The organism is Aeromonas sp. EERV15, from assembly GCF_900079845.1.
Taxonomy (GTDB): Bacteria; Pseudomonadota; Gammaproteobacteria; order Enterobacterales; family Aeromonadaceae; genus Aeromonas; species Aeromonas sobria.
On record NZ_FKKY02000011.1, the window covers coordinates 1 to 57,671 of the forward strand.

Below are 57,671 nucleotides of genomic sequence, written 5' to 3' on the forward strand. Positions count from 1 at the left end.
AGGGTCCTAAAGGGCCGTTGGAGACCACAACGTTGATAGGTGGGGTGTGTAAGCGCGGCGACGTGTTGAGCTAACCCATACTAATTACCCGTGAGGCTTAACCATACAACACCCAAGAAGTGTTCTGGGCCTTGTAGCAAGTGAACGAACTACTTAACTAATTCAGTGATAATGACCCAGTCGTTATTCACATCAGCTTTCTCAGATTGAATTAATTTGCCTGGCGGCCATAGCGCCGTGGAACCACCTGATCCCATGCCGAACTCAGAAGTGAAACGCGGTAGCGCCGATGGTAGTGTGGCATTCGCCATGCGAGAGTAGGACACTGCCAGGCTTTAATTAAGCAACTACAGCGATGTGGTTGGTCGCGATACGACGTAAGGTTGTATTGGACAGAAGATTTAGATAACGCACACAGTGTGTTCTTTACCGGTTAGTGTGCTGATATGGCTCAGTTGGTAGAGCGCATCCTTGGTAAGGATGAGGTCCCCAGTTCGACTCTGGGTATCAGCACCAGTATTAAGTAATAAAGCTTTTGCCTGACGGCAATAGCGCCGTGGAACCACCTGATCCCATGCCGAACTCAGAAGTGAAACGCGGTAGCGCCGATGGTAGTGTGGCATTCGCCATGCGAGAGTAGGACACTGTCAGGCACCTATTTAGAAGAGGCCTCCCATTCGGGAGGCCTTTTTGCATTTCTGCGTTTCAAAAATCTGCCCTGCTGCCGGCATTTTAGTAAAAATGCTGGGCTATCAAGGGATTGCCCGTTACTCTTTAGCCGTTACCGATTAACAAGTGATGCTGCCAGAGAGGTATTGATGGCTACGTTGAAGGAAATTGCACAGGAGGCGGGGGTGTCGCTCGCCACGGTATCCCGGGTACTGAACGAGGATCCCAGCCTGAGCGTCAAGGAAGAGACCCGGCAGCGGATCTTCGAGATTGCCGAACGTCTGGAGTACAAGACCAGCAGCGCCCGCAAGGGGGTTCACAAGAGCAAACTGCACTTTCTGGTGGTCTACTCCTACCCGCAGAGTACCGAGGTTAACGATCCCTACTATCTCGCCATTCGTTATGGCATCGAGACCCAGAGTGCCCGCCTCAATATCGAACTGACCCACCTCTACAACTGTGGTGAAGGGCGCGAGCTGACCGCCGTGGATGGCATCCTGGTGGTGGGGAGCCTCTCTGCCGAGCGTCTGGCGCAGCTGCGAACCTGCTCCGGCATGCTGGTCTTTGTCGATTCCCGTGCCATGGAGGAGTTTGACTCGGTCGATGTGGATCTCGCCCTGATCAGTCAGCAAGTGGTCGATTACTTTATTGCGCAGGGGCACCAGCGCATCGGCTATATCGGTGGCCAGGATGAGAACCCGGATCTGCGTGAGCTGGCCTTTATGGATTATGGCCAGCGGTTGGGAGTAGTGCAGGAGAGCGATCTCTATCGCGGCGACTTCTCCAGTGCTTCCGGCTACCGCTTGGCAAAAGAGATGCTGGCGGGAGATTGGCCCAAGGCGCTGTTCGTCGCCTCCGACTCCATCGCCATCGGGGTGCTGCGTGCCATCCACGAGAAGGGACTGGCCATTCCCCAGCAAATTGAGCTGATCAGCGTTAACGATATTCCGACCGCCAAATTTACCTTCCCGCCGCTCTCTACGGTGCGGATCCACTCCGAGTTGATGGGCTCCCAGGGGGTCAATCTGCTGGTCGAACGGCTGCGTGACGAGCGTGACATTCCCCTCCGGGTACTGGTGCCGAGTCATCTGACTCTGCGTGGCACAACTCGTTAGTTTTACTAAAACCCTGCATTATCTTGGCTACATCATGGCATTCATGATGTAGCCAATCCCGCCTGCATTCCCCACACCTATAAAATAAACCCCTTTACAATCAGTGCATTACCATCAGAATTTAGTTAAATACATCAATAACCGTGCCATATCTGTTCTTGTCGGTGCGCTTTAAGTCAGTAATCCGAGATAGCTCACAAAGTGGGTCACCGGATGTGATCTGGTTAAAAGTTTACCAATCATTCGCTGATATTTAGTAAATTTTTATCTAGAGTTTACCCAGTTAAAGTTGCCTTGTTCCGGGAGGACATGTGAATAACTGGGAAAACGTTCAATTCGTTGGTGAAAACAGGCTGGCTCCGCGCGCCTACTTCTTCTCTTATGCCGATCGCGTTGCGGCGGCCACCATGCAGCGCGAGCTGAGCCGCCGCTTTCTCTCCTTGAGCGGCCAGTGGCAGTTCAGCTACTTTGCGCACCCCCTGCAGGTGCCGGAGGCTTTCTATCACAGCCCCATGAGCGAGTGGGGCCAGATCACAGTGCCCAACATGTGGCAGATGGAAGGGCACGGCAATCTGCAGTACACCGACGAGGGTTTTCCCTTCCCCATCGACGTCCCCTTCGTGCCGACCAACAACCCCACCGGCGCCTATCAGCGCAGCTTCACGCTGAGCCCGGCCTGGGATGGCGAGCAGGTGATCATCAAGTTTGACGGGGTGGAGACCTACTTCGAGGTCTATGTGAACGGCCACTACGTCGGCTTTAACAAGGGGAGCCGCCTCACCGCCGAGTTCGATATCAGTGCCTACGCCAAGGTTGGCGAGAACCTGCTGTCGGTGCGGGTGATGCAGTGGGCCGACTCCACCTATATCGAAGATCAGGACATGTGGTGGATGGCGGGGATCTTCCGCGACGTCTATCTGGTGGGCAAACCGGCCGCCCATGTGCAGGATTTTTTCATCCGCACCGCGCTGGCCAATGACAACCAGAGCGCTACCCTGAGCTGCGATATCCAGCTGGAGAATCTGGGGGCGCCTGCCCGTGATCACCGTCTGGTCTGGTCGCTGCTGGATCGGGGCAGCGAGATCGCCAGCGGCTCGCTCGACCATCTCGCCATCGACGGCAAGCTCGACAGCCGCTTCACGCTGGATCTGGCCAACCCTCATCTGTGGAGCGCCGAAGACCCCTACCTCTATCAGCTGCAACTCTCCCTCTACAACGGTCAGGGCGAGCTGCTGGAAGTGATCCCGCAGCGGGTCGGGGTGCGTGAAATCAAGGTCAAGGATGGCCTCTTCTACGTCAACGGCCATTACCTCAAGCTGCACGGGGTGAACCGTCACGACAACGATCACCTCAAGAGTCGCGCGGTCGGCATGGACCGTGTTGAACGCGATATCGTGCTGATGAAGCAGCACAACCTCAACTCGGTACGTACCGCCCACTATCCGAACGACCCGCGCTTCTACGAGCTGTGCGACCAGTACGGTCTGTTCGTGATGGCAGAGACCGACGTGGAGACCCACGGTTTTGCCAACGTCGGTGATCTCAGCCGCATCACCGATGATCCCTTCTGGGAGCCGGTGTTCGTGGATCGCATCGAGCGCCACGTACACGCCCAGAAGAACCACCCCTCCATCATCATCTGGTCGCTGGGCAACGAGTCCGGCTACGGCTGCAACATCAGAGCCATGTACCAGCGCTGCAAGGGGATAGACCCGACCCGGCTGGTGCACTATGAAGAGGATCGCGACGCCGAGGTAGTGGACGTGGTCAGCACCATGTATTCCCGCGTCTCCCAGATGAACTGCTTCGGCGAGTTCCCTATGCCTAAGCCGCGCATCCTCTGCGAATACGCCCACGCCATGGGCAATGGCCCGGGTGGCCTCAGCGAATACCAGCAGGTGTTCGATCGCCATCCCCACATCCAGGGCCACTACATCTGGGAGTGGTGCGATCACGGCATTCTGGATCAGGACGAGCAGGGGCGCCCCGTCTACAAATACGGCGGCGACTACGGCGACTACCCCAACAACTACAACTTCTGCATGGATGGCCTCATCTATCCGGATCAGACTCCGGGGCCGGGCCTGCGTGAATACAAGCAGGTGATCTGCCCGGTCAAGGTGCGGGCGCTGGATCTGGCCAGCGGCAAGCTTGAGCTGGAAAACCGCTACTGGTTCTCCAATCTCGACGACATCCGTCTGCTGGTCGAGGTGAAGGCCGAAGGCGAGCTGCTGGCCAGCCAGCAAATTCGGCTGGAGGGGGTTGCCCCCGGTGCCACCACAGAGCTGCAACTCGAACTGCCATCCCTCGATGGGCGGGAAACCTTCGTCCAGCTGCGGGTCATCAAGGCCAGTGCCACCCGCTACAGCGCGGCGGAGCACGAGCTGGGTCAGTACCAGTTCCAGCTGAAGGCATCGACTCGCCAGCTGCAGCCCTTTGCCAATCCCAACGCTACTCCGTTGCAGATTGCCGACGAGCGCCTCGCGCTGACCTTGAGCGGCAGCGGCTTTGCCCTGCGCTTCTCACGCCTCGACGGCAAGCTGGTGAGCTGGCAGCAGGACGGTATCGAGCTGATTGAGCGCTCGCCGCGCCTCACCTTCTTCAAGCCGATGATCGACAACCATAAGCAGGAGTACGAGAGCCTGTGGCACCCGAACCACCTGCAGATCATGCAGGAGCACTTCCGCACTCTGAGCTGGCGTCAACTGGACGAGGCGGTCGAGGTAACGGTTGAGAGTCTGATCGCGCCGCCGGTGTTCGACTTCGGCATGCGCTGCCGCTACGTCTATACCCTGAGCCCGAACGGCCAGCTGCACGTGGCGCTGTCCGGTCAGCCCTATGGCGGCTATGACGACATCATTCCCAAGATCGGCTTCGAGCTGGGTATTCGTCAGGATCTCGACCGGGTGCACTACTACGGCATGGGGCCTGGCGAAAACTATCAGGACAGCCGCCAGAGCAACTGGATCGACAGCTTCCAGAGCACAGTCAGCGAGATGTGGGAGCACTACCCCTTCCCGCAGGACAACGGCAACCGCCAGCAGGTGCGCTGGGCGACCCTGACCAACCGTCACGGTGCCGGTCTTTACGTCCGGCCCGATGCCCCCATCAACCTGAGCGTCTGGCCCTACAGCTGGGAGCATATCCACGCGGCGCAGCACATCAACGAGCTGGAGCCCTGCGGTTATCTCACCCTCAATCTGGATTACAAGGTACTGGGGCTTGGCTCCAACTCCTGGGGCTCCGAGGTGCTGGACTCCTGGCGGGTGCGCTTCGAGCCGTTCAGCTTCGGTCTGACTCTGCTGCCCATCGCCCGTGGCAACCTCAATCCGGCTGCGCTGGCCGGGCTCGATCTCACCATCAACGGCGGGAGGAACCTCGCATGATCACCCTGGACAACCTGACCCTGTTCAAAAACATCTACCGGGAGGGCAAAAAGTGGGGCCGCTGCGTGGAGGCCATCAACAACCTGGCCAACCTCAAGCCCGGTATCTGCCACTCCATCGGTGACTCCCTCACCTACCGCTTGCAGGAGGGGGCCAGCCCGGCCACCTCCCTGTTTGAGGGGCAGCGCCGCTACTTCGACGTTCATTACTACCTGGAAGGGGAAGAGATGGTGGAGTGGGCAGCCAAGAGCGAGCTGGCGGTCGAGCAGGCTTATGACGACACCACCGACCGCGAGTGGCTGGCCGGTGAGGTGCGTGAGCGCCAGCAGGTCGGCAACGGGCAGGTGGTGATCTTCGAGAACGACGAGGCCTACCGTTTCGTCGGCGACGGGCCGGTGCGCAAGGTGATCATCAAGGTCACCGTCGAAGGCGGCTATTTCAAAAACAAATAACAAGCCACCGGTTCTGCACTGACAAAAGCCGGAAGGGCGGGGCTCACCCTACAAATCATGCCCCGCCCTTTCGTGGCAATAACTACAGGTCTGGAGATGCACCATGTCTGATTCCAAACGGAATACGATAGGCAAGTTTGGTCTGCTGTCGCTCACCTTCGCGGCGGTATTCAGCTTCAACAACGTCATCAACAACAACATCGAGATCGGTCTGGCCTCGGCCCCGATGTTCTTTCTGGCCACCATTTTCTACTTCATTCCGTTTTGTCTGATCATTGCGGAATTTGTGTCACTGAACAAAAACTCCGAAGCGGGGGTGTATGCCTGGGTGAAGAGCTCCCTCGGCGGTCGCTGGGCCTTTATCTCCGCCTACACCTACTGGTTCGTGAACCTTTTCTTCTTCACCTCGCTGCTGCCGCGGGTTATCGCCTACGCCTCCTATGCCTTCCTCGGTTACGAGTACATTCTCACCCCGGTGGCGACCACGGCGCTTAGCATGGTGTTGTTTGCCTTTGCCACCTATGTCTCTACCAACGGTGCCAAGATGCTCGGCCCCATCACCTCGGTGACCTCGTCCCTGATGCTGCTGCTGACCCTCTCCTACATCCTGCTGGCGGGGACGGCACTGGTGGGCGGCGTGCAACCGGCTGACCCCATCACGGTAGAGGCGATGATCCCCGATTTCAGCTGGGCCTTCCTCGGCATCACCACCTGGATCTTTATGGCAGCCGGTGGCGCCGAGTCGGTAGCGGTCTACGTCAATGACGTGAAAGGGGGCTCCAAGTCTTTCGTGAAGGTGATCATCATCGCCGGGATCTTTATCGGGGTGCTCTACTCCATCGCGTCGCTGTTGATCAACGTGTTCGTACCGAGCGGCACCCTGAAATATACCGGCGGCTCGGTGCAGGTGTTTGAAGGGCTGGCGGCCTACTTCGGCCTGCCGGAGATCCTGATGAACCGCTTCGTGGGGCTGGTCTCCTTCACCGCCATGTTCGGCTCCCTGCTGATGTGGACGGCGACTCCGGTGAAGATCTTCTTCTCCGAAATCCCGGCCGGCATCTTCGGCAAGAAGACAGTCGAGCTGAACGAGAACGGCGTACCTGCCCGTGCAGCCTGGATCCAGTACCTCATCGTGCTGCCGCTGATGGTGATCCCGACCCTGGGCTCCAACACCGCGCAGGATCTGATGAACACCGTCATCAACATGACCGCTGCTGCCTCCATGCTGCCGCCGCTGTTCATCATGCTGGCCTACCTCAATCTGCGTCTGAAGCTGGATCACCTGCCACGGGATTTCAAGATGGGTTCGCGCACCACCGGCATCGCCGTGGTCTCGGCGCTGATCGCCATCTTCTCGGTGGGCTTTCTCGCCTCCACCTTCCCGACCGGCGCCGACATCATGACCATCGTCTTCTACAACGTCGGCGGGATCGTGATCTTCCTTGGCTTCGCCTGGTGGAAGTACAACCGCTACGAAGCCTCCCTGAGTGCTGACGCGCGAGTAAAAGAGGCCCAGCCGACCAGCCAGATTTCTGTCCGGGCATCCTGACGATAACCCTGACCAAACCGGCCCGCGTGGCCAAGAGAGATCAACCGGGTGGCTGCGGCCACCCGTTACCCGTTGTTCCATTGAGCACAAGAACCGAATAGAAGGAGAAAAGAATGAGCGAGACGATCGAGTTTGCCGAATTCAAACGGGTCGAGATGAAGGTGGGCAAGGTGCTGGAGGTGGTGCGCCACCCCGGGGCTGACAAACTCTACATCGTCCAGATCGACGTGGGGGGCGAGCGACCGCTGCAGACCGTCACCAGTCTGGTGCCCTACTACAGCGAAGAGGAGCTGATGGGCAGCGAGGTGGTGGTGCTGACCAATCTCAAGCCCACCAAGATGCGCGGCGAGCGCTCCGAGTGCATGTTGCTCTGCGCCGAGACCCCGGACGAGAGCCAGAGCGTGCTGTTGCAGCCCCGGGTGCCGATGGCGCCGGGCACTCCGATCGTCTGAATGGTATTGCGAGCCGGTGCGGGAGACTGCACCGGTTCACCAACGAGGCCGTCCACGCGGCCCGATCATAACAAGAGAGTAAAGCGCAGGGCCGACAGACCCTTGCCGAACACATCACAGAGTCACAGCGTTCCCCGCAGGGAGCGCGAGTCCACTGGAGGACACCATGTCTGAATCCGTACGCGGCACCATAGGCAAGTTTGCCCTGTTGTCGATGACCTTTGCCGCCGTGTTCAACGTGCGCAACATCGTCAACAACAACATCGAGCTGGGGCTCAGTTCCGCCCCCATTTTCCTGCTGGCGACCCTGGTCTACTTTGTGCCATTCGTCTTCATCATTGCCGAGTTCGTCTCGGCCAACAAAGATTCCGAGTCGGGGATGTACGACTGGCTTAAAAAACCGCTCGGCACCCGAATGGCCTATCTGGGCTCCTTCCTCTACTGGTTCGTTAACCTGTTCTGGTTTATCTCGTTGCTGCCCAACGTCATCGCCTACGCCTCTTACGCCATGCTGGGCTATGAGTACAGCTTCTCGCCCATGGTGACATCGATCATCTCCATCGTGCTGTTTGCGGCGGCGACCCATATCTCCACCAAGGGGGCGACCTGGCTCGGCAAGATTGCCGAGATGGTGGCCTACGGCGTGTTTGCCCTGTTCGCCATCTATGTGTTGGGTGCCCTGACCGCCCTCGGCGGTGACCATGTGGCGGCCCAACCCATCACCATGGCAGCCATGACCCCCACCATCAACTGGGCGACCCTCGGCATCATGTGCTGGATCTTCCAGGCGGCGGGCGGTGCCGAAACTGCGGCGGCCTATCTCAATGACGTGAAGGGGGGCCAGAAGTCCTTTATCAAGGTGATTATCTCTGCCGGTATTCTCATCGGTGCCATGTATGCGCTGGGTTCCCTGCTGGTGAACGTGTTCGTGCCGCGCGAGAGCCTCACCTATGCCGGCGGCATGGTGGAGATCTTCACCGGCATGGCCCAGTACTTCGAGCTTTCCGAGACGTTGGTAGGTCGCGCGGTCGGTATCGTGCTGTTCATCGCCATGTTCGGCTCCATGATGATGTGGACCTCTGCGCCGGTGAAGATCCACTTCTCCGAGATCCCGCAGGGTGTCTACGGTGACAAGACCACCCGCCTCAATAAGCACGGGGTGCCGGTGCGCGCCGCCTGGTGGCAGTTTGTCTTCGTGTTCGTGATGCTGGTGGTCAACGGCTTTGGCTCCGAGTCGGTGCAGCAGATGATGAACACCGCCATCAACCTGACCGCCGGTACTGCCATGCTGCCGCCGATCTTCATCATGGTGGCCTACTTCGTGTTCCGCTGGAAACATGACGACACCCCCCGCGACTTCCGTATGGGCTCGCGCAAGTTCGGTATGGCAGTGGTGTCGGTGCTGATCGCCATCTTCGTGGTGAGCATGAGCGCCTCCGCCTTCCCGAGCGGGGTAGATCTGGTGCGCGCCTTCTTCATCAACGTCTTTATGACCGCGGTCTTCTCGGCGCTGGCCTACTGGTGGATCTCCCGCTTCGAGAAGCGTCAGGCCCGCAAGCTCGGTGGCAATGACAAGAAAAGCGGCAACGGCCAGCTGGCCAACCAGCGCTGATCGGCGGAGCGAAAAAGCGAGACGGGCGGCCTGGGTCGCCCGTTTTTTTATCCATTTCTCGCTGTTGGGGGGCGGTCAGGCCTCTCTGGTCGTCCATTTTTGTTGTTCGATAGTGCAACGACGTTAAGCATTGATGAACAATTATTCGCCACTCAACGTTGCGCCTCTCCGATATCGGGGTAAGCTGGAGGTTCGTTTCAACGGGAGGTGCCAGACACCTCCTGTTGTGTTTCTTGTCCTCCCCGCTCCTGACCTTCCGCCACGAAGGCCGGATGCCCTCTGATGGAGACCCCCTGTGCGTCTGGATCCCTTTACTGTTGTGCTGATTGCGGTGGTCACCCTGGCCTCCCTCTTTCCCTGCGAGGGGCAGGTGGCCGTCTGGTTCGGTCTGCTGACCAAGCTGGCGGTGGCGCTGCTCTTCTTCATGCATGGTGCCAAGCTGTCGCGCCAGAACCTGCTGGCGGGCCTCGGCCACTGGCGGCTCCATCTGGTGGTGATGCTCAGCACCTTTGTGCTGTTTCCGCTGCTCGGGTTGCTGCTCACCCCGCTGGTGCCCCAGTGGTTGAGCCCGGCCATCTACCTCGGCTTCCTCTATCTCTGCGCCCTGCCTGCCACCGTGCAGTCGGCCATCGCCTTTACCTCGATGGCGGGGGGGAATGTGTCGGCGGCGGTGTGCAGCGCCTCGGCCTCCAGCATTCTCGGCATCTTCCTCTCGCCGGTGCTGGTGGGGATGATGATCCACGTGCAGGGGGAGGGGATCGACACCTGGCACTCCATTCAGGCGATCATGGTGCAGCTGATGCTGCCGTTTGTGGTGGGACATCTGTCGCGTCCGCTCATCGGCGGCTGGGTCGATAGCCATCGACCGCTGATCGGCAAGCTGGATCAGAGCTCCATCCTGCTGGTGGTCTATGTCGCCTTCAGCGAGGCGGTGGTGCAGGGGATTTGGCATCAAGTAGGCTGGTACGATCTGGCCAGTATCGTGCTGCTGAGCTGCGTCTTGCTGGCGCTGGTGCTCTGCTGGAACGTCTGGATCAGCCGTCGCCTCGGCTTCGACAAGGCGGACGAGATCACCATCGTCTTCTGCGGCTCCAAGAAGAGTCTGGCCAACGGGGTGCCGATGGCCAACGTCATGTTCCCGGCTGCCAGCGTCGGCGTCATGGTGCTGCCGCTGATGATCTTCCACCAGATCCAGCTGATGGTCTGCGCCGTGCTGGCGCGCCGCTACCACGAGCAGGGGCATTGATACTCGCGCCGTTTTTACTGCCATAACAAGAGGGAGGCCCGTGGGCCTCCCTCTTCTCATTTGCATGCCGATCGGCGTGCTAGCGTTTGCGCCAGAGGGTCAGCTGCGCCACCGTGTGCTGGTATTTGCGGGCGGTCTCGCGGATGACGAAGGGCACATCCCGGGGCGGGCAGTGCTCCTCAAACTCCGCCGCCAACAGCCGTTGCAGCGCCTGATAGGTGGTGAGCGCTTCGCCGTTTTCACGAATGCCGCCGAGCCAGTTGGCGGGCGGGGTATATTCCGCCAGCCAGGTGTAGGGGCTGGTGAGCACCAGCAGACCACCGCTGCGCAGTCGCGGGGCTATGTCGCGCAAGAAGCGGGCAGGTTCGCGTAGCCGGTCGATCAGGTTGGCGGCGAGCACCAGATCGTAGTGGTCGTACTTGGGCTTGAGGTTGCAGGCATCCCCCTGACTGAAGTGAATGCGTTCAATCTCGCTGGCACTCAGCCCGTGGCTCGACAGGCGCGCCTCGCAATACGCCACCAGTTCGCCCTCCTGCGGGATGGCATAGCGGAAGCTCTCCTGGCTGGCGAGGGCCTGCGCCACATCGATAAAGCGGGCCGAGTAGTCCACCCCGTCCACATGCTGGAAGTGGCGGGCCAGCTCGAAGCTGGCGCGGCCGGTGGCACAGCCGATATCCAGCGCCCGCTGGTGGTTGCTGCACAGCTCGCCAGCAAGATCCGCAAGCGTTTTGGCGTAGTTGGCTACCCCGAAGTGGCTCGGGCCGTACTGGAAGTCGAGGTACTGTGCGACCAGGGTGTCGGTTTCATAAGGATTCACGATAACGGGTTCCTGATAACGGGAGACCAGATAGCGGAAACCCGCATGCTGGAAGAAGTGACGCCGGAAGGCGTAACGGGATGATTTGAGTGCTTCGTTGCCGGTGCTTATCCAGCTGCCGCCCTTGATGAGGGTGTGCTTGCCATCAAAGGTGGGGGTAGAGAAGTCGTCGTAGAGCTGATGGATCCGAAAGCCGTCGAAGCCATCGATGGCGGTGCTGGTCCACTGCCAGACATTGCCCACCAGATCGAAGAACTCCCCCTGTGGAGAGGCATCCACCGCACAGGGGGAGGCGAAACGGGCCAGATTGATATTGCCGGGGGCCTCCGTCCAGTCCGGTTGATCGCTGGGTACCTGCTCGCGCAGCAGGGCCCACTCCCCCTCGCTCGGCAGCTGGACTGGCAGACCGGTACGGGCCGTCTGCCAGCGACAGAAGGCAGCTGCTTCCAGCTGGTTTACCTCGACTGGCCAGTCCCAGGGCATGGCGACCTGCTCGGTCATCAGTCGTAGCTGCAATTGTTTGGGCTTGGTGGCATCACCCACCCAGAAGGTCGGCATCTGCGCCTTGGCGTACTGGCACCAGCTCCACCCCTCCTCATCCCACCACTGCTGCTGGCCATAGCCGCCCGCCTGCACGAAGGCGAGGTACTCGGCATTGCTCACCAGCATGCGGCTGGCCTGAAACGGGGGCAGATCGATATGGCGCTCGCCATATTCGTTGTCCCAGCCGTAGGTGGCGTCCTGCTTGCCAAGGCGCACCTTGCCGCCAGCCACCGGCAGCAGGCTGTTGGCGGGCACCTGATCAATACGGTAGCGTGCTTCGGTACAGGTGGGCCAATAAGGCTGAGGTCGCATCCAGGCGAGCGGCAACTGGCGGATCAGCACGCTGGAGGTCTCGAGGTGGATACGCTCGTGCTCTATCCCCATCAGGATCACCCAGGCCGGGCTCTGCCAGTCGATGGGCAGGGTGATTGGCATCTGGCGGATGAAGTCGCACACCAGCGAACGGACTTTGGCCCGATAGCTACGCAGCTCGGTGACCTTGGGCCAGTCGTAGTGAGTCTCGTCCAGATCGTCCCAGCTCATCTCGTCTACACCGATGGCGACCATGGCCTCGATGCGGGCATTTAGCCGTTTGTCGATCAGGCGGGCAGCCAGCAGCTTGTTGATGAAGAAGGCGGCGGTGTGGCCGTAGTAAAAGATCAGCGGGTGGCGCAGCGGGATCGCCTTGGTGAACCAGGCACGTTCGTCAGCCAGGCAGTCAAACAGCGAATCGTAGAGATCGAAGGTCTGGCAGAAGTAGCTGAGCAACTCGCGCCGTTTCTGCTCGGGATCGCTGCCGGTCAGCAGCGGGGTGCGGGTCGATGCAGGCAGACCGATGGCAGTGGCATGGTGAGGGCTTGCTTGTGTCACGCTCTGATTCCTTTTGGCAGTGAGGACTGACAAGACAGTGGTAAGACATTACCGCTATGGAGAGCTTGGTACGCACGAGGCACCACTATTGGCTCAACAGACCGGTACGGCAATCAAAAAATTCCACGGATTGTCAGCATAGTGAGCCGCGAGATTACCCGCCAACCCGGCATGAGGAGAGGGGTGAGGAAGGTGGCGAGGTGAGTCGAGTTGGCTGCTGAGCCTCCCCGATCATCATATCTGGCAAGCAAACAGGCCCGTGATGGGCCTGTGTTGATCAGAGGTGGCGGGCATGAAAGCGCAGGTGCGCCTCGATAAAGCTCGCCACGAAGTAGTAGCTGTGGTCATAGCCCTCGTGGTGGTTGAGCTCCAGCGGCCACCCCTTGCTGGCAGCCACCTCGGCCAGCGCGTCGATATGCAGCTGCTCGGCGAGGAAGGGATCATCCAGCCCCACATCCACCAAGGTTGGCAGCGGCGTGACCGGCTGGTGGCGCAGCAGTTGGCAGGCATCCCACTCTTGCCACAGCAGAGGATTGCTGCCGAGATAGGCGCCGAGTGCCTTCTGGCCCCAGGGGCAGCGGCTCGGGTGGCAGATCGGGCTGAACGCCGAGACCGAACGGTAGCGACCGGGCTCCCGCAGCGCGGCGATAAGCGCCCCGTGCCCGCCCATGGAGTGGCCACTGATGGCGCGTCGGGTCGAGACCGGGAAGTGGGTCTCTATCACATCGGGCAGCTCGCGGGTGACGTAGTCATACATCTGGTAGTGCGCCTGCCAGGGGCTCTGGCTGGCATTGACGTAAAAGCCTGCTCCCATGCCGAGGTCATAACCGGGATCGTCGGCTACGCTGTCGCCGCGGGGGCTGGTGTCCGGCGCTACCAGGGCGATGCCGAGCTCGGCGGCAATGCGCTGGGCGCCCGCCTTCTGCATGAAGTTCTCATCGGTGCAGGTGAGGCCGCTGAGCCAGTAGAGTACGGGGACTTTCTGGCCGGTGAGGGCCTGGGGCGGCAGATAGATGGCAAAATTCATCTCGCAGCCGAGCACGCTGGCGTGGTGGCGATAGCGCTTGTGCCAGCCGCCGAAGCTCTTGTTGCTGCTGATAATCTCCAGATTCATCGAAGGACTCCTGCACCCCGCCCGCGATAGCGGGCGGGGCGATCATGCTCAGTAGTGGATGACGGTGCGGATGCTCTTCCCTTGGTGCATCAGATCAAATGCGTCGTTGATCTGCTCCAGTGGCATGGTGTGGGTGATGAAGTCATCGAGGCGGAACTCACCCTGCATGTAGCGCTGCACATAGCTCGGCAGTTCGCTGCGACCGCGTACCCCGCCGAAGGCGCTGCCGCGCCAGACCCGACCGGTCACCAGCTGGAACGGACGGGTGCTGATCTCCTGACCCGCTCCGGCGACGCCGATAATGACCGACTCGCCCCAACCCTTGTGGCAGCACTCCAGCGCCGCGCGCATCACCTTGACGTTGCCGATGCACTCGAAGGAGAAGTCGACGCCGCCGTCGGTCAACTCGACGATCACCTCCTGAATCGGTTTGTCGTAATCGTTCGGGTTGATGCAGTCGGTGGCACCCAGCTTGCGGGCTAGCTCGAACTTGCTCTCGTTGATGTCGATGGCGATGATCCGACCGGCCTTGGCGAGGCGAGCCCCGATCACCGCCGAGAGGCCGATGCCACCCAGCCCGAAGATGGCGACGCTTTCACCTTCCTTCACCTTGGCGGTGTTCATCACGGCGCCGATGCCGGTGGTGACGCCGCAACCGAGCAGGCAGACCTCTTCCAGCGGGGCGGCCGGGTCCACTTTGGCGATGGAGATCTCCGGCAGTACCGTGTATTCGCTGAAGGTGGAGGTGCCCATGTAGTGATAGATGGGCTGGCCATCTTTCGAGAAGCGGGTGGTGCCATCCGGCATCAGCCCCTTGCCCTGGGTGGCGCGGATCTTCTGGCAGAGGTTGGTCTTGCCGGATTTGCAGAATTTGCACTCGCCGCACTCGGGGGTGTAGAGCGGGATCACGTGATCCCCCACCTTGACGCTGGTAACCCCTTCGCCGACCGATTCGACGATGCCACCCCCTTCGTGACCGAGAATGCAGGGGAAGACCCCTTCCGGATCCTCACCGGAGAGGGTGAAGGCATCGGTGTGGCAGACGCCGGTGGCGACGATGCGCACTCGCACCTCGCCCGCTTGCGGCGGCATGACCTCGACCTCTTCGATGGAGAGGGGCTGACCCGGGCCCCAGGCGATGGCGGCTTTACACTTGATGCTTTGAACCTGTGCCATGAATGACATCCTTCTTGTTGAGCAGGGTGAACAGAGATGAGTTCGGGCATTCAGTGTAGTTTCCCGCCGATTTGGTGATAATAAGGCTAAATATCAAATCACTTTTACACACAGGTAATAATGCTCGGCTGGGAAGGGATCTGTGAATTTGTCAGCGTGGCGGAGCAGGGGGGCTTTACCCCAGCGGCGCGCAAGCTGGGGGTGTCGGTGGCGCAGGTCAGCCGTCAGGTAGCACAGCTGGAGGATCGGCTGCAGGCCAAGCTGCTGCTGCGCACCACCCGTCAGGTGCGGCTCACCGAGCTCGGCGAGATCTACTATCGCCACTGCCGTCAGCTGCTCGACAACCTCTACGAGGCAGAGCTGGCGGTGGGGCGCCATCAGGCGGTGCCGCAAGGGTCGCTGCGCATCACGGCCCCCGTCTCCTACGGCGAGAGCCGCATCGCCCCGCTGGTGAACGACTTCATGGTGCGTTTCCCCCAGCTGGAGGTGACCCTCAACCTCACCAACCAGCTGCTGGATCTGGTGCACGAAGGCTACGATCTGGCGCTGCGGCTCGGTCACCTCAAGGATTCGACGCTGGTGGCGCGCAAGCTGGCGCAGCGGGTGCCCTATGTCTGCGCCTCACCGGCCTACACCGCCCGCCACGGTATGCCCAACAGCCTCTCCGAGCTGACCCGCCACACCTGTCTGGTGGGCAACAGCGACGAGTGGCACTTCACCCTGGATGGTCGCCCCCACAGCGTGCGGGTGCGCGGCCTGTTGCAGTGCAACAGCGGCCACGCCCTGCTGGATGCGGCGCTCAAGGGGATTGGCATCATCCAGCTGCCGGACTACTACGTGAGCGACCATCTGGCCCGAGGCGAGCTGATAGAGCTGCTGCCGGAACTGCGGGCCCCGGCGGAGGGGATCTGGGCCCTCTATCCCCACAACCGCCACCTCTCCCCCAAGGTGCGGCTGCTGGTGGACTATCTGGCCGAGCGGCTGAGCGACCCTCACCAACCGGCGCTGGTGATGCCGATAGGCTAGGGCGCTCCCCGCCCGTTGACTCACTGGCGGCGGGCGACAGGCGTGATGGCCGGAAAATAAAAGAGCCCTTGATGAATCAAGGGCTCTTTTGCAGGTAACAACCGGATAGTCAGCGACCCATCACTCGATGTTCTGGATCTGATTACATGCTGAACCATCGCCACGCTGGCTAAGTGGAGGTGGGAAAAGTGGGAAACTGGGCCCGGATGTGAGGTGGCAATGGTTGATGCTTATGTTTTGTCTCTGGCCAGGATTCATTTCACTTGGTTGACGACCGAGTTAAACGCTGCGCTCTGGTGCTGAGGCCATCCAGAATCGAGTCCGCAATCTGGGTGGGAAATGTATCTGGTAACTGCTGACGGACGGCCGAGATCACTCCATCCAGACTATTTGCCATTTCGTTTAGGATCATTTCCATTTGCCCCTTCTCAAATCCAACTGCTTTGGCAGTCTGATAGAAATGGCGAGGAAATATCTGCTCTATCGCATATTTCTTACCTTTGGTCGCGGTCAGGCCCATGGCCAGCTTTGCATCGCGTGGGTGTAGACCTCGACCACCAAATGCGGGGTACATGGAGAGAATGTCGTAAAAAGGGGTCAGCCGAAAACGCCCTTCCGGTTCAATAAAGACCGAGAAATTCTTTGCATGGCCATCGGTTGCTGCCAGCAGCCAGAACAGGACCTGAGATTTCATGAACAGGTAGCGATCCTGTTCCTGTGTCGCAGAGCCCAGCAAGGTTTTCATGATGTCAGTGATCCCCGGTCCTCCATGGCTCTCGTATTTCCGTGCTGACGGAACATTCAATACCTGACAGAAATCTTCTTGGGGAAGGCGCATGATCCAACTGCGATCTGTAGCGTAACGTCTGTCGAAGCGTTCCACCGCAAGTGCTTTGACCTGGCCAACCTGCATCATGAAACAGTGAGGTACGGGTAGACCAAACTCCTTGGCAATCAGAGTGCAGATATATTCGTTTTCTACGCTCTGGGAGAGGTCTATCGAGTAGGAGTGGCTTTCAATCTTGCCTATGGGGAGTTTGATAATGTGGGTTGTCGGTGTTGCGTTGAGTGGCAAGTACCAACGGCCATCGAGATAGAGCAGCGCTGTCTTTTCTTGCGCCCCGGCGATGGATATCCGGAATTCATCTTGCTCCCTGACCATACCCAAAGGGATTCCTGATTTGTAGCTGGTCAGTATCTGTTCCAGTTCGTCATCGGAAAGGGCCTTGTAGTCGATGCGCCTGACATCTGGAACATCGTCCCCTTCGGTAACCAGCTGTAATGCCCCTACGCTATCCTGGCCAATGCAACTGAGCAGATCAAAGGGCTGGGTTGATGCCGCCTGATAGCGTGCAACAACCCTGTTCCTCACCTCCAGATTATCTGGCAGCAGGTTGTCGAAGAAGTTATGGGCTTCATCGCCCCGGTAGGCCTGATGGCGCAATGGCATGGAGAGTGAGATGGGGCGGCAGCCTGGTTGTGCTAGCCATGACTCATGGTACTGAAACTGATGGGCACCACTGGTAGTTTTGGTGAATGTGCCTACCCGATAGCCGTTCATGTAGACAGCCAGATTGGCCATTACCACTCCTCCTTCCAGCCTGACGCAGGGCTATCGGATGACTCATTGCGGGGTTTGATATCCAGTGACAATTCGAGTGCTGCGAGGATTTTGAACAGGGTCTCCAGCTTAGTGGACTCAGGGTTGAGCTCGAAGCTGGAGACTGTGTCTTGCCTAATCCCCACTTTCTCGGCCACTTTGCCTTGAGAGAGCTTTTGAGAAAGTCTGGCATCCTTGATACAGGCGCTCAGCTGCTTGGCGCTGGTTACTTTCATGATTCGACTACCTGGTCGCGTGCGTTCTTTCAATTTACACGCTGTGGCAGGTATATCAATGTTTACCTGTTATAGAGGGTAAATATCATTTACACGCCAAAGGCGGTATTTAACCTTTATCCCCTATAGCGGGTAAGAGAACAGCAAACGGAGAGATGACGTCTAAGTGTCAATCAATATGGGCAGCCAACCAGTCGAGACCTTGCTCTGCAAACGTGAACAGCTGGTCGCTATAGCCAGGATTGTGGGGGACGCTACGCATTATCGTGCAGCAAACCTACCGATCCTGACTGAAGTATGTGGGTGGTCTGTATCAAGCGTTCAAAGACAACTAAAAAGCGATCTATTGGTGAAGGCGCAGACTTGAAGTGTGTTCCGTCGGATCAAAAGGCTACCGAAAGGTCGTGTTTTGATGCCATGCGATGGTTCCAAAAAGGTATGCCCCTCAACAAGCATTCAGTACGACATGTTGATGCCATTGCCAGACGTTTCCTTGACCAGAAGGCTCGCTATCAAGAGCTGCTCTCCTTGTTGCTTTATGAGTCTTAAATCAACAAAACCCGGCTGATTTTATGAGAGAATCTTGAGCAATATTGTCCCCCGACCGGAAGAATGCTCATGGCCGAGATCAACAAAGCAACCCTCACCGAAGCCGATATCATCTCCAAATACCTGCTGCCTGCCATCAAGGCGGCGGGGTGGGATGACCTGACCCAGGTCCGCCAGGAGGTGAAGCTGCGGGATGGCAAAGTGGTGGTGCGCGGCCAGATGGCGGCACGCAAAAAGGTTAAATCGGCCGATATCGTGCTCTATCACAAGATGGGTTTGCCACTTGCGGTGATCGAGGCCAAAGCCAACAAGCATGAAATTGGTAAGGGGATGCAGCAGGGGCTCGATTATGCCCGTCTGCTGGATGTGCCGTTCGTGTTTGCCAGCAACGGCGATGGCTTCGTATTTCATGACAAGACCCATCCGGCCAAGCTGGAATCCGAGATTGCGTTGGAGGACTTCCCCAGCCCGGGCCAACTTTGGGACAAGCTCTGCACCTGGAAGGGCTACACCCAGGCTCAGCTGCCTGTCATCAGTCAGGACTATTACTCGGATGGCAGTGGCAAATCCCCCCGCTACTACCAGCTGCAGGCTATCAACAAGACCGTAGAAGCCATATCGAAAGGTGAAGACCGGGTATTACTGGTGATGGCCACCGGCACCGGCAAGACCTACACCGCATTCCAGATCATCTGGCGTTTGTGGAAGGCGGGCGCCAAGAAGCGCATCCTGTTTCTGGCCGACCGCAACATTCTGGTGGATCAGACCAAGATCAATGATTTTCAGCCCTTTGGCTCGGCCATGACCAAGGTCACCGGGCGCACGATCGACCCCGCCTATGAGATCCACCTTGCTCTCTATCAGGCACTCACCGGGCCAGAAGAGTCACAGAAAGCCTTTAAGCAGGTATCTCCTGACTTCTTCGATCTCATCGTGGTAGATGAGTGCCATCGGGGCAGCGCCGCCGAAGACAGCGCCTGGCGCGAGATCCTCGAATACTTCTCATCGGCCACCCAGATTGGCCTCACCGCCACCCCCAAAGAGACCGAAACCGTCTCCAACACCGATTACTTCGGTGACCCTGTCTATACCTATTCCCTCAAAGAGGGGATCGAAGATGGTTTTCTTGCCCCCTACAAGGTGGTGCGGGTCGATATCGATGTCGATCTGCAGGGGTGGCGCCCTACCAAAGGTCAGATGGACAAACAGGGCAACCTGATTGAAGACCGTATCTATAACCAGAAGGATTTTGACCGCACCCTGGTGATCGACGAGCGCACCCGGCTGGTGGCCGAAACTATCACCAACTACCTCAAGAAAACCGACCCGATGGCCAAGACCATAGTGTTCTGCAACGACATCGATCATGCTGACCGGATGCGCCGTGCCTTGGTAAACCTCAACCCGGAGCAGATGGCCAAGGACGAGCGCTACGTCATGAAGATCACCGGCGATGATGAGTTGGGCAAGGCCCAGCTCGACAACTTCATCAACCCGAAAAAGCCCTATCCGGTCATCGCCACCACTTCCGAGCTGATGACCACCGGTGTCGATGCCAAGACCTGCAAGCTGGTGGTGCTGGACCAAAACATCCAGTCCATGACCAAGTTCAAGCAGATCATCGGCCGTGGCACCCGTATCGACGACAAGTACGGCAAGCTCTGGTTCACCATTCTCGACTTCAAGAAGGCCACCGAGCTGTTTGCCGATCCCCGTTTCGATGGCGAGCCGGAGCGCGTCATGGTGGTCAAACCGGCAGACATCAACAACCCGGATGAAGGCCTGGGCGATATCATCGACGGCGCCGATCCACTGCCAACCGATGAACCCGGCGATAATGACGATCCGTTTGCACCCGGGGTCGATGAACAACCCGGCAGCTACACAACCGGTAGTGATGGTGGCCACTGTGGCGCAGGGAGTCAGGGCGCAGGGGGGCAGGGCGCAGGCCCGCTGGGTGGTCCAACGCCCGGGGTCAGCAAGTATTATGTCAACGGCGTGACGGTCAGCGTCATCGCCGAGCGGGTGCAGTATTACGATGCCGATGGCAAGCTGGTGACCGAATCCTTCAAGGACTATACCAAAAAGACCCTGCTCAAGGAGTTTGCCACCCTCGATGCCTTCACCAAACGCTGGCAAGCCGCGCAGCGCAAGCAAGCCATCATGGATGAATTGGCTCAGGCGGGCGTGCTGTGGGAGGTGCTGCAAGAAGAGGTGGGTAAGGAGCTCGACCCGTTCGACCTTATCTGCCATGTGGTATACGATCAGCCGCCACTGACCCGCCGCGAGCGGGCCAACAACGTCAAAAAGCGCAACTACTTCACCAAGTACAACGATACCGCCCAGCAGGTACTCACCAGTCTGCTCGACAAGTATGCCGATCAGGGGGTGACCGAAATTGAGACCAAGGATGCGCTAAAAGTCGCCCCCTTTACCGAGCTGGGTCGCCCGCTGGAGTTGGCCAAGAAGGGTTTTGGTGGCCCAAAACAGTTCGAGCAGGCTATCACCGAGCTGGAGCAAGAAATCTATCGCCACCAAGAGCGCGAGCAGCAGAGCGCCTGACGCCAAGTCTGCAACAGCTCCACAGTGCGGCCATGGCAATCATGGCCGCTTGTTTTATCGATACTTCTGACGCATTCGCCCCTGTATTCGTCACCATTTTTGTAAAAAGCAGAGAATCCCATGTCATCCATCAGCTCAGTCATCAAATCCATTCAGGACATCATGCGCAAAGACGCCGGTATCGACGGCGATGCCCAGCGCCTTGGCCAGCTCTCCTGGCTGCTGTTTTTGAAAGTGTTCGACGCCCAGGAAGAGGAGCTGGAGTTTGAGCAGGATAACTACCGCTGCCCCATTCCCGAGCGCTTCCTGTGGCGCAACTGGGCGGCCGACAGCGAAGGGCTGACCGGCGATGCCCTGCTCGATTTCGTCAACAACGATCTGTTCGACTCCTTAAAAAACCAGCCTGCCAATATCAGTCTCAACCCCCGTGGCTATGTGGTGAAAGAGGCGTTCAGCGATGCCTTCAACTACATGAAGAACGGCACCCTGCTTAAGCAGGTGATCAACAAGCTAAACGAGATCGACTTTACTGACAGCAGCGAGCGCCACCTGTTTGGCGACATCTACGAGCAGATCTTGCGTGACCTGCAGAGCGCCGGTAACGCGGGCGAGTTTTACACTCCTCGCGCCGTCACCCGCTTTATGGTCAACCGCATCGACCCCAAACTCGGCGAGCGGATCATGGATCCGGCCTGCGGCACCGGCGGCTTTCTCGCCTGCGCCTTCGATCATGTCAAAGAGCACTATGTCGAGACCGCTGCAGACCATCAGACCCTGCAGCAGCAGATCCTCGGGGTCGAGAAGAAACAGCTGCCGCACCTCCTTTGCACCACCAATATGCTGCTGCACGGTATCGAGGTGCCGGTGCAAATTCGCCATGGCAACACCCTCGACAAGCCGCTGTCGAGCTGGGATAGCGATATCGATGTGATCCTCACCAACCCGCCCTTTGGTGGCACCGAAGAGGATGGCATCGAGCAGAACTTCCCCGCCGATCTGCGTACCCGAGAAACTGCCGACCTGTTCCTGCAGCTGATCATTGAAGTCCTTGCCCCGGCAACAAATGGCAAGGGCGGTCGCGCCGCCGTGGTGCTGCCCGATGGCACCCTGTTTGGCGAAGGGGTCAAAACCAAGATCAAGCAACTGCTCACCAGCGAGTGCAACCTGCACACCATAGTGCGGCTGCCCAACGGCGTGTTTGCCCCCTATACCGGCATCAAGACCAATATCCTCTTCTTTACCAAGGGCCAGCCCACCAAGGATGTCTGGTTCTACCAGCACCCCTATCCGGCTGGGGTGAAAAACTACAGCAAGACCAAGCCGATGAAGTTCGAGGAGTTCGAAGCCGAGATTGCCTGGTGGGGCGATGAGGCTGACGGCTTTGCTGCCCGGGTTGAGAACGAACAGGCCTGGAAGGTCAGTATCGAGACCATTATCGAGCGCAACTTTAACCTCGATATCAAGAACCCCCATGTCGGTGAGCAGATAAGCCATGACCCTGATGAACTGCTGGCGCGCTATGCCACAGAGCAGACCGAAATCCAGACCCTGCGTGACCAGCTAAAAGCCATTCTGGGCGACGCCTTGGGAAACAAGGCACAACTTGGCAACGGCGAGGCAGGTCAAGACCATGAGTGACACGGCGCAACAGATTGCCATCTTCGAGGGGGAGAGCGGCGAGATCAACGTCACCTTGCAACAGGAGACCGTCTGGCTAAATCAGGCCCAACTGGCCCAGCTGTTTGCCAAAAACAAACGCACCATCTCCGAGCATATTCGCAACCTGTTTAAAGAGGGCGAGCTGGAAGAGAGCGTAGTTGTCCGGAATTTCCGGACAACTGCCAGCGATGGTAAAAGCTACGATACCCAACACTACAACCTCGATGTCATCATCTCGGTTGGCTATCGGGTCAAATCACCGCAAGGGGTGCGCTTTCGCCAGTGGGCTACCCGGCTGTTAAAAGAACACCTGCTCAAGGGCTACACCCTCAACCAGCAGCGCTTTGAGCAAAATGCCCGTGAGTTGGAGGCAGCACTGGCACTGGTGCGTAACGCGGCCCGTGGCGATGGGCTTAGCCTCGCCTGTGGCCGTGGTCTGGTGGAGATCATCAGCCGCTATACCCAGACCTTTCTCTGGCTACAGCGTTATGACGAAGGGCTACTGACCGAGCCAACAGGTACTGAGGGCGGCCTCTTGCTGGCCCCCGAGCAAGCCATGCAGGCGCTCGGCGAGCTAAAAGCCCAACTGATGGCGCGCGGTGAAGCGACCGAGCTGTTCGCTCGTCCGCGCGGCGACGGACTGGCCGCCCTGCTAGGTAACCTTGGCCAGAGCGTGTTTGGCCAGAGCGCCTACCCCACAGTGCAGAGCAAGGCCGCCCACCTGCTCTATTTTGTGGTCAAAAACCACCCATTTACCGACGGCAACAAGCGCAGCGCTGCCTTTTTGTTTGTCGATTTTCTCTATCGCAATCAGGCGCTCTGGCTGGCAAGTGGCGAGCCCATCATCAACGACAGCGGGCTGGCGGCCCTGACCCTGTTGGTGGCAGAGTCGGCCCCGGCACAAAAAGAGACCCTGATCCGCCTGATTATCAATATGTTGACCCCCGCACTGACCGCGACCAACTTTGGAACGACCCCATGAGCCATCTCGATACCCTGATCACCGACCATCTGGATCTCTGGAGTGCGGCGGTGCGCCCCAAAAGCAGTGCCGGGCGCGGCAGCAACAGCAAGCTGGAACTGACCGGTATCAAAAAGCTGCGTGAGCTGATCCTGGAGCTGGCGGTACGCGGCAAGCTGGTACCGCAAGACCCCAGCGATGAACCCGCCTCCGTGCTGCTGGAACGGATTGCCGCCGAAAAGACGCGGTTGGTGAAAGAGGAAGGACTAAGGACATCCGCCAATGAGGTTGTCGATATTGCTGATGAATATATTGAATGTCCAAGTCACTGGAAATGGACTCGACTTGGCAACATAGCAAAGTTTATTGATTACAGAGGAAAAACCCCAAATAAGATAGATGCTGGTGTTAGGTTGATTACTGCCAAAAATATTCGGTATGGCTACATTGACCTTGTCCCAGAGGAGTTCATTTCAGAAGCAGATTATGATCAATGGATGACAAGGGGATTTCCAAGGGTTGGGGATACACTATTTACAACCGAAGCTCCGCTAGGTAATGCAGCTGTAATTGATATAAATGAACGTTTTGCGCTTGCCCAAAGGGCAATTTGTTTTCAGTGGCATTATTCTACTGTTAGTAGGTTTATGCTTATTCAGATATTAGCATCACCATTTCAAAATCAGCTGCTTGATAATTCTTCAGGGATGACAGCTACAGGGGTAAAAGCTTCACGGCTAAAAGAAATACCTGTAGTAATCCCTCCAGCTGAGGAACAACAACGTATCGTAGCCAAAGTGGATGAGCTTATGGCTCTCTGTTATCAGTTGGAGCAGCGCAGCGAATCGCAGCTGGTGGCCCATCAGACGCTGGTGGAGGCTTTATTAACTACGCTGACAGACTCCGGCGATGCCGACGAGCTGGCGCAAAACTGGGCTCGGCTAAGCTCTCACTTCGATACCCTCTTTACCACCGAGGCCAGCATCGACGCCTTGAAACAGACCATCCTGCAACTGGCAGTGATGGGCAAACTGGTGCCGCAAGACCCGAGCGATGAACCCGCCTCTGCCCTGCTGGCGCGTATCGCCGCCGAAAAAGCCCAGCTGGTCAAAGAGAAGAAAATCAAAAAAGAGAAACCGCTACCTGCGATTAATGAAGACGAAAAGCCGTTTGAGATACCGCAGGGATGGGAGTTTGAAAGGATCGCGGTATTTGGACTTGTAGGCACTGGTGCTACACCATCGAGAAGCAATCCAGCCTATTGGGAACCAGCTGAAATTAACTGGATATCTAGTGGGGAGACGGCTGAGCTATTTGTTGGTAAAACTAAAGAGCAAATATCGAATTTAGCAATAAAAGAAACTAACGTTTCTATCTATCCTGCTGGCACTTTAATTGTTGCAATGTATGGACAAGGGAAAACAAGAGGACAAATAACTGAATTACTTGAACCTGCAGGTACTAACCAAGCGTGCTCTGCAATTAGGTTAATTGATGAAACAAAAGCCCATAAGGATTTTGTAAAATTGTTCTTCCGGAAAGCCTACCTTGAATTAAGGGAGCATGCGGCAGGTGGCGCACAACCGAATTTAAATGTTGGCAAAATTGCGAGTACAGTTATCCCACTTCCTCCAATTCCAGAACAGCATCGCATTGTCGCTAAAGTCGATGAGTTAATGACCCTCTGTGATCAACTTAAATCCCGCCTGCAAACCAGCCAGCAGACCCAACTTGCCCTGGCCGAGTCGCTGGTGGAAGGCGCCCTGTCCTGATAAGCCGATTGCAGCATTCGCCCGATGATAAGAGGCATTGATGATGAAACTCAGTCGTAACGATCCTTGCCTCTGTGGCAGCGGTAAAAAATTTAAACGTTGTTGTATGAGCCGCGAGGGCAAGCTGCATGCCGACGTGCAGGATGAGGTCGCCGCCATGTTGGCCATGAACCCCAATTTGAGCCTGGCTGAACTCAATGTGGCGTTACAGCACAAAATGGCGGATCGTAATAATCAACCGCATCCCGATTTTTGTGGGGTGACGCCAACCCAAATGGCCAATTGGCTTTATGCACCGTTCGATCAATTACAGTGGCTTACCATCAGCACCCCAGACAATCTTTCTGCCAGCCCGGTGATGCGCTATTTAGGCCTCATGCTTGATGAGGCCATGGCGCAATCCGGGTCATTCAACGCCACCAGCAAAGGCAACTTGCCGACCAAATTAGTCAAGCAGGCCTGTGAGTTATTGCCGGAGTTTGCCGTGGCGCAATGCGGTTCTGACCTCGGTATCTGTGAGTTTACCGGCAATAATGAAGACAAATTCAATGCCCTGCACTACACCAGAGTGTTAGCCGAACTCAGTGGGATTATTTATCGCCGTAGCGGTCGCTATCATGTGAAAAAAGCAGCGCAAAAACAGTATCAGGCGGCAGGGATACAGCCCTTTTTTAAACCGATGCTAGCGGCTGCCGTCAGCCAATATAACTGGGCCTATTTGGACAATTTTCCATTCGATGTCGATGTGCGTATGTTTTGGGTGTTTATGCTGTGGCGCCTGCAACACCACCACAGTGCCGCCGAGTTGGTGCACGAGGTGATGACGGCGTTCCCCGATGTGCTCTTGACCATCCCTACCGACCATTACTTTTCACCGGAACAAACCTTATCCATGATCATCGAATCACGGTTTATTGAACGATTTTTACAATACTGGGGATTTGTGACGGTTGAGCCGAGGCGTTATATCAACGCTGAACCGGTCGCCAGAAGGGTTCATATCCAGCCTTTGTTACAGCAAACCTTTCAATTCACCCTTAACCGATAGCAAGGTCATCGTGAGCGAATATCAATACTACAAATTTGAGCGTGTGGACGGGCAGTTAGCCCCTCACGCCCGCCAGGCACTCAGAGCCATTTCAAGTCGAGCCGAGATTACCGCGACCGCTTTTCAGGTCTATTACACCTACAGTGACTTGAAGGCCGATCCTGCTGAGCTGATGTTAAAATATTTCGACATCGGTTTTTACTATGCCAATTGGGGTTCCATTGATGCTTATATCAAGCTGCCTGCCGGCACGATCCCCGATACGTTACTAGGCGTTTCGCTCGATGGCCTTCATGTAGATGAGCGCGATGAATGGCAATTGCTGACTTTTTCTATCGAAGAGTATGGCGAATATTTTGACGATGAACAGGCTGACGATTTTTTCCAACACTTAGCCGCTTTGCGCAGTGCCTTAATTCAGGGTGATTGGCGTCTTGTCTATTTTATGTGGCTGAAAGAGTGCGAATTTAATGAGGAAATTGACGGGATACCTTTAACTCATTTCGATTTTGAGCACCTCAGTGTGGAGTTGCAGGCGTTTGCCACCCTTTATGATATTCCCTTGGCTTGGATTAACGCACTGGCGATGGTGCTGAATGCACACCCCTGTCACCCAGCCAGACAGGCCGAGTTTCAGTTTGACGGGTGGTTCCATCAGCTCACTGACGCGGAGAAACAGACGCTATTAAGCACGCTGTTTGAACAAGGCCAGTTAACCCGTCATCAAGCCTTGGCGATGACGCGAAAAGAATCGGCCAACCAGGACCAAGCCTATCGGTATTGGTTAACTCCCGACGTGATCACTCCTTACGTTGCACAAGCGCAACGCCAATTACAGCAAGCGCAAGCCGACGCGCGCGCAAAGAAAATGGCGCTTGAAAAAGCGCAAAAAGAAAAAGCATTGACGGATATCTACCATCAGCGCGAACACGCCTGGCAGCAAGCACAAGAACAGGCGGATCGCACATGCGCCAGTGGCTACGATGCGGCATCACGCTATGTGCATCAGTTATGGGAAGCCTATCAGTGCAAAGGCGATAGCCCCGCGTTTGCCCAGCGCTTTAAGCGATTTGTGGCGGCGAATAACAGCCGTAAAGCGCTGTTAACCCGACTGAAAGATCTCCTGTAGGCGGGTATCCGGTTACCCAACATGAACCTGCGTTGTTGAGTTATGCTCCCCGCCGCCATGGTGTGCGCCTCAACATGACCCTTTGCGGCGAGCGGGGAGCCATCATCGCCGAACCAAACAAGCAGGCGCGGCATGTCGATTGTCACCGACATCGGCCCATCTATGTGGCCGGTAAAATGAAAAAAGCCCTGTATCTACCCTGCTATTCACAAGGTAATACGGGGCTTTCAAGAGCTGCCTGGGCGGCTGAAAAAACTATTCGATGTTCTGAATTTGCTCGCGCATCTGCTCGATGAGGACTTTCAGCTCGACGGCGGATTGGGTCACTTCGGCGTTAATGGACTTGGAGCCCAGGGTGTTCGACTCGCGGTTGAACTCCTGCATCATGAAGTCGAGGCGACGGCCACAGGCACCACCTTTCTTCATGATTTTGATGGTTTCGCTGATGTGCATCTCCAGACGATCCAGCTCTTCGGCCACGTCGATCTTCTGGGCCAGCATCACTATCTCCTGCTCGATGCGAGCCGGATCCAGCTCCACCTTGGCTTCGGCCAGACGGTCGGTGAGCTTCTGGCGCTGCCACTCGATGATCTGCGGCAGGTGGACGCGCACCTTCTTCACTTCCACCTGAATGCCATCCAGACGCTGCTGGATCAGGTTCTTGAGGTTGGCACCCTCGCTGGCGCGGGAAGCAAGGAAATCTTCCATGGTCTGGTCAAAACCGCCGAGCAGCTCGGTGGCGACCGCATCCATGTCCTGTTCGGCGGCGGCCATGACACCCGGCCAGCGCAGTACGTCGACCGGGTTGAGCTGGCCCTGGCCTGCTTCTTTCATTACCCAATTGGCGCTGTCGATGATGAGCTTGGCCAGCTCTTCATTGATGTGCAGCTGGCTGGCTGCGGCCTGAGCGGCTTCGAAACGCAGGTTGCACTCCACCTTGCCGCGCTGCAGCTTGGCGCGGAAACGCTCACGCAGTACCGGCTCCAGGCTGCGCAGTTGCTCCGGCAGGCGAATGTAGGTTTCCAGATAGCGCTGGTTTACCGAACGAATTTCCCAAACGGCTGTGCCCCAGTCGCCCTTGAATTCCTTGCGGGCGTAGGCGGTCATGCTGTGAATCATTGATTGTTCCGGGCTTGATGAAGTGTGCGGCCAGTATACTCAGCCCGGCCCTGCTCGTCAGCCGATGCCGTGGTTTTAGCGGCTGATATTTGGGGCCTAATGACTTATACTCCTTCGCCAATTTGAGCCAGCCCAGAGGTCCATTCCATGTCACGTCCCAGCGATCGCAGTGCCGCGCAACTTCGCCCGGTTACCATTACCCGCAATTTCACCAAACATGCAGAAGGCTCAGTGCTGGTGGAGTTCGGTAACACTCGCGTGCTCTGCACCGCCAGCGTCGACACCAGCGTTCCGCGCTTCCTGAAAGGCAAGGGTCAGGGTTGGGTCACGGCCGAATACGGCATGCTGCCGCGTTCCACTCACTCCCGGATGAACCGCGAAGCGGCTTCTGGCAAGCAGAGCGGCCGTACCCTGGAGATCTCCCGTCTGATCGCCCGCTCCCTGCGTGCTGCGGTAGACCTGACTGCGCTGGGTGAGCACTCCATCACTGTGGACTGTGACGTGCTGCAAGCCGATGGTGGCACCCGTACTGCTGCGATTACCGGTGCCTGTGTGGCGCTGGTGGATGCGCTGAACTGGATGGTGGCACAGGGCAAATTGAAGCAGAGCCCGCTCAAGCAGATGATCGCCGCCGTTTCTGTCGGCATGTATCAGGGCGAAGCCATCTGCGATCTGGAGTACATCGAAGACTCCGCCGCCGAGACCGACATGAACGTGGTGATGACCGAAGATGGTCGCATCATCGAGGTGCAGGGCACCGCGGAGGCCGAGCCCTTCACCCATGAGGAGCTGCTGGCGATGCTGGGGCTCGCCAAGGACGGCATTGCCGAGATCATTGAGCTGCAGAAGCAGTCACTTTCATAATTTTAAAAACGCGGCCCAGGCCGCGTTTTTTTATATCCCCACACAAGTAAACGACAAGCCAAGCAAGGAGCCAGAATGAAAGCCTACCAGCGTCAATTTATCGAGTTCGCCCTGGAGAAACAGGTCCTCAAATTCGGTGAATTCACCCTGAAATCCGGTCGTAAAAGCCCCTACTTCTTCAACGCCGGTCTGTTCAACAGCGGCCGCGATCTGGCCCGCCTCGGCCGCTTCTATGCTGCCGCCCTGATGGATGCCGGCATCGAGTTCGATGTGCTGTTTGGCCCGGCCTACAAGGGGATCCCCATTGCCTCCGCCACCGCCGTGCAGTTGGTCGAACAGCATGATGTGGATGTGCCCTGGTGCTTCAACCGCAAAGAGGCCAAGGATCACGGCGAGGGCGGCAATCTGGTGGGCAGCCCGCTCAAGGGGCGCATCATGCTGGTGGACGATGTCATCACCGCCGGCACCGCCATTCGTGAATCCATGGATCTGATCCAGGCTAATGGCGCCTCGCTGGCTGGCGTGCTGATCGCGCTGGACCGTCAGGAGAAGGGCAAGGGCGAGCTCTCCGCCATTCAGGAAGTGGAGCGTGACTACGGCGCCCATATCATCGCCATTATCCAGATGAGCGATCTCATCGCCTATCTGGAAGAGAAGCAGGCCGAGCAGCCGGAGCTGGCGGCACAACTGGCGGCCATGAAGGCTTACCGCGCTCAGTACGGTATCTGAGTTCCGCTCACACCGCGCAATAGCTGAATGCGGCGCCCGTTTGCTCTCTGGCAGCAAACGGGCGCCGTTTTTTCATCTGCAAAAAGTGGATCATGTGGCTTGAGCTTGCCCTTACAGTAAAGGTTAGGGTTTGCCAGTCGGCGTTTTTGGGTGCCGACGGGTTCCGGGGGGGAACAACATGACCACTCATCTTCAAATACCGATTCATCTGCAGTTGCCGCTCAGTGGCATGAGCTGTGCCAACTGCGCAGGCCGCATCGCGGCCAGCCTCAACAAACTCGACGGGGTATCGGCCACCGTCAACTTCGCGCTGGAGCAGGCGGCCATCGAGCTGGCCAGCCCTGACCGTCTACCAGTGGTACTCGACAGCATCACTAGTCAGGGTTATGACTACGGCCGCGAAACACTGTCTTTCCAGATCAGCGGCATGACCTGCGCAGGTTGTTCGGCTCGACTAAACAAGATGCTGGCAGCACTGCCCGGCGTTATCTCCGCTGAGGTCAACTTCTCCATCGAGCAGGCCCGTATCGTGCTGGTGCCTGGCGCACAGAGCCCCGCCGCCCTGCGTGAACATATAGAGGCGCTCGGCTTTGGCGCCAAACTGGCGCAGGGTTCCGCCAGCGGCCGCCGCCAGCAGTTGCTGGAGCGGGAAGCGCAGGAGGCCGCTGCGGCCCGTCAGGCGCAGACCCGGGTCATCGTCTCGGCTTTGCTCACTCTGCCGCTGCTGGTGGGGATGCTGGCCATGGCCGGGTTGTTCCCCTGGCATCTTCCTGCCTGGCTGGAGCTGCTGCTCGCCACCCCGGTGCAGTTCTGGATCGGCGCCCGTTTCTATCGCGGCGCCTGGCTCGCCATCAAGAACCGCGCGGCCAATATGGATGTGCTGGTGGCGACCGGCACCAGTGCGGCCTACTTCTATAGCCTCTATCTGCTGCTGACGCAGGGGATGGCCGCCAGCGGCAAGCTCTATTTCGAGGCGAGCGCCATCATCATTACCCTGATTTCCCTCGGGAAGTTGTTGGAGGCGCGCGCCAGACGCAGCACCCAGTCCGCCATTCGCGAACTGATGGCGCTGCGGCCGGAAACCGCCACTGTCTGGCGCGGCGATACGTGGCAGAGCGTGGCTATCGACGAGGTGCTGCGTGGCGATCGGCTGCGGGTGCTGGTGGGCGAGCGGGTGCCGGTGGATGGCAGGATAGTGAGCGGCGCCAGCGAGCTGGACGAGTCGATCCTCACCGGCGAGAGCCTGCCGGTGCCGCGCAGTGCGGGCGACAAGGTGCTGGGCGGCGCCATCAACCGCTCCGGTGTGCTGGAGATTGAAGCCACTACGGTGGGGGAGGAGTCCAGCCTCAGCAAGATCATCGCGCTGGTGGAGAGCGCCCAGATGGGCAAGGCGCCGCTGCAACAGCTGGTGGACAAGGTCTCCGCCGTGTTCGTGCCAGTGGTGATGGCCATCGCCCTGTTTACCCTGCTGGTGTGGTACGCCATCAGCAACGATTTCGGTCAGGCGCTGCTGGCGGCGGTGGCGGTGCTGGTGATCGCCTGCCCCTGCGCCCTCGGCTTGGCGACCCCGGCTGCCATTGTCACCGGTACCGGGGTAGCGGCGCGCCACGGCATCCTGATCAAGGATGTGGATACCCTGCAGAAGGCCCACGCCATCAAGGCGCTGATCTTCGACAAAACCGGCACGCTCACTTATGGCAAGCCGGTGCTGGCCAGCTGGAGCGGCAACGACGAGCAGCTGCGTCTGGCCGCCGCTTTGCAGCAGGCGAGCGAACACCCGTTGGCGCTGGCGATGCGCGAGGCGGTCGGCAAAGGGGCGGCGTTGCCTCAGCCGGAAGCGGTCGAGGTGCGGCTCGGTGCCGGTATTGTCGGTCAGGTGGCGGGCCACAGGGTCGCCATCGGTAATGGCTCTCTGCTGACCCAGCTCGGCATTGATCAGCCGCAACAGGATGAACAACCTGCCGATGGGGCAACTCGGGTCTGGGTCGCCATCGACGGCGTGGTGGCAGGCATCGCCGCACTGGCCGATACCCTGCGCCCCGAGAGTCGGGAAGCCATCGTCACCCTGCGCCAACGCGGTATCGCCAGCTGGCTGGTGAGCGGCGATGCGCCAGCGCCGGTGGCTCACATCGCTGCCCAGTTGGGGCTGGACGGGGCCTTTGACTCCGTGCTGCCAGCGGGCAAGGTGGAAAAGGTCGAGGCGCTGCGGGCGCAAACCCGCGGGCTGGTGGCCATGGTGGGGGACGGGGTGAACGACGCCCCGGCGCTGGCGGCGGCGGATGTCGGCATCGCCATGGGCTCCGGCTCCGATGTGGCGATGGAGACCGCCTCCATCACGTTGATGCGATCTGATCCACGGCTGGTTGCCGATGCCATCGATATCTCGGCGGCCACCTGGCGCACCATCCAGCAGAATCTGTTCTGGGCCTTCGTATTCAACATCATCGGCATTCCGCTGGCGGCACTGGGCTATCTCAGCCCCGAGCTGGCGGGGGCGGCCATGGCCCTGAGCAGTATCACCGTTTTGAGCAATTCCCTGTTATTGAAACGCTGGCAGCCCAAGGCGGCGCACGGGCCAGCATCCAACCCGATCAGTAAGGAGGCATAAATGAACATCAGCAAGGTTGCCAAGGCCACGGGGCTGACCGCCAAGACCATCCGTTACTACGAGAGTATCGGTCTCATCAAGGCGCCAGTGCGCAGCGATAACGGCTATCGCAGCTATACCGAGGGCTCGCTGCGGGAGCTGCGCTTCGTCAAGCGGGCGCGGGAGACCGGCTTTAATCTGGAGGAGTGTCAGGAGCTGCTGGCACTCTATCGCAACGAACATCGCACCAGCGCCCAGGTGAAGAAGCTGGCACAGGAGAAGATCGTCGATCTGCGGGCCCGAATCAGCGGTTTGCAGGCAATGCTCAGCTCACTGGAAGGGTTGGTCTGTTGCTGCCATGGGGACGACAATCCGGAATGCCCCATTCTCGACGAGCTGGAGAAGGGCTGAACAAAGACATGCTGGCCAGCTGAGGGAACACCCCCTTTGATGAGTGACTTCTTAATAAACGGCGCTTTATTGTTGCCTGTCAGGGGCTGATGGTAGACTGCTCGGCTCTTGTACGGGAGTACTCAGTTGACCCAGAGTGTGACACGCCAGGTTAAGCAGGCCATCATGGCCCAGCTCTATACCCACGCATCCTTCAGTCTCCCCTGCTTGGGGGGGTTGGCATTGGGTTGGAGTCTGCTGTTTCATGACTATCTGCCCGCCAGTGAAGCACTTGGCTGGTTGGCAGGGACTTGCCTGTGGCTGCTTGGCCGGGGCTGGCACTTGCGCTGGCGGCAATCCCGCCTGCACCAGACGCCGCTACCGGTGCTGGAGCGCGAGCTCTTTATCGGCGCCACCATCACCTCCATCATCTGGGCCCTCGGGGTACTGCTCTACATGGACAAGCTGCCCGATACCTACCGGGCCGCCATGTTAATGCTCTCCAGCCTCCTTCTTACCGGCAGTGCCATCATGCTGTTTGGTAGCCGTCGAACCCTCTATGGCGCCACCCTGCCGCTGGGGGTAGCCATGCTGTTCGAGTTGGGCAATGGCAACGAGCAGGAGCGGATCGTCTCCTGCATGCTGGCGGGTTATCTGTTCGTTTTTTTGCCAACCCTGTTGCGGCGGATGCGGCGGGATCAGATCGCCTCGCTCCATCACCGCTTTTCCAATGCCGAGCTGGCGGCCGAATTGAAGGTGGTCTCCGAGCATCTGCGCCTTACCTCTCGTCTCGATGGCTTGACCGGCATCGCCAATCGCGCCCACCTTGATGACTGTCTGGAGCTGACCTGGCGTCGCTGCCATCGGGCTAAGGTGCCCCTGTCACTGGTGCTGCTGGATGTGGATTACTTCAAGCAGTTCAATGACCATTATGGTCATCAAGCGGGCGATGATTGTCTGCAGCAGGTGGCCGCCTTGCTGGCCGAGGTGGAGCGGCGGGAGGACGATCTGGCGGCCCGTTACGGTGGTGAGGAGTTCGCTCTGTTGCTGCCCTGTACCGGCATGCAGGGGGCGTTGCAGGTGGCGGACCATGTGCGGCTGGCTCTCAAGGAGCTTGATATTCCTCATCAGAAGTCGCTGGTCTCCGGTCGGGTCACATGTAGTTTTGGTGTTGCCACACTGATACCGGATAACAGCATGAAAATCGCCGATTTGATCCAGAAAGCGGATGCGGCCCTCTATCAGGCCAAGCATAATGGGCGGGATCGAATCGAAGTAGCCTTGATGGGTAAGGTTGCCTGAGTTTAACGTGACAGATTAAAGAGGTTGTCTATGCAATGTCATCGTATCGAAGAGCTGCTGGAGTTGTTGCAGCCTGCCTGGATCAAGGAACAGGATCTCAGCCTGGTGCAGTTTGTAGCCAAACTGGCCAACGAAGCGGGATTTGAAGGTCCTCTGTCCGAGCTGACCGACGACATGCTGATCTATCACCTCAAGATGCGGGAATCCGACAAGCAGGCGATGATCCCCGGTCTGGCCAAGGATCATGTGCCCGATTTCAAAGAGGCACTGCTGAAGGCTCGCGGAATCAAGTGAATCTTTAGTGGAAGCGCATCACCTTGGGGTGATGCGCTTTTTTGTTGCTGAAAATTGCGATCAAACGCCAATGTTAGATACATCTAATCCACACAATTAGCATGCTGTTTAAGATATAATCCGCTCCATAACAAATAAGGGAGCGATGTCTTGCAATGGCCGACCACGACAAAATCGATATCAAGGACGTTACCGACAAGGGCGTAACCGGGACCTACAATCCCAACACGTTCAAAGCCAGCGACGACAGGTTCAACCCCGGCAACCGTATCTATGTGCGGGCCCAGACCGGAACATGGCAGCGGGTGCGCAAGGCCATGGGCTGGTTTTTCGTTGCCTTCTTTGTGCTGCTGCCCTGGCTGCGTTATGACGGCCGCCAGGCGGTGCTGTTCGATCTTGGCCATCAGCAGTTCCATATCTTTGGCGCCACCATCTGGCCGCAGGATCTGACCCTGCTCGCCTGGCTCTTCATGATTGCCGCCTTCGCCCTCTTCTTTGTGACCACCTTCCTCGGCCGGGTCTGGTGCGGCTATCTCTGCCCGCAGACGGTGTGGACCTTCATGTTCATCTGGTTTGAAGAGAAGCTGGAAGGGCCCGCCAACAAGCGGCGCAAGCTGGATGCCGGACCCTGGTCGGCAGAGAAGCTGGCCCGCAAGGGGGTCAAGCATCTGGCCTGGCTGGTCATCTCGCTGGTAACCGGTCTGACCTTCGTCGCCTATTTCCAGGATGTCACTGAACTGGTGCCGGACTTCTTCACCCTGCAGGCCAGCGGTTGGGTGCTGTTCTGGGTGCTCTTCTTCACCATCATCACCTACGGCAACGCAGGCTGGATGCGCGCCATCATGTGCATCCATATGTGCCCCTACGCCCGTTTCCAGTCCGCCATGTTCGACAAAGACACCTTCATCGTCGGGTATGACACCAAGCGTGGCGAGACCCGCGGTGCCCGCTCCCGCAAGGCTGACCACAAGGCGCTGGGGCTGGGTGACTGTATCGACTGCGACCTCTGCGTGCAGGTCTGTCCGACCGGCATCGATATCCGCGATGGCCTGCAGTACGAGTGCATCAACTGTGGCGCCTGCGTCGATGCCTGCGACCAAACCATGGAGCGGATGGGCTACCCGAAAGGGCTCATCAGCTACACCACAGAGCACAAGCTGGCCCACGACTCCACCCATGTGGCACGGCCCAAGTTGATTGGCTACGGGCTGGTGATGGCGGTGATGCTGGGGGTGTTTGTCTACAACGCCATGTCCATCATGCCGATGGGGCTCGATATCCTGCGGGATCGCAACCAGCTATTCCGTGAGAACAGCGAGGGGCTGATCGAGAACACTTATACCCTCAAGATCCTCAACAAGACCCTGCAACCCCAGACCTATCAGCTGGATGTGGAGGGCTTGCCCGAGTATCAGTGGTTCGGCCCACGCCAAGTGACCCTGAAGGCGGGCGAGATCTACACCCTGCCGGTCAGTCTAGCGGTTGACCCCTACAACCTGAAGCGGCCGACTCTGGACATCAAGTTTGTGCTGAAACGGGAAGGGGCGGCCCCCGATGACAGCAAGGGCAACCTGCATCAGGGCAGCAAGTTTATCAGCCGGTTGTAACTACAGCTTGCTGATAGAGATTAGATGAGGAGGCCAACGGCGGTATTCGTTGGCTATCTCGGATAGAATGGGGCGCAACGGCGCCCCTTTCTTATGGTGGATGACATGCGTTTCAACTATTCCGATCTCACACCCGACCTCATCATGGACGCGCTCGATCTCAGCGGTCTGCGGCTCGACTCCGGCCTTATCGAACTCAACAGCTACGAAAACCGGGTCTACCAGTTTCAGGATGAGGAGCGTCGCCGCTATGTGGTGAAGTTCTACCGTCCTGGTCGCTGGAGCCGGGCCCAGATCCTCGAAGAGCATGAGTATGCTGCCCGGCTCTGTGATGCGGAGATCCCGGTGGCCGCCCCGATCGCCTTCGCGGGCGAAACCCTGCTGGAGCATCAGGGCTATCCGTTCGCCATCTGGCAGAGCGTCGGTGGTCGCCAGTTTGAGGTGGATAACCTCGATCAGCTGGAGTGGGTCGGGCGCTATCTTGGCCGCATCCATCAGATTGGTGCCAGCAAGCCGTTTCATCACCGTGTTCGGCTTGACGTCGAGAGCATGCTGCACGAACCGCGTCAGCTGCTGGCGTCTGGCGAGTGGCTGCCGAGCGGGTTGGCCAAGCAATTTTTTGGGGTGCTCGACGAGCTGATCAAACACGTCTGCGATGCCATGACCCTGGATGTGGCGCAGATCTCGCTGCATGGTGACTGCCACCCGGGCAACATTTTGTGGCGCGACGGCCCCATGTTTGTCGATCTCGATGACTGCCGTACCGGCCCTGCCATTCAGGATCTCTGGATGATGCTGAGCGGCGAGCGCCACGAGCAGCAGATCCAGCTCGATACCCTGCTGGCAGGCTACGAGGAGTTCATGGAGTTTGATTCGCGGGAATTGGCGCTGATTGAGCCGCTGCGGGCGATGCGGATCGTCCACTACATGGCATGGCTGGCGCGACGCTGGGAAGACCCCGCTTTCCCCCGTCACTTTCCCTGGTTTAATACCGATCACTACTGGCGCCAGCAGATAGCGACCCTGCATGATCAGCTGGCGGCACTGAAGGCACCACCGCTGAGCCTGATGCCGGGGTGGTAACTTATCCGGTGGCCAGCAGATCGCCCCACCTGCGGCATGATCAGCTGGCGGCACTGAAGGCACCACCGTTGAGCCTGATGCCAAACTGGTGAAATTGAAGGGATCTTGCGTGGCAAGCGTGACTCGATCTGCGGCCCAGGGCATTGACGGCGGGATGGCGACACAATAGGCTTGGCACTGCTTCGGTTCGCCGGGCGTGCCTCACAGTGATCCCTTAACAGGAAACATCATGAAAAAAGTTTTATTTTTCCTCGCAGCCATGCTGATGGTCCCCATGGTTCACGCCGCCCCCGAATTCAAGGAAGGCGTTAACTACGATGTGGTCAAGCAGACTGCCTCTGCCAAGCCTGAAGTGATGGAGTTTTTCTCTTACTTCTGCCCGCATTGCGCGACGTTTGAACCCATCGTTGAGCAACTGCAGGCTGGTTTGCCAAAAGATGTGCCCCTCAAGAAGAACCCGGTGAACTTCATGGGTGGCGAGATGGGGCCAGAGATGCAGCGTGCCTACGCGGTTGCCACTTTGCTCAATGCAGAGAGCAAGGTCACTCCTGCCATCTTTAGCAAGATGCAACAGCGCCAGTATCCGACCAGCCGTGACGATGTGAAGAAAATCTTTGTCGACAACGGTGTTCCGGCCGAGGAGTTTGACGGTGCCGTCGACAGCTTCGCCGTCTCCGGCATGGTCTCCCAGTTCGATCGCAACATGCAGAGCTACAACATTCGTGGTGTGCCTGCGTTTCTGGTGAACGGCAAGTACATGGTGAAGATTGAATCCATCACCTCTCAAGAGCAGTTCAACAAACTGGTGCAGTTCCTGCTGACCAAGAAAGACTGATTACCCTTGAGTCGATAAAAAGCCCGCCGGTGTGAACCGGCGGGCTTTTTGTTTTCTGGCAGTCTGAATCAGACCCCGACGTGGAACGCCTGCTTGAGGTTACGGATAAACTCCGCATCCCGGCACAGGGTCTTGCCCGGGCTGTCGGAGATCTTGGCAACCGGGCCGCCGTTGCACTCCATCAGCTTGAAGACGATGTTCATCGGGCTGACACCGGGCAGGTCGCAGGTGAGCTTGGTGCCGATGCCGAAGCTGGTATTGATGCGGCCGCGGAAGTGACGCAGCAGCTGTACTGCTTTGTCGAGATTGAGCCCGTCGGAGAAGACCAGGGTCTTGTCGGTGGGGTCGATACCGAGGCGCTGATAGTGGCTAATCGCCTTCTCACCCCACACCACGGGATCGCCAGAGTCATGGCGCAGCCCCTGATAGCGGCTGGCCAGCTCGAAATCGAAATCACGCAGGAAGGCATCCATGGTGATGCAGTCGGTGAGGGCGATGCCGAGATGGTCGGTGAACTCGTCCAGCCAGCTGGTGAGGGCGGCGCGCTGGCTGTGCTCCAGCGGGAAACCGAGCTGCTGGTGCGCCTGGAACCACTCGTGGGCCTGAGTGCCCACGGCGGATAACTGGTACTTCTGGGCCAGCAGGTAGTTGCTGGTGCCGCGAAATGCTGGCAGCCGCTCCTTGAGACGGCCTACCACCGCATCTTGCACCCCATGGGAGAAGCGGCGGCGGGTGCCAAAATCGATGAGGTTGAACTCGCTCATCTCTTCCGGACTCAGTTCCCGCTCCAGCTTGTCGAGCTTCTGGTCGAGTCGATCCAGCGCATGGCTGACGCCAAACTGGGGGTAGCGGAAGCGGTTACGCATCTCGCTGATGATGGCGAGCACCGGGATCTCCCACAGGATCACATCCTGCCAGGCCCCTTCGACCCGCACATTGATGCGGCCATCCTGCTCGAACACCTTGAGCAGGGAGGCATCGAGCGGCTTGCGGCGCAGGTGGTCGAGGTAGTCAGGGGTGAAGAAGGGGCGCTCGGCCAGAAAATCGAGCTCGGGTTTGGTCAGTCGCAGGGAGCCAGCGAGGCGCAGTTGCTCCTCGATCTGCCCCATCATGGGCAGCAGGTCCTCTTCATTGCGGCTGTGGAATTCGGCCACCACCTCGGCATCCGGATAGCGATGTAACACCGCCTGCTGCATATGCAGCTTGTAGGCATCGGTGTCGAGCAGGCTGGTTAGTATGGGTGGCATATCAGGCGTCCAGCAGGCGTTGTACATCGATCAGGGTCTGGGCCAGTTCGGCACCAGCCTCGATCATCTGGGTGTTGGCGCTGGCAACCGTCGCGGGAGCAATGCCACGGCAGGCATCGAGATGGACGATCACCCGGAAACCGGCGCGGCGCAGTTGCAGCACGCTGGTTTTGACGCAGTAGTCGGTGGCGAGGCCGCCGACCAGTACGGTGTCGACCTTGCGGGCTTGCAGAAATTCGATGAGTCCGGTGCTGCGCCGTTCGGCCAGGTCGTGGAAGCAGGTGCCGTAGGGATGCAGATCCGGCTCGACCCCCTTCCAGACGAAGAAGTCATAGTCGATGGGGGCGGGCAGGCCGTCGAGCAGTTCGAAGCCCTTGCTGCCCGGCACGCAGTGCACCGGCCAGGTGAGGTCGGCGTTGGGCAGATCCAGCGGCAGCAACATGCCAGAGGGGTCAGAGACGGCCCAGTCGGCATTGGCAGGGTGAGCGTCCTTGCTGCCGATCCGCAGCGTGGCGAGGGTGGCCTGAGCGTTGAGCGCGGCCACAATATCATCACCGCCCACGACGGGCAGTTCGTTCGGGCAGAGGGGGGTAAAGCCCTTCTGCGCATCAATATCCAGGCTGGCGACGGTTCCCATGATTGGCTCCTGCACATACTATTCGTGTGATATTATCTACCAAACATTAATGGAAGGCGAGCAGGGCGATCGGCATGCTGAGAATGAGTCTGGATATGGTGGTGCTGCGGTTGCATGACGAGCGGCTCGAGCTGCTGCTCGAGACCCGTGATCGCCCCCCCTTTGCCCACAGCTGGCAGCTACCCGGCTTGCGCATCGACGAGGCACTGGATCGGGATCTGGATGCCGCCCAGCGCCGCCTGCTGGCGGAGTGGGGGCTCGGTCACTGCTACAGCGAGCAGGTCTGCACCCTCGGCAATCTGGAGCGGGATCCCCGCGGCTGGTCCACTACCCTGGTCTATCTCTGTCTGGTGGATCCGGAAGTGGCAGCGATCCATGGTTGCTGGCATCCGCTCGCCAACCTGCCGGGGCTGAGCCTCGCCTTCGACCATGTCCAGCTCATCGCCAAGGGGCTGGAGCGGCTGCGGATCAAGAGCCGCTACAGCACCTTGCCGCTGCAACTGCTGGGGCCCGAGTTCACCCTCTCCGAGGTGCAGCGCGCCTTCGAAATCATCCTGCAAACCCCCATGAACACGGCGGCGTTTCGCAAGCGGATCCATCGTGCCGACATTCTGGTGGATACCGGCCGCAAGCGTACCGGCAAACAGCGCCCCGCCATCCTCTACCGGCTGGAGAGTCCTTGCTGCGTGATGTTCGATCAAGTGATGCACGGGGTGGAAGCGTGAGCACGCTCACCGTTCGGGTGCTGGTGAGTGCCTGTTTGCTGGGTCAGCCAGTGCGTTACGATGGCCAGAGCAAGGGGATTGTCAGCGACTGGCTGAGTGAGCTGGGTGCCGAAGGGCGAGCGCTGGCGTTTTGCCCCGAAGTGGCGGGCGGTTTGCCGACCCCGCGCCCTCCTGCCGAGCGGCAGGGCGAACGGGTGGTGACGGCGAGCGGGCTGGATGTGACTGAAGAGTTTGATCGCGGCGCCGAGCTGGCCCTCGCGCTCTGTCAGGCGCAGGGTATTCGCTTCGCCCTGCTGAAAGAGGGGAGCCCCTCATGTGGCAGCGGCCGTATCTATAACGGCCGCTTTGAAGGGGTCTCTGTGACGGGCGAGGGTAAGACCACTGCGCTGCTGCGCCGCCACGGCATAGCGGTCTTTTCCGAAGATCAGTTGGCCGAGTTGGCCTCAGCGCTCTCTTTGGATTCTTCTTTGGCTTTGGCAGCAACCGGCAGCGGCGCCTGACTGTTCTGCCACCCCTCCAGCACCTCGTCCTTCTCCTGCCAGCGCTGGTTTAGCCACTCCTGAAAACCGCGCTTGAACTGCTTGTCATTGAAGTAGTCGCCAACCAGCGCCTCATCCACCGGCAGCTCCTCAATTCGCACCTGAATGCGCTTTACCCGTCCCATCAGGAAGTCCTTGAACGGGGTCTCGGCGTTGTCCGGATAGCAGATGGTGACGTTGATCAGGCTGTCAAACTGCTCCCCCATGGCCGCCAGCGTAAAGGCCAGCCCCGCCGCTTTGGGCGGCATCAGATGGCGGTAGCGGGAGCGGGAAGCGTCCCGTTTCTGCTCGGTGAAGCGGGTCCCTTCCACGAAGTTGATGACGGTGGTGGGAATGTGGCGAAACTTCTCGCAGGCATTGCGGGTGGTCTCGATATCCTTGCCGCGCAGGTGCGGATTTCTTAACAGAAACTCTCTCGAATAACGGCGCATAAAGGGCATGTCGAGCCCCCAGCAGGCAAGCCCCAGCAGCGGGATATAGATCAGCTCGTGCTTCATGAAGAACTTGGGCACCGGCAGCCGCTCCCGGAACAGGTGACCCAGCACCACGATATCGGTCCAGCTCATGTGGTTGCTGATGATCAGATACCAGCCATCCTTGCGCAGTCGGGTATTGTCCTCCACCTGCCAGTCGATGCGCATCGTGAGACGGATCACCAGCGCGTTGCAGGCTAACCACAGGCGCATGAAGCGGTTATTGAGGCGGCTGCAGGCACGGCCAAACGCCGGAACAGGCAGCAGCAGCTTGGCCAGCGACACCAGCAGGATCAGGCTGGCGCACAAGGCGGTGAAAAGGATGGTCAGGCCCGCGCTGATGATCAGCACCAGCGGGCCGGGAAGCAGGGATAGCATGGATGTTTACTGCGCCTTGGTTGCCAGCAGTTGGCTCAGGGTCTGGTCCTTCTCGTGCCAGATCCCGTTCAACCACTGTTGAAACTCTTGTTGGAACTCGGGGTCATTGAAGTAATCCCCCACCAGCTTGCGGTCGATCGGCAAATAGCGGACCTGAACCTTGATTTGCCCGACCCGGCCGCACATGAAGTCCCAGTAGCTGGGAATGCCGTCCGGATAGGCGATGGTGACATCCACCAGTTGCTGCAACTGGTCACCCATGGCCGCCAGTGTGAAGGCGATGCCCCCCGCTTTCGGGAGCAGCAAGTGGCGATAGGGCGAGCCCTGCTTCTGATGCTTGCTGCCGGTGAAACGGGTGCCTTCGACAAAGTTCATCACACTCACCGGAATGTGGCGGAATTTGGCACAGGCCTGGCGCGTTGTTTCTATGTCCTTTCCCTTCAGATGTGGCCTTTTTTCCAGAAATTTACGGGAATATCGCCGCATAAAGGGGAAGTCGAGCGCCCACCATGCCAGCCCGAGAAAAGGTACCCAAATCAGCTCTTTCTTGAGAAAAAACTTCAGGAAGGGGATTTTTTGGTTAAAAACCCGCTGCAATACCAGTATGTCGACCCAGGATTGATGGTTGGCAATCACCATATACCACTCATTCCGGTGCCCTTTGTCCACTCCGACCACCTCGAAAGGGGTCTGGATGATGGTTTTCTGGATCAGATTGTTGAAACCGATCCAGCAGCTGGCGCAGCCATCCAGCAGGGTGTTGCAGAGGGTTCGCCACCCCTTGAACGGTAGCGGCAGCTTGAGTAAACCCAGCAAGAAGATGGGGACAAACCAGAAGAGGGTATTGAAAAAATAGAGCAGGGTGGAGAGGCTGCCGCGCAGTCGCTCTGTCAGCTTGTTGGGCATGAGTAAGGGTCCGTCTTGCTGTCGATAAAGGGCCATCAAGTGGTCAGATCTGTGGCCATAATATCAGCCGACGGCGCGCTAGACCATGCAGAGGGCGTTTGGCAGCAGGAAACCCTCGTTTCGCCATCTTGCAGATTCAGCCGTTACGTAGCCGCGACAGCAGCCGATCCATGGCGCGATAACCGAGCGCCTCGATGAGATGCTCCTTGCCGATAGCCGGTTGCCCTGCCAGATCGGCGATGGTGCGCGACACCCGCAAAATGCGGTGCCAGGCCCGGATGCTGAGCCCCAGCTTCTGGATCGCATTTTCCAAAAATTCGGCATCCTGTGGCGATAGTCGGCAAATATCCTCTATCTCGCGACTATCCAGCAGATTGTTGAGTTTGCCGTTACGGCCAAGCATGCGCTCCCGCGCCGCCAGTACCCGATCGCGGATCTGCTGGCTCGACTCTCCCCGCTCAGCCTTGCCGGTCAGGCTCCCCTTGGGCAGCAGTGGCACCTCCACCGTCAGATCGAAGCGGTCGAGAAAGGGGCCGGAGAGTTTGCCGAGGTAGCGCAGGATCTGATCCGGGCTGGAGCGGGTCTGGCCGTCGCCATAGTGTCCGCAGGGGCTGGGGTTCATGGCGCCCACCAGCTGGAAGCGGGCGGGAAAATCCACCTGACGGGCGGCCCGGCTGATGGTGATGTGGCCCGTCTCCAGTGGCTCGCGCAGGGAGTCGAGCACCTTGCGCTCGAATTCGGGCAGTTCGTCGAGAAACAGCACGCCGTTATGGGCCAGCGAAATTTCGCCGGGGCGCGGGTGGCTGCCACCGCCCACCAGCGCTACCGCCGAGGCACTGTGATGGGGCGTGCGATAGGGTCTGTGGTGCCAGTGACCGGCGCGCGGGGTGAGGCCACCGATGGAGTGGATGGCGGCGGTCTGCTGCGCCTCCTGCTCGCTGAGTGGCGGCAGAATGCCGGGCAGGCGGCTGGCCAGCATGCTCTTGCCGGTGCCGGGCGGGCCGATGAATAGCAGGTTGTGACTGCCGGCGGCGGCAATCTCCAGCGCCCGCTTGGCCTGTGACTGGCCGATCACATCCTGCAGATCCGGCACGTCGGGCAGACTGTCTGCGCTTTGGGGATCCGGCAGTGGCAGCTCGTACTGACCTGCCAGCCAGGCGGTGACGGCCAGCAGCTGATGGGCGGTGCGCACCTCGGCATCCTGAATGAGAGAGGCTTCCGGCCCGTTCTCTCGTGGCACCAGCAGGGTGCGTCCCGCATCGCGGCAGGCGAGCACGGCAGGCAGCACCCCGAGCACGGGGCGGATCTCGCCGGTCAGGGCCAACTCCCCCAAAAATTCATGATCGAGCAGGTATTTTGCCGGTATCTGCTTGGAAGCAGCGAGAATGCCGATGGCGATGGCCAGATCGAAACGGCCGCCCTCCTTGGGCAGATCGGCGGGCGCCAGATTGACTGTGATGTGTTTGCTCGGGAACTCGAAATTGCCGTTGAGCAGGGCGCTGCGCACCCGATCCCGCGACTCCTTCACCGAGGTTTCTGGCAAACCGACCATGTTGAAGGCGGGCAGGCCGTTGGAGAGGTGAACTTCCACTGTAACTTGCGGGGCCGCGATCCCGAGGCTGGCACGGCTATAAACCACAGCTAATGACATAAATCCCATCCTTGAGTTGATATATGTTCTGACTAACTGCTTGTTGTTGGTTTTTTATTCCAGAGTTCCGGCTGGGGAATAGCCAAAATCAGTGGGTTGTCACAGAAAAAATCCTTGCCCAATAAAAATCACCGTGCTAGTTCTAATAGCCATTCGCGGTGCAAATCGCCCCAATTTCACAGGATTTCCGGTTGTAACTATGAACATGGCCTCCCGTTTCGTCAGCATTATTGTGGTCCTAGTGGTGATTATTATCTCACCGCTCGGGGCTCGTTTAGCTGCACGGAACAAGGGATAGACCCACCACCGGACAGAACGAAACAAGCGACCCCCGAGCCTCACAGCTCGGGGGTTTTTTTTCGACCAAAGGACAGGATTCTCCACATGAACGGCGCGCAGTTTTTGGTACAGGCTCTCAAGAAACAGGGTGTGACCCAGGTGTTTGGTTACCCGGGTGGGGCCATCATGCCGGTCTACGATGCCCTGTATGACGGTGGTCTGGCCCATCAGCTCTGCCGCCACGAGCAGGGCGCCGCCATGGCTGCGGTCGGTTATGCCCGCGCCTCCGGTCAGGTGGGGGTCTGTATCGCCACCTCCGGCCCCGGCGCCACCAATCTGGTGACCGGTCTGGCGGAGGCGCTGCTCGATTCTGTGCCGCTGGTGGCCATCAGCGGTCAGGTGCCCTGTTCCGCCATCGGTACCGATGCGTTTCAGGAGGTCGATGTGCTCGGCATGTCCCTCTCCTGCACCAAGCACTCCTTCATGGTGACCGATGCCGCCGATCTGCCGCGGGTCATCGCCGAAGCCTTTGTCATCGCCAGCGAAGGGCGCCCGGGTCCGGTGCTGATCGACTTCCCCAAGGATGTGCAACTTGCTGCCGTGCTGGCCCAGAGCCCGCTGTTTGCGGTGGAAGAGCCTGAGCACCTTAACCCGACCGAACTGACGGCCGCCCGCACCCTGATCGCTGCTGCCGAGCGCCCGGTGCTCTACGTTGGTGGCGGGGTGGGCATGGCCAATGCCGAGCAGCAGTTGCGCGACTTTGCCGCCGTCACCGGCATGCCTGCGGTCACCACCCTCAAGGGGATTGGCGCGCTCGACCCCGATAGCGCGGTCTACCTCGGCATGCTCGGCATGCACGGCACCAAGGCGGCCAACTATGCGGTGCAGCAGTGCGACTTGCTGCTGGTGGTGGGCGCCCGTTTCGATGACAGGGTGACCGGCAAGCTGGAGGAGTTCGCCCCCGAGGCCAAGGTCATCCATCTCGATGTGGATGCTGCCGAGTTCGGCAAGCGCCGCGCCGCCGAGGTGGGGATCACCACGGATCTCAAGCGGGTGTTGCCCGCCCTTGCCATGACTCTCGACATCGGGCCGTGGCGTGAGCATTGCGCGAACATGGCTCGCGAATATGCGTTTCGCTACGACCATCCGGGTCAGGCCATCTATGCCCCGGCGCTACTCAAGCAGCTCTCCGCCCAGCTGCCGGAGAGCAGCGTGGTGGCCTGCGACGTGGGTCAGCACCAGATGTGGGTCGCCCAGCACATGCGCTTCACCAGCCCGCGTAACCACCTCTCCAGCGCCGGTCTCGGCACCATGGGCTTCGGTCTGCCCGCCGCCATCGGCGCCAAGATGTCACGCCCTGAAGATGAAGTGGTGCTGGTGAGCGGTGACGGCTCTTTCATGATGAACGTGCAGGAGCTCGGCACCATCCGCCGTGCCCAGCTCAAGGTGAAGATGGTGCTGCTGGACAACCAGCGCCTCGGCATGGTGCGCCAGTGGCAGGAGCTGTTCTTCGACGGCCGCTACAGCGAGACCATCCTCTCCGACAACCCCGATTTCGTCGCCCTGGCTGCCGCCTTCGGCATTCCGGGCGAGACCATCACATGCAAGGAGCAGATAGCCGGTGCCCTCGATCGCCTGCTGGCAAGCGAGAGCGCCTATCTGTTGCATGTGGCTATTTCAGAGGAAGAAAACGTCTGGCCCCTGGTTCCGCCGGGAGTCGCCAACCACAAGATGATGGAGCAACGCCCATGAACCCGCACACCCTTGCACAGCCAGCATTTGCACAACACACCCTGCATATCCACGCCCAGCCCAGACCCGAAGTGATGGAGCGGGTGCTGCGGGTGGTGCGTCACCGCGGCTTCAATCTCTGCGCATTGAATATGGAGCAGGATTGCCAACAGCTGCGGATCACGGTTACTGTCGAGTCGGTGCGTCCTATCCAGCAGTTGTGGAGCCAGCTGGTGAAGCTGGTGGACGTCTCCCGGGTCGATGCACTGGAACAGCAACCCCGGATCAGAGCTTAAGGAGCAAAGCCAATGTCACAGCCTTCCCAATCCGCCACTCACCCGCAATACATCTGGTTCAACGGTACACTGGTGCCCTGGCAAGATGCCCAGGTGCACGTCATGAGCCACGCCCTGCACTACGGCTCCTCGGTGTTCGAGGGTGTGCGCGCCTACGATACCCCCAAAGGGACCTGCATCTTCCGCCTGCAGGAGCACACCCGTCGCCTGTTCGACTCCGCCAAGATCTACTGGATGGACGTGCCTTACAGCGAGTCCGAGGTCAATGAAGCCTGCCGCACCGTGGTGCGCGAGAACGGCCTGAAGAGCGGCTATCTGCGCCCGCTGGCCTTTGTCGGCAACGTGGGGCTGGGGCTGCATCCGCCGCTGGATGCCAAGGCTGACCTGATGGTGGCGGCCCTGCCGTGGGGCGCCTATCTGGGAGAAGAGGGGCTGAAGAACGGGGTGGATGTCTGCGTCACCTCATGGAACCGGCTCGCCCCCAACACCATTCCCACCGGCGCCAAGGCGGGCGGCAACTACCTATCTTCCCAGCTGATCAGCCGCGAGGCCAAACGCAACGGCTTCGCCGAGGGGCTGGCGCTGGATGTGAACGGCTACCTGAGCGAAGGGGCGGGGGAGAACCTGTTTCTGGTGAAGAACGGCGTGCTGTTCACCCCGCCCGCTACCGCCGCCATCCTGCCCGGCATCACCCGCGACACTATCATGACGCTGGCACGAGAGCTGGGTTACGAGGTGCGCGAGCAGGCGCTGCCCCGCGAGGCGCTCTATGTGGCGGACGAGATCTTTATGACCGGCACCGCCGCCGAAGTGACCCCGGTGCGCTCGGTCGATCGGATGAAGGTGGGCGCTGGCAGCCGTGGTCCGGTGACCGAGCAACTGCAGAGCGCCTTCTTTGGCCTGTTCAACGGCCAGACCGAAGACAAGTGGGGCTGGCTGACGCCAGTCAACGACTGATAAGAGAGGGGAGGCGTCATGCTTCCCCGAGTCGCTTCCGGTGAGAGCTTCCTAGAGGAGTCTTCACCAGGGTCGATTCCGATCCACTCGTATCATCACCGCATAACGCATCGAGCCCATATGGGCATTCAGGGAGTAGAGACAATGCCGAAGTTGAGATCCGCCACCACCACCCACGGACGTAACATGGCCGGGGCCCGCGCCCTGTGGCGTGCCACCGGAATGACCGATCAGGATTTCGGCAAACCCATTATCGCAGTGGTCAACTCCTTCACCCAGTTCGTGCCGGGTCACGTCCACCTCAAGGATCTGGGCCAGCTGGTGGCGCGGGAGATCGAAGCCGCGGGCGGCGTTGCCAAGGAGTTTAACACCATCGCCGTGGATGACGGCATCGCCATGGGCCACGGCGGCATGCTCTACTCCCTGCCGTCGCGGGAGCTGATCGCCGACTCGGTGGAGTACATGGTCAACGCCCACTGCGCCGACGCCATGGTCTGCATCTCCAACTGCGACAAAATCACCCCGGGGATGCTGATGGCCGCCCTGCGTATCAATATCCCGGTTATTTTCGTCTCCGGCGGCCCGATGGAAGCGGGCAAGACCAAGCTGTCGGATCAGATCATCAAGCTGGATCTGGTGGACGCCATGATCCAGGGTGCCGATCCCAAGGTCTCCGACGCCCAGAGCGATCAGATCGAGCGCAGCGCTTGCCCCACCTGTGGCTCCTGCTCCGGCATGTTTACCGCCAACTCCATGAACTGTCTGACCGAGGCGCTTGGTCTCTCCCAGCCAGGCAACGGCTCCATGCTGGCGACCCACAGCGATCGCGAGCAGCTGTTCAAGCTGGCGGGTCAGCGCATCGTGACCCTGGCCAAGCGCTGGTATGAGCAAGATGACGAGAGCGCCCTGCCGCGCAATATCGCCACCAAGGCGGCGTTCGAGAATGCCATGGCACTGGATATCGCCATGGGCGGCTCCACCAATACCGTGCTGCACCTGCTGGCGGCGGCACAAGAGGCCGGTGTCGACTTCACCATGGCCGATATCGACCGCATGTCCCGCAAGGTGCCGCAGCTGTGCAAGGTGGCGCCTTCTACCCAGAAGTACCATATGGAAGATGTGCACCGCGCCGGTGGCGTAGTCGCCATTTTGGGTCAGCTGGAGAAGGCGGGTCTGGTGCACGGCGATACCCGCACCGTGCTGGGTTGTTCGCTGGCCGAGCAGCTCGATGAATATGATGTCAGCCGTCAGCCGAGTCAGGCGGTGGTGGATTTCTACCGCGCCGGGCCAGCTGGTATCCGCACCACCAAGGCCTTCAGCCAGAATTGCCGTTGGGACGAGCTGGATGTGGATCGCGCCGGGGGGTGCATCCGCTCGCTGGAGCACGCTTACAGTCTGGAAGGGGGCCTTGCGGTACTTTCCGGCAATCTGGCCCTTGATGGTGCGATCGTCAAGACCGCCGGGGTGGATGACGAGAACCTCACCTTCCGCGGCCCGGCCCGGGTGTTCGAGAGTCAGGACACGGCGGTCGCCGGTATTCTGGACGGCACGGTCAAGGCCGGTGAGGTGGTGGTGATCCGCTACGAAGGGCCAAAAGGGGGCCCGGGCATGCAGGAGATGCTCTACCCCACCACTTATCTGAAATCCATGGGATTGGGCAAGCAGTGCGCCCTGATCACCGATGGCCGCTTCTCCGGTGGTACCTCGGGTCTCTCTATCGGCCACGTCTCGCCGGAGGCTGCCTCTGGCGGCACTATCGGTCTGGTGGAGGATGGCGACATCATCAGTATCAATATCCCGGCCCGCAGCATGGTGCTGGAGGTGGCCGACAGCGTGCTGGCCGCCCGCCGTGTTGCCGTGGAAGCTCGTGGCTGGAAGCCGCTCGATCGCCAGCGTCAGGTCTCCTTTGCCCTGCGCGCCTACGCCATGCTCGCCACCAGCGCTGACAAGGGCGCGGTGCGTGACCGCAGCAAGCTGGAGGAGTAAACCATGGTCTCAGCGGCTGATTATCTGCGCAAGGTGTTGCTCTCCCCCGTCTATGAGGCGGCGCGGGTGACCCCGTTGCAAACGTTGAAAAAACTCTCCGAGCGGCTCGGCAACCATGTCAGTTTGAAGCGGGAGGATCTGCAACCGGTCCACTCCTTCAAGCTGCGCGGCGCCTACCACAAGATTGCCACTCTGACCCAGGAGCAGAAGGATCACGGCGTTATCGCCGCCTCTGCCGGTAACCATGCGCAGGGAGTCGCCCTGTCGGCGGCCAAGCTCGGCATCAAGGCGATCATAGTGATGCCCAACACTACGCCGGACATCAAGATCGATGCGGTGCGCCGTCAGGGCGGTAACGTCATGCTGTTTGGCAACAGCTTCGATGAAGCCTATGCCGAGAGCCGCCGCCTCGCCGAGCAGGAGGGTTACACCCTGATCCCTCCATTCGACGATGTCGAGGTGATCGCCGGGCAGGGCACCATCGGCAAGGAGCTGCTGGATCAGGACATTCACCTCACCCACGTCTTCGTGCCGGTGGGCGGCGGCGGTCTGGCCGCCGGGGTGGCGGTTTACATCAAGCAGCTGCTGCCGGATGTGAAGGTGATCGGGGTGGAAGCTGAAGGGTCTGCCTGCCTCAAGGCGGCCATGGCGGCGGGCGAGCCGGTCAATCTGGATCGGGTCTCGCTGTTTGCCGACGGGGTGGCAGTCAGGCGCATCGGCGAGGAGACCTTCCGCCTGTGCAACCAGTATCTGGACGAGGTGGTGACCGTCTCCAACGATCAGATCTGCGCCGCGCTGAAAGACATCTTCGATGACTGCCGCGCCATCGCCGAACCCTCGGGCGCCCTGTCGCTGGCGGGGTTGAAAGCCTACAGCGAGCGGGAGCAGGTCAAAGGGGGGCGGATGGCGGCCATTCTGTCGGGTGCCAACGTCAACTTTCACAGCCTGCGCTACGTGTCGGAGCGTTGCGAGATCGGCGAGAAGCGTGAGGGCATGCTGGCGGTGACCATCCCCGAGCGCAAGGGGGCCTTCCTCGACTTCTGCCGTCAGCTTGGGCCCCGCATGGTGACCGAGTTCAACTACCGCTACTCGGATGCCGCTCAAGCTTCGCTGTTCGTCTCGGTGCGTCTCACCGGTGGCGACCAGGAGCTGGGCCAGATCATCGATCAGCTCGGCGGCAACGGCTATCCGGTGGTCAACATGACCGAGAGCGAGCTTGCCAAGAATCACGTGCGTTACATGATTGGCGGCCGCCCGGCCCGGCCTTTGGGCGAGCGTCTCTACAGCTTCAAGTTCCCGGAGCAACCGGGCGCCCTGATGCGCTTTCTCGAGACCCTGGGTTGTCGCTGGAACATCAGCCTATTCCACTACCGCAACCACGGCGCCGACTACGGTCGGGTGCTCTGCGCCTTCGAGCTGCCGGACGAGGACGTTGTCGCCTTCCACGACTATCTGCGGGAGATTGGCTACCGTTGGAAAGAGGTGAGTGACGACCCCGCCTACCGGCTGTTTCTGGCCAGTTGATGGCGCGATGAAGAAGGAGGGAGGCGTTGGCCTCCCTCTGTTTTTCAGGCTGTTGCTAGCCACCTTCGTCTGAGCCATTGAAATCCGTAGGCCAGCGCCATCAGCAGCAGAGTACCGGGCAGTACCGTCTGCCACAGGAACGCCGGCTCTTGTCCTGTCATCAGGATCAGCAAGGGATTGGCGCCTGCCGGAGGGTGGATGACATTCAGTCCCTGCATCAGGGCGATGGCCAGCCCGGTTGCCAGGGCCATCTGCACTTCAGCGGGGAGGGGAAGCAAGCCGATGACCAGCCCGATGCTGGCCGTCAGCAGGTGACCACCCAGCACGTTTTTGGGGCGCGCCAGCGGACTATCGGGCAGGGAAAACAGCAACACGCAGCTGGCTCCGAAAGGTGCCATTATCAGCGCCACCTGCCAGCTCAGATTGAGCCATTCCAATATGCCGATGGTGAGTGCGGCGCCCACGCCTGCCCATAACGGGCCATACCATTTCGTCATCATGTTTTCCTCTTGGTTTGCCAGCACTGATTAGGCACATTAGGTAGACAGATCGGTGTACTTCAAGAGGCAAATAATGAGCGAGAAGCGTCAACAGCTGGTGGCGACGGCCTACCGTCTGTTCAACCGTCATGGCTTCCATGCCACCGGCATAGATCGCATCTGGGCCGAGGCGGGCAGCACCAAGCGCACCCTCTATCGCCACTTCCCGACCAAGGACGCCTTGATTGAGGAGGTGCTGCGCGCGCGTGACCGGGAGTTCTTCGCCCTGCTTGACCAGCGGCTGGCCGGTGTGAGCGGACGTGAAGCTCGCCTGCAGGGGTTGTTCGATGGGTTCGCAGAGTGGTTTGGCCGCACTGATTTCTATGGCTGCAACTTCATCAACGCCAGCGCCGAGTTTGCCGAGCCGCGCCATCCGGTGCGCAAGCTGGTGATGGCGCACAAGCAGGCGTTGCTGAGCTGGGTGATGAACCAGCTCGAATGCACTCTGGCTCAGGCGACCGCGCTTTGCTTGCTGCTGGAGGGGGCGATTGTGATGGCTCACAGCTATCAGCAGCCGCTGGCTCTGGAGCAGGCCAGAACGCTGGCAAAGACCATTTTGGCCGACGATGGCGCGATAATGCAGGCCGCTTCACACTCCTGAGCTGCTGGTCATTTGAGGCTGCGTTCGGATGGGATACTCTGGAATGCGGGAAGCTGCCTGACGGCTTCACACAGGGAGAGTGCGCACTCAGGCGCCCATAACGACTTATTGCAGAGGCGAAAATATGAATAAATCCATGCTTGCCGTATTGGTCAGTGGTTTGCTGGCGGCCGGAGCCGTGCAGGCCGCCGCTCAGGACAATACCTGGTATGTCGGTGGCAAGGCCGGTTGGTCGAACTACTACGGGGTGGACAAAAACCAGGATATAGCCAATGCCTTCAGTGCGGTAGGTAACAATAGCGAGAACACCGACGATCTGGGGTTGGGAGCATTTGCGGGCTATCAACTTAATCCGAATCTTGGTTTTGAGCTGGGTTATGACTGGTTGGGCAAATATGAGTTGAAAGGGGGCAGTGGTAGTACAGCCCTAAATGCAGAAGCCAAGAGCCAGATGATTCAGGCCACCATGAAGATCAGCTTCCCGGCAACGAACGTGCTCGATCTTTATGGCCGACTGGGCGGCGCCTATGCCTGGACGGATAGCGAGATCAGCATCGCTAATATCAGCGAGACTGGCAAGAAGCATGGGGCTGCCTTCGTGGGGGCGCTGGGTGCTGAATACGCCATCGATCGTGACTGGGCCGCCCGTCTGGAGTATCAGTACACCACGCCGCTCGGCGATGCGTCTCTCGATCGTTCCGGCATCGAGCTGGACAACGGCCTGATCTCGTTTGGCATGCTCTATCGCTTCGGCCAGCAAGGTGGCGAGGTTGCCACACCGGCGCCAGCACTAGCCGTTGAACCTGCTCCGGTAGCGGTGGTTGAGCCCAAGACCTTCAGTCTGAGCTCCGATGTGCTGTTCGAGTTCAATAAGGCGACCCTGAAGCCTTCGGCCAATCAGGCGCTCGACGCCCTGTTCAGCCAGATTGTGGCGGCCAATCCGAAGGATGGCGTCGCGACTGTCATCGGTTATACCGACCGCATCGGCTCCGACAACTACAACCTGGCCCTCTCCGAAAAACGGGCCCAGAGCGTGGCCAGCTATCTGGTCTCCAAAGGCTTGTATGCCGACAAGGTGCGGGTCGAGGGTCGTGGCAAGGCCAATCCGGTCACTGGTAGCAACTGTGCCAGCCGCTCCAAGCAGGAGCTGATCGCCTGTCTGGCACCGGATCGCCGGGTGGAGATCAATCTGGAAGGGGTCTCCCAGCCAGTCCAATAAGCAGAGCGACGGGATCGATAGATGCAACAACGGGAGGCCAGGCCTCCCGTTTTCTATGGTGTGCTTGCGATGTCGCGTGTCAGAGCCCAAACAGCGGGCGCAGGCGAATGCCGATCAGGCTGCCTGCCAGTGCCATCAACATCCAGACCCAGCCGTGCAGGCTGCCAGACGCTGTGCCATCGAAGAAGCCGCCGAGGTTGCAGGCGGCGTACATGGCCCCCATCCCCATCAGCAGGCCGCCAATGATGGATGCCAGACTGTTGCCGAGCCGCATCGGGGCGAAGTTGCCGCCACCGCTCAGGCAGCGCGCCAGCATGGCCCCCAGAATGCCGAGCCAGAACATGCCGACCATGGGGTTGATAAAGAGCGGCTGGGCCAGTTTCGGGTTCCCCTCGAACAGGCCAAACAGGGAGGCGCCGCGCAGCGCCATGTCATAGACGGCGCCGGTGATGGTCCAGGCCGAGCCGTGTAGGGCGACCACGGCCGAGTTGAGCAGGGCGATGATGATGCCGCCGGTCAGCACGGTGAAGCGGCCATCGCGCCAGAACAGATTGCCACCGCTGAAGAGAGGCTTGAGCTCGCCGGTGCGCTTGAGTTCGCTGTTGCGAAACAGCATGAACAGCACGGCGACCAGCGCCAGGTTGAGCAGCATGCCGCTCCAGATATTGCCGGTCAGGTCTTTGGCCAATACCACATGACTGGAGAAGGTGGCGGTCAGTTCAGGCCGGAACTGGTTGCTGATGAGGGTGCCGATGCCGTAGCAGATCAGCACCAGCCAGAAGCGGGGTTGCCCCTCGCCACAGCAGTAGAGAGTACCGGTGGCGCAGACGCCTGCCAGCTGCATGCCGATGCCGAACAGGAAGGCTCCGACGATGAAAGGAATGCCGATAGCCATCACGTTGCCCACCATGGCATCGCCAAACAGGGCGTGATTAAAGGAGAGGAAACAGGTGAACAGCAGAATTTCGATGGCGATGGTGAGCAGGTGAACCCGCACATAGTAACTGTTGCGCTTGGTCAGCATTTCGCGCCAACCGAACACGATGCCGAAGCGGCTGAAGGAGAGGGTGAAGCCGAAGCCGAATCCGATCAGGGCCATCAGAGCCCATTTCATACCAAAGGTGTTGCCAAGCCAGAGTAACGCTCCCCCCGCGAGTGCCACGATGGGGAGCGACCATTTTCGATTCATGTCTGTTGATCCTTGTAGTTGGTTTTTTAGAGGGGCGGATCCTATTCCCTCATGGAGTCCAATGCTACCCATTTTGCTAACGCAGCGGAAAATGGCGGCGCTGACTCCCGTCAGCGCCGGGGATCAATGGTGGGTGGTGTCGAGATGGAAGTGGCGAGTCTGCTTGGTCAGGATACGGGCGTGCTGGGCGACCATGGTCGCCTCTTCGGCGGCGTGGCTGGCGCTCTGGTTGACCTCGGCCGCCAGCCGGGACATCTCGCTGACCTGATGATTAATCCCCTGAATGAGACGGGTCTCATCGCTCATTAGCTGATCGACCTGGGCAATGCGCTGGTTGATCGCCTCGCAGCTCTGGCCGATCCGGGCGACGCTCTGGCGAGCCGTCATCGCGTGGGTGACCGCCTGTTCGACCCGGGCCAGCTCGGCATCCATTTCGCTGGCGGCGCGCAGGCTGACATCCTGGATCTTGCCGATGATGGTGTTGATCTCGGTGGTGGCGCTGCCGGTGCGGGTCGCCAGCGAGCGGACTTCATCGGCCACCACGGCAAAACCACGGCCCTGTTCGCCCGCTCGGGCGGCTTCAATGGCGGCATTGAGCGCCAGTAGATTGGTTTGTTCCGCAATGCCGTGGATAGCGCCCGCCAGCCCGGCAATTTGCTGTGAGAGCCCGGTCAGATCCGAAATGGTGCGAGATACTCGCTTCACCCCCGCAGCTTGATCCTCGATCACCTGTTCAACGGTGTGAATGGCGTGAGTGGCTTCTTGTGCGCGGGTGGCGGACTGGAGGGTCTGCTCCCCCACTTGATGCAGTTGGCTACCTGCCTGCTCGATGGCGTGGGTGAGCTGTTCGATGGCCTGCTCGATATGTTGGGCCGCCCCAACCTGTGCCTCACTGTCATCTGCGTGGCGCTGTGCCATGGCTGTCAGGTTGGTGGCGCGATCATCCAGCGTGCTGGCGCTGCGCTGCAGCGACGCCACCAGAGTGGCCAGCTGGTCGCGCATTGCCCCGATCTGGCGGATCAGTTCACCGATGGCATCAAGACCCGGCTCCGGCATGGGGCTGTTCAGCTCCCCTTTGGCGATGGCGGCGGTGGCTTTGCCGGCGGCCAGCAGTCGCTGTTGGGTCGGCCGTCCCAGCCAGAAGATGAGCCCGGCACCCAGCAGTGCGGCGCACAGCAACAGGCCGTAACAGAGTTGGGTGGTGCTGGCGAGATGGGCCATCTGCTCGGCGGCATACTGGTTGCCGCTGATGACGGTGGCATCCACTCCCTGCCGGTGGGCGTTATAGAGGGTGTGCAGGCGCGCGGCAATCGCTCCCGCCTGCGTCAGATCCCCCGCCTTGATGGCGGGGACAAACTGGGCGTTGAGCAGTTGCCAGAACAGCTCCCCCTGCACTTTTTGCTCCCCCAACAGCAGCTCCCTGAGGGGTTCGTTCAGGTTGCTCTCTTGCCAGAAGCGGTTGCGGCCCTCGAACTCTTGCTGCAGTCGGGCGAGGGTTTGCAGCAACGCCTCCCGCTCCTCCGATTTGGCATGGAGCAGGGTGTAGACCTGCAACTGTGATTCGATGAGGTAGAGGGGCGGCGGCAGAATATCGGCCACCACGTCCTTCCCCTGTCCCATCTGGTCGGCTGCGCTCCGGACCGAGTAAAGCCCGAAAAAGCTGATGGAGATCAGCGTGATAATGACCATGATCCCCAGAACCTGGCCAAAAAGCAGGGATCTGTCGTGAATGTGCTTGAGCATGTTGCCTCCATTCGGCTCCGTCCATGGATAGCATAGCTCTCTGTCGGGATGATGCTGGGTGTGACCAGTAGTCGCGAGTCTGCTCTGGGAAATGGGGGTAGCGGTCAGGGGGGGCGGATGGCACAAAAAAGAACCCCGGCAGATGAGCCGGGGTACAGGGTGGGTGGCGCTATGCCCGTTTTGGTGCCGCTCTGCCTCGACGCAGGCCATCAAGGCTAAACAGCACCAGCGCGCTCCAGATGCAGGCGAAGGTGAGCTGCTTGTCTATCGCCAACTCTTCCCCGTAGAGGGTGACCGCGAGAATGAACATCAAACTGGGGCCTATGTACTGAAAGAAGCCCAGGGTGGAGAGCTTGAGCCGGGTCGCGGCGGCAGTGAAGCAGAGTAGGGGAGCTGTGGTGACGGCACCGGCGGCGATCAGCAGCAGATTGAGGTGCCAATCATTTTCTGTGAGATGGCTGGTGGGACTGTCGGCAAAGCCCCACAGATAGATGGCCGCTGGCGGCAGCATGATCATGGTTTCGATCAGTAGACCGGTGAGGGCATCGAGGGCCAGCTTTTTGCGCACCAGACCATAGATGGCGAAGCTCGACGCCAGCACCAGCGCAATCCAGGGGAGCGAACCAAAGGCGATGAGCTGGATCGCCACCCCGGCAAAGGCCAGTGCGACGGCCCACCACTGCAGGCGGCGCAGCTTC

At 59.4% G+C, this 57,671-nt stretch carries 47 protein-coding genes, 1 tRNA gene and 3 rRNA genes (1 of these 51 running past the window's edge); 36 read left to right on the plus strand and 15 right to left on the minus strand.

All coding sequences use genetic code 11. From position 1 onward, the window contains the following. From BN4575_RS11100 to BN4575_RS11150, 11 genes are all read left to right on the plus strand, one after another. Positions 1-105 (plus strand): 23S ribosomal RNA (locus tag BN4575_RS11100); the annotation flags it as partial. A 114-nt stretch (positions 106-219) separates the two neighbouring features. Continuing rightward, a 5S ribosomal RNA gene (gene rrf / locus BN4575_RS11105) occupies positions 220-334 on the plus strand. A gap of 106 nt (positions 335-440) precedes the next feature. Next, positions 441-516, plus strand: a tRNA-Thr gene (locus tag BN4575_RS11110). 22 nt (positions 517-538) lie between these two features. Next, positions 539-653: ribosomal RNA gene (gene rrf, locus BN4575_RS11115) — 5S ribosomal RNA — on the plus strand. A 165-nt stretch (positions 654-818) separates the two neighbouring features. Next, on the plus strand, positions 819-1,784 hold the full coding sequence (gene ebgR, locus BN4575_RS11120; RefSeq protein ID WP_068978217.1) for a transcriptional regulator EbgR: 966 nt from the start codon (positions 819-821) through the stop codon (positions 1,782-1,784). Between the two features lie 311 nt (positions 1,785-2,095). After that, a complete protein-coding gene (ebgA, locus tag BN4575_RS11125; RefSeq protein WP_068978218.1) occupies positions 2,096-5,170 on the plus strand; it encodes a beta-galactosidase subunit alpha in 3,075 nt (1,024 codons plus the stop codon). After that, positions 5,167-5,622 carry a beta-galactosidase subunit beta gene (locus BN4575_RS11130; RefSeq protein WP_068978219.1) on the plus strand — a complete coding sequence of 152 codons (456 nt, stop codon included), beginning with the start codon at positions 5,167-5,169 and terminating at the stop codon, positions 5,620-5,622. The genes ebgA and BN4575_RS11130 overlap by 4 nt, the downstream gene beginning before the upstream one ends. A gap of 103 nt (positions 5,623-5,725) precedes the next feature. Then, complete coding sequence (locus tag BN4575_RS11135) at positions 5,726-7,171, plus strand: amino acid permease (protein WP_068978220.1); 1,446 nt, start codon at positions 5,726-5,728, stop codon at positions 7,169-7,171. A 113-nt stretch (positions 7,172-7,284) separates the two neighbouring features. Further along, positions 7,285-7,623, plus strand: coding sequence for a tRNA-binding protein (locus BN4575_RS11140; RefSeq protein WP_005342042.1), 339 nt, complete (start codon positions 7,285-7,287; stop codon positions 7,621-7,623). Positions 7,624-7,789: 166 nt separating this feature from the next. Further along, positions 7,790-9,235, plus strand: a complete 1,446-nt coding sequence (locus BN4575_RS11145) for an amino acid permease (protein WP_068978221.1) — start codon at positions 7,790-7,792, stop codon at positions 9,233-9,235. 295 nt (positions 9,236-9,530) lie between these two features. Then, the gene (locus tag BN4575_RS11150; protein ID WP_068978222.1) at positions 9,531-10,481 is read left to right on the plus strand and encodes a bile acid:sodium symporter family protein; all 951 of its coding nucleotides are present in this window, start codon (positions 9,531-9,533) and stop codon (positions 10,479-10,481) included. Between the two features lie 79 nt (positions 10,482-10,560). Here the strand turns inward: BN4575_RS11150 and ovoA are convergent, their stop codons facing one another. The 3 genes from ovoA to BN4575_RS11165 form a co-directional block, all read right to left on the minus strand. Continuing rightward, positions 10,561-12,711 (minus strand): 5-histidylcysteine sulfoxide synthase, encoded by a 2,151-nt coding sequence (gene ovoA / locus BN4575_RS11155; protein WP_068978223.1) that lies wholly within the window; start codon positions 12,709-12,711, stop codon positions 10,561-10,563. Positions 12,712-12,988: 277 nt separating this feature from the next. Then, positions 12,989-13,825: an S-formylglutathione hydrolase gene (gene fghA, locus BN4575_RS11160; protein ID WP_068978224.1), complete on the minus strand. Its 837-nt coding sequence runs from the start codon at positions 13,823-13,825 to the stop codon at positions 12,989-12,991. Positions 13,826-13,873: 48 nt separating this feature from the next. After that, positions 13,874-15,001: an S-(hydroxymethyl)glutathione dehydrogenase/class III alcohol dehydrogenase gene (locus BN4575_RS11165; RefSeq protein ID WP_068978225.1), complete on the minus strand. Its 1,128-nt coding sequence runs from the start codon at positions 14,999-15,001 to the stop codon at positions 13,874-13,876. Between the two features lie 120 nt (positions 15,002-15,121). Here BN4575_RS11165 and BN4575_RS11170 point away from each other — a divergent pair, with 120 nt between their 5' ends. Continuing rightward, the gene (locus BN4575_RS11170; RefSeq protein ID WP_068978226.1) at positions 15,122-16,027 is read left to right on the plus strand and encodes a LysR substrate-binding domain-containing protein; all 906 of its coding nucleotides are present in this window, start codon (positions 15,122-15,124) and stop codon (positions 16,025-16,027) included. 259 nt (positions 16,028-16,286) lie between these two features. Here the strand turns inward: BN4575_RS11170 and BN4575_RS11175 are convergent, their stop codons facing one another. Both BN4575_RS11175 and BN4575_RS11180 read right to left on the minus strand, forming a co-directional pair. After that, positions 16,287-17,609, minus strand: coding sequence for a type II toxin-antitoxin system HipA family toxin (locus tag BN4575_RS11175; RefSeq protein ID WP_068978227.1), 1,323 nt, complete (start codon positions 17,607-17,609; stop codon positions 16,287-16,289). After that, positions 17,609-17,863, minus strand: a complete 255-nt coding sequence (locus BN4575_RS11180; RefSeq protein ID WP_042047685.1) for a helix-turn-helix domain-containing protein — start codon at positions 17,861-17,863, stop codon at positions 17,609-17,611. The genes BN4575_RS11175 and BN4575_RS11180 overlap by 1 nt, the downstream gene beginning before the upstream one ends. A gap of 618 nt (positions 17,864-18,481) precedes the next feature. Here BN4575_RS11180 and hsdR point away from each other — a divergent pair. From hsdR to BN4575_RS11210, 6 genes are all read left to right on the plus strand, one after another. Further along, entirely contained in the window at positions 18,482-20,974 is a 2,493-nt protein-coding gene (hsdR, locus tag BN4575_RS11185) for an EcoAI/FtnUII family type I restriction enzme subunit R (RefSeq protein WP_176716431.1), read from the plus strand. 120 nt (positions 20,975-21,094) lie between these two features. After that, positions 21,095-22,612, plus strand: coding sequence for an N-6 DNA methylase (locus tag BN4575_RS11190; RefSeq protein WP_068978229.1), 1,518 nt, complete (start codon positions 21,095-21,097; stop codon positions 22,610-22,612). After that, positions 22,605-23,615, plus strand: coding sequence for a RhuM family protein (gene rhuM, locus BN4575_RS11195; RefSeq protein WP_068978230.1), 1,011 nt, complete (start codon positions 22,605-22,607; stop codon positions 23,613-23,615). Before BN4575_RS11190 ends, rhuM begins: the two co-directional genes overlap by 8 nt. Continuing rightward, positions 23,612-25,366: a restriction endonuclease subunit S gene (locus BN4575_RS11200; RefSeq protein ID WP_068978231.1), complete on the plus strand. Its 1,755-nt coding sequence runs from the start codon at positions 23,612-23,614 to the stop codon at positions 25,364-25,366. Before rhuM ends, BN4575_RS11200 begins: the two co-directional genes overlap by 4 nt. A 40-nt stretch (positions 25,367-25,406) precedes the next feature. Beyond that, positions 25,407-26,414, plus strand: coding sequence for a YecA family protein (locus BN4575_RS11205; protein WP_218060770.1), 1,008 nt, complete (start codon positions 25,407-25,409; stop codon positions 26,412-26,414). Between the two features lie 10 nt (positions 26,415-26,424). Beyond that, positions 26,425-27,543, plus strand: coding sequence for a hypothetical protein (locus BN4575_RS11210; RefSeq protein ID WP_068978232.1), 1,119 nt, complete (start codon positions 26,425-26,427; stop codon positions 27,541-27,543). Between the two features lie 255 nt (positions 27,544-27,798). Here the strand turns inward: BN4575_RS11210 and BN4575_RS11215 are convergent, their stop codons facing one another. Further along, on the minus strand, positions 27,799-28,662 hold the full coding sequence (locus tag BN4575_RS11215) for a YicC/YloC family endoribonuclease (RefSeq protein ID WP_068978233.1): 864 nt from the start codon (positions 28,660-28,662) through the stop codon (positions 27,799-27,801). 147 nt (positions 28,663-28,809) lie between these two features. Here BN4575_RS11215 and rph point away from each other — a divergent pair, with 147 nt between their 5' ends. The 9 genes from rph to BN4575_RS11260 all read left to right on the plus strand — a co-directional run bounded on the left by rph (position 28,810) and on the right by BN4575_RS11260 (position 38,353). After that, positions 28,810-29,526 (plus strand): ribonuclease PH, encoded by a 717-nt coding sequence (gene rph / locus BN4575_RS11220; protein ID WP_068978234.1) that lies wholly within the window; start codon positions 28,810-28,812, stop codon positions 29,524-29,526. Between the two features lie 75 nt (positions 29,527-29,601). After that, a complete protein-coding gene (pyrE, locus tag BN4575_RS11225) occupies positions 29,602-30,255 on the plus strand; it encodes an orotate phosphoribosyltransferase (protein ID WP_005356114.1) in 654 nt (217 codons plus the stop codon). 178 nt (positions 30,256-30,433) lie between these two features. After that, complete coding sequence (locus tag BN4575_RS11230; protein WP_068978235.1) at positions 30,434-32,863, plus strand: heavy metal translocating P-type ATPase; 2,430 nt, start codon at positions 30,434-30,436, stop codon at positions 32,861-32,863. Beyond that, positions 32,864-33,253 (plus strand): Cu(I)-responsive transcriptional regulator, encoded by a 390-nt coding sequence (gene cueR / locus BN4575_RS11235; protein ID WP_042018049.1) that lies wholly within the window; start codon positions 32,864-32,866, stop codon positions 33,251-33,253. Between the two features lie 126 nt (positions 33,254-33,379). Beyond that, positions 33,380-34,534 carry a GGDEF domain-containing protein gene (locus tag BN4575_RS11240; protein WP_068978236.1) on the plus strand — a complete coding sequence of 385 codons (1,155 nt, stop codon included), beginning with the start codon at positions 33,380-33,382 and terminating at the stop codon, positions 34,532-34,534. Between the two features lie 30 nt (positions 34,535-34,564). Then, on the plus strand, positions 34,565-34,828 hold the full coding sequence (locus tag BN4575_RS11245) for a YihD family protein (RefSeq protein ID WP_033135400.1): 264 nt from the start codon (positions 34,565-34,567) through the stop codon (positions 34,826-34,828). A gap of 155 nt (positions 34,829-34,983) precedes the next feature. Continuing rightward, positions 34,984-36,435: a cytochrome c oxidase accessory protein CcoG gene (gene ccoG, locus BN4575_RS11250; RefSeq protein WP_068978237.1), complete on the plus strand. Its 1,452-nt coding sequence runs from the start codon at positions 34,984-34,986 to the stop codon at positions 36,433-36,435. 93 nt (positions 36,436-36,528) lie between these two features. Then, entirely contained in the window at positions 36,529-37,518 is a 990-nt protein-coding gene (locus BN4575_RS11255) for a serine/threonine protein kinase (protein WP_068978238.1), read from the plus strand. 229 nt (positions 37,519-37,747) lie between these two features. Continuing rightward, positions 37,748-38,353: a thiol:disulfide interchange protein DsbA/DsbL gene (locus BN4575_RS11260; RefSeq protein WP_042018045.1), complete on the plus strand. Its 606-nt coding sequence runs from the start codon at positions 37,748-37,750 to the stop codon at positions 38,351-38,353. Between the two features lie 68 nt (positions 38,354-38,421). Here BN4575_RS11260 and pncB read toward each other — a convergent pair whose 3' ends face one another. Both pncB and BN4575_RS11270 read right to left on the minus strand, forming a co-directional pair. Continuing rightward, positions 38,422-39,600, minus strand: a complete 1,179-nt coding sequence (pncB, locus tag BN4575_RS11265; protein ID WP_068978239.1) for a nicotinate phosphoribosyltransferase — start codon at positions 39,598-39,600, stop codon at positions 38,422-38,424. 1 nt (position 39,601) lies between these two features. After that, positions 39,602-40,237 (minus strand): nicotinamidase, encoded by a 636-nt coding sequence (locus tag BN4575_RS11270; RefSeq protein ID WP_068978240.1) that lies wholly within the window; start codon positions 40,235-40,237, stop codon positions 39,602-39,604. A gap of 74 nt (positions 40,238-40,311) precedes the next feature. Here BN4575_RS11270 and BN4575_RS11275 point away from each other — a divergent pair, with 74 nt between their 5' ends. Both BN4575_RS11275 and BN4575_RS11280 read left to right on the plus strand, forming a co-directional pair. Then, positions 40,312-40,962 (plus strand): NUDIX hydrolase, encoded by a 651-nt coding sequence (locus BN4575_RS11275; RefSeq protein ID WP_068978241.1) that lies wholly within the window; start codon positions 40,312-40,314, stop codon positions 40,960-40,962. Next, positions 40,959-41,462 (plus strand): DUF523 domain-containing protein, encoded by a 504-nt coding sequence (locus tag BN4575_RS11280; protein WP_068978242.1) that lies wholly within the window; start codon positions 40,959-40,961, stop codon positions 41,460-41,462. Before BN4575_RS11275 ends, BN4575_RS11280 begins: the two co-directional genes overlap by 4 nt. On the opposite strand, the gene BN4575_RS11285 is transcribed toward BN4575_RS11280, so the two are convergent. From BN4575_RS11285 to BN4575_RS11295, 3 genes are all read right to left on the minus strand, one after another. After that, positions 41,387-42,352, minus strand: a complete 966-nt coding sequence (locus BN4575_RS11285) for an acyltransferase (protein WP_068978243.1) — start codon at positions 42,350-42,352, stop codon at positions 41,387-41,389. The two genes, BN4575_RS11280 and BN4575_RS11285, sit on opposite strands and share 76 nt — an antisense overlap. Before the next feature lie 6 nt (positions 42,353-42,358). After that, the gene (locus BN4575_RS11290) at positions 42,359-43,258 is read right to left on the minus strand and encodes an acyltransferase (protein WP_068978244.1); all 900 of its coding nucleotides are present in this window, start codon (positions 43,256-43,258) and stop codon (positions 42,359-42,361) included. A 136-nt stretch (positions 43,259-43,394) separates the two neighbouring features. Next, positions 43,395-44,909: a YifB family Mg chelatase-like AAA ATPase gene (locus tag BN4575_RS11295; RefSeq protein ID WP_068978245.1), complete on the minus strand. Its 1,515-nt coding sequence runs from the start codon at positions 44,907-44,909 to the stop codon at positions 43,395-43,397. Between the two features lie 384 nt (positions 44,910-45,293). Between BN4575_RS11295 and ilvG the strand changes: the two genes are divergently transcribed. From ilvG to ilvA, 5 genes are all read left to right on the plus strand, one after another. Next, complete coding sequence (ilvG, locus tag BN4575_RS11300; RefSeq protein ID WP_068978246.1) at positions 45,294-46,940, plus strand: acetolactate synthase 2 catalytic subunit; 1,647 nt, start codon at positions 45,294-45,296, stop codon at positions 46,938-46,940. Further along, positions 46,937-47,215 (plus strand): acetolactate synthase 2 small subunit, encoded by a 279-nt coding sequence (ilvM, locus tag BN4575_RS11305; protein ID WP_005342011.1) that lies wholly within the window; start codon positions 46,937-46,939, stop codon positions 47,213-47,215. Before ilvG ends, ilvM begins: the two co-directional genes overlap by 4 nt. A gap of 12 nt (positions 47,216-47,227) precedes the next feature. Next, entirely contained in the window at positions 47,228-48,172 is a 945-nt protein-coding gene (locus BN4575_RS11310) for a branched-chain amino acid transaminase (RefSeq protein WP_068978247.1), read from the plus strand. A gap of 144 nt (positions 48,173-48,316) precedes the next feature. Further along, positions 48,317-50,158: a dihydroxy-acid dehydratase gene (ilvD, locus tag BN4575_RS11315; RefSeq protein WP_068978248.1), complete on the plus strand. Its 1,842-nt coding sequence runs from the start codon at positions 48,317-48,319 to the stop codon at positions 50,156-50,158. Between the two features lie 3 nt (positions 50,159-50,161). Continuing rightward, positions 50,162-51,682 (plus strand): threonine ammonia-lyase, biosynthetic, encoded by a 1,521-nt coding sequence (ilvA, locus tag BN4575_RS11320; protein ID WP_068978249.1) that lies wholly within the window; start codon positions 50,162-50,164, stop codon positions 51,680-51,682. Positions 51,683-51,726: 44 nt separating this feature from the next. On the opposite strand, the gene BN4575_RS11325 is transcribed toward ilvA, so the two are convergent. Next, complete coding sequence (locus tag BN4575_RS11325; RefSeq protein WP_068978304.1) at positions 51,727-52,179, minus strand: HPP family protein; 453 nt, start codon at positions 52,177-52,179, stop codon at positions 51,727-51,729. A 76-nt stretch (positions 52,180-52,255) separates the two neighbouring features. Here BN4575_RS11325 and BN4575_RS11330 point away from each other — a divergent pair, with 76 nt between their 5' ends. Next, entirely contained in the window at positions 52,256-52,822 is a 567-nt protein-coding gene (locus tag BN4575_RS11330) for a TetR/AcrR family transcriptional regulator (protein WP_068978250.1), read from the plus strand. 124 nt (positions 52,823-52,946) lie between these two features. After that, positions 52,947-54,041, plus strand: coding sequence for a porin OmpA (gene ompA / locus BN4575_RS11335; RefSeq protein ID WP_068978251.1), 1,095 nt, complete (start codon positions 52,947-52,949; stop codon positions 54,039-54,041). A gap of 79 nt (positions 54,042-54,120) precedes the next feature. On the opposite strand, the gene BN4575_RS11340 is transcribed toward ompA, so the two are convergent. From BN4575_RS11340 to rarD, 3 genes are all read right to left on the minus strand, one after another. Beyond that, complete coding sequence (locus BN4575_RS11340) at positions 54,121-55,230, minus strand: YeeE/YedE thiosulfate transporter family protein (protein ID WP_176716432.1); 1,110 nt, start codon at positions 55,228-55,230, stop codon at positions 54,121-54,123. A gap of 123 nt (positions 55,231-55,353) precedes the next feature. Beyond that, positions 55,354-56,973, minus strand: coding sequence for a methyl-accepting chemotaxis protein (locus tag BN4575_RS11345; protein WP_068978252.1), 1,620 nt, complete (start codon positions 56,971-56,973; stop codon positions 55,354-55,356). A 169-nt stretch (positions 56,974-57,142) separates the two neighbouring features. Beyond that, positions 57,143-57,671, minus strand: partial view of an EamA family transporter RarD gene (gene rarD, locus BN4575_RS11350; protein WP_068978253.1) — the 3' portion only. 368 nt of this gene lie beyond the right edge of the window; 529 of the gene's 897 nt are visible here — the last part of the coding sequence; its start codon lies beyond the right edge, outside the window; its stop codon occupies positions 57,143-57,145.

Bases quoted from the DNA above. Each gene is read 5' to 3' on its own strand.
- BN4575_RS11180 (WP_042047685.1), bottom strand. From the start codon at position 17,863: ATGAAAGTAACCAGCGCCAAGCAGCTGAGCGCCTGTATCAAGGATGCC.
- pyrE (WP_005356114.1), top strand. From the start codon at position 29,602: ATGAAAGCCTACCAGCGTCAATTTATCGAGTTCGCCCTGGAGAAACAG.
- cueR (WP_042018049.1), top strand. From the start codon at position 32,864: ATGAACATCAGCAAGGTTGCCAAGGCCACGGGGCTGACCGCCAAGACC.
- BN4575_RS11245 (WP_033135400.1), top strand. From the start codon at position 34,565: ATGCAATGTCATCGTATCGAAGAGCTGCTGGAGTTGTTGCAGCCTGCC.
- BN4575_RS11205 (WP_218060770.1), top strand. From the start codon at position 25,407: ATGATGAAACTCAGTCGTAACGATCCTTGCCTCTGTGGCAGCGGTAAA.
- BN4575_RS11170 (WP_068978226.1), top strand. From the start codon at position 15,122: ATGCTCGGCTGGGAAGGGATCTGTGAATTTGTCAGCGTGGCGGAGCAG.
- rhuM (WP_068978230.1), top strand. From the start codon at position 22,605: ATGAGTGACACGGCGCAACAGATTGCCATCTTCGAGGGGGAGAGCGGC.
- BN4575_RS11230 (WP_068978235.1), top strand. From the start codon at position 30,434: ATGACCACTCATCTTCAAATACCGATTCATCTGCAGTTGCCGCTCAGT.
- BN4575_RS11165 (WP_068978225.1), bottom strand. From the start codon at position 15,001: ATGGCACAGGTTCAAAGCATCAAGTGTAAAGCCGCCATCGCCTGGGGC.
- ilvM (WP_005342011.1), top strand. From the start codon at position 46,937: ATGAACCCGCACACCCTTGCACAGCCAGCATTTGCACAACACACCCTG.
- BN4575_RS11290 (WP_068978244.1), bottom strand. From the start codon at position 43,258: ATGCCCAACAAGCTGACAGAGCGACTGCGCGGCAGCCTCTCCACCCTG.
- hsdR (WP_176716431.1), top strand. From the start codon at position 18,482: ATGGCCGAGATCAACAAAGCAACCCTCACCGAAGCCGATATCATCTCC.
- rph (WP_068978234.1), top strand. From the start codon at position 28,810: ATGTCACGTCCCAGCGATCGCAGTGCCGCGCAACTTCGCCCGGTTACC.
- ccoG (WP_068978237.1), top strand. From the start codon at position 34,984: ATGGCCGACCACGACAAAATCGATATCAAGGACGTTACCGACAAGGGC.
- BN4575_RS11135 (WP_068978220.1), top strand. From the start codon at position 5,726: ATGTCTGATTCCAAACGGAATACGATAGGCAAGTTTGGTCTGCTGTCG.
- BN4575_RS11255 (WP_068978238.1), top strand. From the start codon at position 36,529: ATGGTGGATGACATGCGTTTCAACTATTCCGATCTCACACCCGACCTC.
- BN4575_RS11295 (WP_068978245.1), bottom strand. From the start codon at position 44,909: ATGTCATTAGCTGTGGTTTATAGCCGTGCCAGCCTCGGGATCGCGGCC.
- ebgR (WP_068978217.1), top strand. From the start codon at position 819: ATGGCTACGTTGAAGGAAATTGCACAGGAGGCGGGGGTGTCGCTCGCC.
- BN4575_RS11270 (WP_068978240.1), bottom strand. From the start codon at position 40,237: ATGGGAACCGTCGCCAGCCTGGATATTGATGCGCAGAAGGGCTTTACC.
- BN4575_RS11345 (WP_068978252.1), bottom strand. From the start codon at position 56,973: ATGCTCAAGCACATTCACGACAGATCCCTGCTTTTTGGCCAGGTTCTG.
- BN4575_RS11325 (WP_068978304.1), bottom strand. From the start codon at position 52,179: ATGACGAAATGGTATGGCCCGTTATGGGCAGGCGTGGGCGCCGCACTC.
- BN4575_RS11285 (WP_068978243.1), bottom strand. From the start codon at position 42,352: ATGCTATCCCTGCTTCCCGGCCCGCTGGTGCTGATCATCAGCGCGGGC.
- BN4575_RS11330 (WP_068978250.1), top strand. From the start codon at position 52,256: ATGAGCGAGAAGCGTCAACAGCTGGTGGCGACGGCCTACCGTCTGTTC.
- BN4575_RS11275 (WP_068978241.1), top strand. From the start codon at position 40,312: ATGCTGAGAATGAGTCTGGATATGGTGGTGCTGCGGTTGCATGACGAG.
- BN4575_RS11140 (WP_005342042.1), top strand. From the start codon at position 7,285: ATGAGCGAGACGATCGAGTTTGCCGAATTCAAACGGGTCGAGATGAAG.
- BN4575_RS11130 (WP_068978219.1), top strand. From the start codon at position 5,167: ATGATCACCCTGGACAACCTGACCCTGTTCAAAAACATCTACCGGGAG.
- BN4575_RS11190 (WP_068978229.1), top strand. From the start codon at position 21,095: ATGTCATCCATCAGCTCAGTCATCAAATCCATTCAGGACATCATGCGC.
- BN4575_RS11260 (WP_042018045.1), top strand. From the start codon at position 37,748: ATGAAAAAAGTTTTATTTTTCCTCGCAGCCATGCTGATGGTCCCCATG.
- BN4575_RS11340 (WP_176716432.1), bottom strand. From the start codon at position 55,230: ATGAATCGAAAATGGTCGCTCCCCATCGTGGCACTCGCGGGGGGAGCG.
- BN4575_RS11175 (WP_068978227.1), bottom strand. From the start codon at position 17,609: ATGGCCAATCTGGCTGTCTACATGAACGGCTATCGGGTAGGCACATTC.
- ilvD (WP_068978248.1), top strand. From the start codon at position 48,317: ATGCCGAAGTTGAGATCCGCCACCACCACCCACGGACGTAACATGGCC.
- ilvA (WP_068978249.1), top strand. From the start codon at position 50,162: ATGGTCTCAGCGGCTGATTATCTGCGCAAGGTGTTGCTCTCCCCCGTC.
- ompA (WP_068978251.1), top strand. From the start codon at position 52,947: ATGAATAAATCCATGCTTGCCGTATTGGTCAGTGGTTTGCTGGCGGCC.
- BN4575_RS11310 (WP_068978247.1), top strand. From the start codon at position 47,228: ATGTCACAGCCTTCCCAATCCGCCACTCACCCGCAATACATCTGGTTC.
- BN4575_RS11215 (WP_068978233.1), bottom strand. From the start codon at position 28,662: ATGATTCACAGCATGACCGCCTACGCCCGCAAGGAATTCAAGGGCGAC.
- BN4575_RS11200 (WP_068978231.1), top strand. From the start codon at position 23,612: ATGAGCCATCTCGATACCCTGATCACCGACCATCTGGATCTCTGGAGT.
- pncB (WP_068978239.1), bottom strand. From the start codon at position 39,600: ATGCCACCCATACTAACCAGCCTGCTCGACACCGATGCCTACAAGCTG.
- fghA (WP_068978224.1), bottom strand. From the start codon at position 13,825: ATGAATCTGGAGATTATCAGCAGCAACAAGAGCTTCGGCGGCTGGCAC.
- ilvG (WP_068978246.1), top strand. From the start codon at position 45,294: ATGAACGGCGCGCAGTTTTTGGTACAGGCTCTCAAGAAACAGGGTGTG.
- BN4575_RS11145 (WP_068978221.1), top strand. From the start codon at position 7,790: ATGTCTGAATCCGTACGCGGCACCATAGGCAAGTTTGCCCTGTTGTCG.